The organism is Halobacillus kuroshimensis DSM 18393, from assembly GCF_000425705.1.
In the GTDB taxonomy this organism is placed as follows: domain Bacteria; phylum Bacillota; class Bacilli; order Bacillales; family Halobacillaceae; genus Halobacillus; species Halobacillus kuroshimensis.
This window is the reverse complement of sequence record NZ_AUDY01000014.1, coordinates 115,344-169,981: the sequence shown is the minus strand read 5'-3', so window position 1 is coordinate 169,981 and position 54,638 is coordinate 115,344. Positions and strand designations below refer to the sequence as shown.

Below are 54,638 nucleotides of genomic sequence, written 5' to 3'. Positions count from 1 at the left end.
TACACGAAAACCGTGATTGTCACAGCTGGTAACGGAGCATTCCAGCCACGGAAACTCAAAGTGGCCGACTCCGAACGGTTTGAAGATACCAACCTGCATTATCACGTCAGTAACATGGACAACTTCCGTGATAAGAACGTGATGATTGCCGGCGGCGGTGATTCTGCTGTCGACTGGGCATTAATGCTGGAGCCGATTGCCAAACAGGTCACTCTTGTCCATAGAAGAGATAAATTCAGAGCTCACGAACACAGTGTGTCCCAGTTGAACGAATCCAACGTCAACGTCATGACACCCTTCACTCCTGAGCAGTTTATCGGGGAGGAGCGCATTGAAAAAGTCGAGCTTCAGGAAGTTAAAGGCGATCGTACAGAGACGATTGACGTTGATGATGTCATCGTCAACTACGGGTTCATTTCCTCCCTTGGTCCAATCAAGGACTGGGAGCTTGAAATCGACAAAAACAGCATTGTCGTCAACTCCAAAATGGAAACGAATATCAAAGGCATTTACGCCGCCGGCGATATCTGTACCTATCCGGGTAAAGTCAAACTGATTGCATCGGGTTTTGGTGAAGGTCCGACAGCGGTCAACAATGCGAAAGCCTATATCGATCCAGGAGCGCGTGTACAGCCGAAACACTCGACGAGTATGTTCTCCTAAAGAACAAAGCCTGCAGAGAAACCTGTGTTTTTCTGCAGGCTTTTTTTCATGCAGCCGGAGCTTAATAAAGCTCTGCTTCCTTCCCCCTATCCGGTTGTGATAGGAGAGTGGTGGTTCCCATAAAAAAAACCTTCCGTGAGCCGGAAGGTTGGAATCTATCAGCAGTTGGGGTCTGGTGTTCCAGCGTTCGTCGCCGTTTTAAAGGAAGACCCGCAGCCACAGGAAACGATGGCATTCGGATTATCGATCGTGAAGCCTCCGCCCATCATATTTTGTTTAAAATCAATGGTCGTACCTTCTACAATCGCCGCATCCTGACGGTTGATGACAACAGGAATACCGCTGGAATCTTCAAGAAGATCAAGTTCTTCATTAATCTCATCCTCGAAGCCCATCGCATATGACAATCCACTGCAGCCGCCGCCTTTCACGCCAAAGCGGAGACGGACATCTCCTTCTTCTTCCTTCATCATCTCTTTGATCTGATGACCCGCAGCTTCTGTAATGTTCAGGATCATACCAAGCCTCTCCTTTCTCTTCTTCTTTTCAGTATACTAAACCGGCCTGCTTTTTATCAAACAGCAGCACCTGCTCAGCCAAGTAAAAAGACACCCTTTACCGGGTGCCTCTCATTGTATTGAAAAAGTCATGCCTTTCCACTTGTTACAGGGTTTCGTCCAAGTGTTGATAAATTTTATCGACTAATTCTTCAGGTGAATCGGCAATGACACGTTCTCCTTCAACAAGGGCATAATTGCTTTGCGAACAAAGACCGCAGTTTCTCAAGCAGCCGTAATCCATCACATCAAGATCCGGATCCTTTTCCAGTTCATCCTTAGCTTTTTGGGAACCTTCAGCTAAATTATTGATACAAAATTCAATCAATGGATTCATCCACGTCACCTCTTTTTCGGAAGAACCCTGCGCCTTATGATTTTATCATACGCTGGTGGTTCTGCGTTAGGAATTACTTACCTGTTGAAGACCATGTTCTTCCAGAGATTTGTATATCGTCTTCAACCTTGGATTTCCTTCCGCCACGATTCGGTCTTCCACCAGGACGAGCGGGTAAAACAGGTCATCATTCAACAGCTGCTGGACGATTTCCATATCCACGCCTTCCTGGTTTTCTGTATGGATATCAAAATAGTGAAACTGCAGGCTCTTCTCCCCGTACTTCCTTGTTAAAGCGGCCTCCAGCCACTCATAGGTCTCTTTTGAGCCGGGAGCGTTCACACAGCTTGCACACTTCACTTCCGCCCCGTATACATATACACGAATAACCGGTTGATTCATGAGGCCCTCTCCCCTTTTTTATACGTACTTCCATTTTACAAAAGAAGCGGAAAAAGATAAAATGATAATAGTTCTCAATCCAAAGGAACATCAGCAGAGACCATAGATTTTTTCGTCACTTCGTTTTATAATGATACTATAAGAAAGGGGAAGATTGAACATGCATGAACAGGTTCAAGAAGTACTAAACAAACTTCGCCCATTTTTACTTCGTGACGGTGGAGACGTTGAGCTGGTAGATGTAGAGGATGGTATTGTACGTCTGCGTCTTATGGGTGCCTGCGGGAACTGCCCAAGTTCAACCATCACTTTGAAAGCAGGTATTGAGCGTGCGCTTTCTCAGGAGATCCCTGGCATTTATGAAGTGGAGCAGGTTTTCTAAATCAGATAATCAGAAGCCCGTACACGTTGTCGTGTACGGGCTTCTTTTACCTGGAAACCGGACTGAGCAGCGGCTTCTCCTCGAAGTAACGGACAACATTATCCAGACAGAGACGCATCATCTTATACCGGGTCTCTTTCGTTGCCGATCCGATATGGGGAAGACAGACAACGCCGGGCATGGAAACGAGCGGATGGCCCGCTCTGATCGGTTCTTCCTCAAACACATCAAGACCGGCACCGGCGATCTGCTCGTCTCTGAGCGCTTTTTCGAGTGCTTTTTCATCCATCAAAGCCCCCCGGGATGCATTGATAAATATTGCGGTGTCCTTCATCTTTCGAAAAGCCTCAGCATTGAACATATGCCGGGTTTCATCCGTCAATGGAGCCAGGCTGACCACATAATCCGCGTTCTCCAAGAGCTCATCAAATGAGGTATACCTCGCGCCGATTTCATCTTCCACATCCTCTTTTCTGGAGCGGTTGTGATAAAGAATGTCCATTTGAAAACCTTTGGCTCTCCGCGCCACGGCTTCTCCTATCCGCCCCATACCTACGATTCCGATCGTTTTATGATGCACATCTGTTCCGGCAAGCAGTAAAGGAGACCAGTGGTTCCAGGCGTCTTCCTTAATATAGTTTCCTGCCTCCACAATCCGGCGGGCAGCGGCCATGAGCAGACTGAACGTAAGGTCGGCCGTCGTTTCCGTCAAAACATCCGGGGTGTTCGTGATGGCCGTCCCCATGTTCTCTGCAGCTTTCACATCCACATTATCGTAGCCAACCGCCATATTGGCAACAATCCCAAGAGAGTTCCCAGCGGCCAGAAGCTCCTCGTCCACCTGGTCGGTCAGCATCGTTACCAGCCCGTCCACGCGACCTGCCTCAGCTAAAAGCGTCTCCCTGTCGACGGCTTCATCCTCTTCCGGCCACATCTCGATATCCAACTGCTCCTGATAAGGTTCAACAACTTCTGCCGGCAGACGGCGGGTAATAAAAATTGACGGTTTCCCCATAACAGCATCTCCACTCCTTTTTCTTCCAGTGTAACACATAAGAAAAAGGGCACGTTTTTTCACGGAGAACCCGGACTTTTGATATAATGAACATAACACCAGTCGTTTGTGAAACAATAAACGCGGGTATAGTAACATCGCGACCAAAGAGAGAGCAGGGAGGTAGTTCGCTATGGCAAATGAGAAGAAAGTATCCAGTCTTGAAAAAACCGCACGGGAATGGCTGACAGAAAGAGGCGTCACCATCGACGATATCGCCGATCTTGTTTATTATCTGCAGTCGAAATACCATGATGACCTATCGATGGATGAGTGCCGGTTCAATGTAAACAAGGTCCTCACCAAACGGGAAGTCCAGAACGCTGTGATCACAGGAATCGAGATGGACCGCCTGGCCGAAAAGAAAATGCTTACAGAGCCGCTTCAGTCCACCATCGAAGTGGACGAAAGCCTGTATGGAATCGATGAAATCATTGCTTTTTCCATCGTCAATGTGTACGGATCGATCGGATTTACCAACTACGGCTATATTGATAAGCAGAAACCTGGAATTCTCCAGAAACTGAATGATAAATCTTCCGGCGAATGCCATACATTCCTCGATGATATTGTAGGAGCCATTGCAGCAGCTGCTTCCAGCCGGCTGGCCCACAGCATTGTAGGCGACGACGAAGATGACGAATAGAACGTACCCACACCAGGCAGCTGCCTGGTGTTTTTTGTAATCCAATGAAACTTCACCGCTCTCCACTACGTATACATAGAAAAGGGGGCGGATAACGTGAAGACGCTGCATTTAAAACTTGTATGGATCCTGCCGCTGATCATCATTGCAGCAGGTATTATGCTTTTATTTTTTGAAAATTACCAGGAAGTTACGGAACCTGCCGATCAGGATTGGAGCAGAGATTGGGAGGTTGGGGAAACCGCCGCGGTTAAACAGCCTCGTATTCAGAAATCAAAAGATGGCGTGCGGATTTCCTATCTTACCGACAGTGGGATTACCCAACATACCTATGATGACAACTACACAGAAACGGATGAGCAGCACTACTCGATTCCCGTGGATAAGTTTACAAGCTTTTACATAGAAGATGACAAACTCCTCTATTCTGATTACTACAGCTTATACCGCGGAGATACAGAAGAAAAACTGACGGATATTGACGGCTTTATTCCCACATCCTCAGCTGCGTTTTTTCAAAAAGGGCCCGCCCTTTACGCCATAGATCCAACCAATTATGAAAGCAGCAAGCTGATGACACTCACCTCCAATGATTCCAAGGTGGGAACGGCAGAGACGGATGAAGGAACTTACCTTATGGAAGAGTACACAGATGAGAAAGGCCGTCACTTGCACTTCTTTGAACACGTGGACAATGAAGTGAAAAAGATCGGAGAAGCCGCTTTTGTACCGTCCGGTTCTGAAAGTATTAAGGACATCCAGTTTACAGTGCAGAACAAGGAAGCCGCTGTGCTTATATCAACAGTTCAGAAACAATCTGCTTCTGGTCAGATGGAAAACCATTATTATTTCGGAACCACTTCCTTTCAAGAACCTTTACAGACCACCAGCCTTTCCTTTATTGATCCCGTTTCTTCGCAGCCTCTCAGAGAAATATCGGATATGAGTCTGCATCCTCAGAAAGAGGGTACCTCCCTGCTGTTTAAAGCGGTGGGGGCCACCAATACAAGATTCGGTGAAAACAGCCAGTTTAACATTTATAAAGCCCCGCTCGGTGCTTCCGGGGTTGGAGAAATCACACGGATAAGCAACACACCAGATCTGTCCACCCACCCGGTTCAAATTCAAGATAACAGTGTAATCTGGGTTGATAAAGGCGGGGACAGTCACAAACTCCTCTTATCATCCCAGAACCCTGAAATCATTGAGAAGGCTGACACATGGAACTCCCGTGTCCTTTTAGGAGCACTGGGAAAAACAATGGGGATGCTTTCCTACAGCTTTTTCGGACTCCTCATTATGACGTTCTGGTATATATGGCCGCTTTTGTTCCTTGTGATTCTAATGTTTGTTAAAAGAGACGCGCTGGACCAGGACCGTACATGGATTCTGCTCACGGGTATCGCCATTTATCTGGCAGCCGCCATTCTTGTGCGCAGTCCCTTATTCTCAGAAAAGCTCCTCGCCAGGGCACCTGATTATTTAAGCTTCCCCGGAAGTCCGATCATTTTCATCCTTGGTTTTGCCCTGATCTCCTTTGGAATTCTGAAAACCGGTGCAAAACGAAGAGATTGGTCAATCCCTGTTCAGATCACCTACTTCATCAGCGTTCACGTCGCTTTGATCACCATCTTCTTCGGCCCTTACGTTTTATAAAAAAATCACCACCTGCTTCATGAAGCAGGTGGTGATTTTTATTTACCCTTTATGGCCGTTTAACCACTCGTGTAGGTTCAGCTTTTTATAGGTAGGCTGATGGGTATGAGCTTCTATCTCATGAAATGAGCTCAATCCGGTTTCCACCATCAATGTGTCCACCCCTGCTTTCATGCCGGCGAGGATATCGGTGTGATAGTTGTCGCCCACCATCAATACGTGGTCCGCCTGAAGCTGCAGCTCCTTCAAAGCCCGCTCCATAATGATCGGCTCCGGCTTACCGACAAAGGTGGGATCCACCCCCGTACTGACAGCAATAACACTTGTCAGGGCTCCGTTTCCAGGAAGCATCCCCTTATCTGTCGGAATGGCTGTGTCGCTGTTCGTACTCACAAAACCGGCTCCCTTCCTCACTTCGAGGCAGGCGCGGGCAAGCTTGGTATAGGAAATTTCCCGGTCGATGCCGATGACTACAAAATCTGCACCCTCCTCCACAAGGGTATGCCCCCGGTCTGTAAGAGCCTTATGAAGACCTTCCTCCCCAATTACATACACTCGTGCCTGCTCCTTCTTCTCCTTAATGAAGTCAGCCGTTGCTAAACTGCTTGTATACACTTGATCAGGCCGGGCTTTCACACCAAGCTTGTTCAATTTCGCTGCAATCTGATCCTGCGTACGGGAGGAATTATTAGTCAAAAATAAAAAAGGGACCTGAAGACCGATGAGATGGTCAATAAAGTGAGAAGCCCCGTCCACGGCCGCTTCCCCTTTATACATCGTCCCATCCAAATCCACCAGGTACCCCTGATAATGTTTCATCAGTCTTCCCCTTTCGTAGTGGTTTTTGAAAAAGCGGATACAGGACCCAGTTCGTGATCGAGGTACATGCGGATCCGCTCAGGGAAAGCTTCCAGTGCCTGTTGATACGTCGTCCATGCACGTTCGACAGACTCATGATCCACCTCCGTATATTCGTGGACGATCATCTTCCTTAATTGAATGAACTGTTTAAATGCTTCCTCATGTTCAGCAGGAAGAACCTTTTCATCAAGTAAGATATCGATAATATCATCATAACTGCCCGGATCGCGCATAATAAAACCATCAATCATCATATTGCCGACATCTAATACAGCCTCGACAATAAGGTGTGTCAAACGCTCCAGTACAAGCTTCTCCCGGAATGTGGAAAACCCCTGCTTTCTCACTTCTGCTTGTATCGTTTCCATATAAGATAAGATCTTTTCAATTTTTTCCCGATCCACAAAATACATGTAAAACCCTCCTGACTGATAAAGTCCATGCTACCGTTATCATACCACAACTATTTTCGGTCGATAAATTCCAGCGTATTGGATATACTACCTGATAACTATGCAGAAGAGCACGAACAAAAGGAGTGTAAAGGATGTCCCAACGTCCACTATTAGAAGATGTTACCCAGGATACAAGCACACGGTTCGTTTCGTTTACCGCAGGCAGTCATCGGTTCGAACTTGCTATTATGAAAGCAGAGTATTTCCAAAACCAATCTCTCGTCATCAACCTGCCTAAAAACAGACAGGGGCTTCTGGATGAAGAAAACATCAACAGGGACGGATACCTGGAGCATTTATTCCAGCTGAGTGCGATGGAAGCTGAAGAGCTCAGAAACTATCTTCCATATCTCCTGTAGCATAAATCCGTTCCTTACGCTCACTCTAAGCATAAGGAGGTCAAATATGATGAGCGACAAGAAAAAGAAAGACTATTCCGATTTTGCCAACGTAGAAGCCCAGCGGAACTATCTGGTCCCGGAACAGCTTCCGGAAGGAGCCTATGGATCCCCACGGAATAAGCATGAGCCTGTTTCCAATGAGAAAAGTTCCCCCTGGACAAATAAACAGAGGTATTACAGTGCGTTTAATTACGAATACAAGTCCCTCCATGAGGATCTGCCCCGTCAGGAGGATGGAGCCCATCCCCTGCACGACGAATCAAACGCTGATATAAAACCCTCTCAGGAAGATCATTAAAAAAAACGGCGTGTGTTTTGGAAACACGCCGGTTTTACTGTCGGATCCGCTTAAGAACAAAATAAGCACAGCCAAAATTGCAGTATTCATATAAGTAATCTTCCAAAGTGCTGATTTTTGTATCGAAGGTCGCCTTGGAATTCTGATCATCGTAAAATCCCTTCAGACGGAGCTGACCATATCCCCAGTCCCCTACGATAAAATCGTATTTATTCAATATGTCGCTGAAGCGGCCTTCCACTTCTTCCTGTTGAAAGCCCTCCTGGTGATTCTCCAGAATATCAAACGTTTTACCTGAAATTTCAATCACATCCATCACCTCTATCTACCCATTAGTGTATCACATTTTTCCAACAGGAAGGAAACGTCCTGAAAAAATGAACAGGTATGTTTCCAATAAAAGTGCCCACCATAAAAATACACCCATATGCCAAGGAGGATCTATCATGAAGCTCAAACAAATTGCTACCACTCTTCTCCTCTGCGGTCTTCTAGCCGGATGCCAGGAGACGAAGGAAGAAGAAGCTCAACAATTAATGGACGGTGATACACTCAGCGGAAATGCTATGGACGGATACAATACCGAACCGAAAGACGGCCAGGTCGGCTATGTGCGCTTCGAGAAAAACCAACTGGACCAGGACGAGGAAAGAAACCGTCAGATTAAAGTGAACAGAGAGCAGATGGCGGACATGATTTCCCGCATGATTTTACGATACGATCAGTTTGATGACGTAGCAACAGCTGTAACGGACAACGAAGTGCTTGTTGCCTATAAGCGCGCGGATGACACTGACCGCCAAACAGCCGCAGACATGGTTCAAAAGACCGCCTATTCTCTTGTCCCGAGTTTTTACCATGTCTATGTGTCCGATAATCCCGCTTCCTTTGGAGATATCCAAAGCCTGAGCAACTCCACCGTCTATGATGAAGGATACAACAGTACCATCAGCAGCATCATTAAAAAAATGAAGCAGTCCCCTCAAGGAAAAGTGGATGAAACCAATCCAAATCAGCCGAATGTAGGGCCGAATACGAATACAGAAGCAGAAACCGGGATGGAAAATTAGCCTCATGAATTTACCATTCATACCTGATGATCCTTTGTTCATCCTAAGAGTATCAATTTGTTGTAGGTGAGAATATGAAAGGTACAGCACTCGTTACAGGAATCTTAATTGCCGCGCTCTCCTTTTCCACAGGCACCATCCATGCAGCCCCGGATGAAAAGGAAAGCCAAGAGCGGATGGCGCTCTATAAAAAAACTTCAGCCGTTACCGATATCCCATGGGAATATCTTGCGGCTGTCGACCAGTATGAGCGTCAGGTACACGATGATCCTGATGAAGGCCGGGTTACAGCTATCGAATTTGATCCGGTGTTCTGGTCAGGCTCCTCTGACGCTTTCCCTTCTGCAGTCTCTCCCAATGGATGGGGGTCAGACGGCAATGGTGATGATAAAGCAGACATCCATAACGATGAGGACGTACTATGGTCGCTCGGCCGGTATATAAAATCGTTCGGAACCACAGAAGATGATATCAAAATTGCATTATTTCAATACTATAAGCGGGATTTGACGGTTCAGACGATTATGCATTCCGCTGAAGTTTTCCGTAAGTTCAAAACGGTGCATTTAACGAACCGGGATTTCCCTCTTCCTAAACAGTACAACTACAGTTACCGGAGCACATGGGGAGATGCGCGGGGATTTGGAGGACGGAGGATTCATGAAGGGACCGATATCTTTGCCGGCTACGGAGTTCCTGTCAAATCCACGACGTACGGCGTCGTCGAAATGAAGGGATGGAATACGTATGGAGGCTGGCGTATCGGCATCCGCGATATTTACAACATCTATCACTATTACGCCCATCTGCAGAACTTTTCCAAAGAGATTAAAGTGGGCGATGTCGTTCAACCTGGCGATGTTATCGGAGCCGTTGGTGCCTCGGGTTACGGGCCGCCGGGAACGTCCGGTAAGTTTCCACCGCACCTGCACTACGGGATGTACCAGGATAATGGGAAGAATGAATGGTCCTTCGATCCCTATCCATTTTTAAGACGATGGGAACGGATGGCAGAATAAAAAAAGCACCTCTTGTGGATGACCATGTTCCGTTTATCGGTGGATGCTTGCCGCGGGCACGGCCTCAGCTAACTTGGACAGGAAGACCATCTGTCCAAGTGGATCTTCGTCTCGCGCTTTTCCCGCAGGCGTCACCACCGAACACTCCACTTGATCTGTTCAAATGATGAGATGAAAAGAAGGACGCCCTTCATTCAATGGAAAGGCGTCCTTTTTAAATTAAAGAAATAACGAGTGCTGCCAAGGAAAACAAACTCAAACCAAGAGAGGCAATAGCATCAATTTTATGGCCTTCACTTTGTCGGAAACTTGCCCTACCCAACGGAATGACAATGAAAAAGGCAAAAAGAATTGGTGGAGATAAAACTATATCAGTGATAAATATTAAAAGTAAATAAATCAAACATAATGTTGTGAACCCTATATGAATGGGCTTCATTATTCGCTCAATCTTATTCAAACTGAACCCCCTACAAAATATATAATCAAATTCGATATAATTTTAAAAGAAAAATCAGAAAAGTACAAACATTAGTTAATAGGGAGACAGACTTCGCACGCGTGTGGCGGTTTAATATGATTTTTCCTTGGATACCTTCATCTGCGGAAAGAAATTGATCACACTTCTTGAAAGGGCAAGTGAAACGCTCGATCATGACACAAACTAAAAGGCGCCGCTGATGCGGCGCCTTTGATTATTTAGCTTTTTTCACAGCGTTCGTAATGCTCGCTGCCAGACCTCCCCAGATGACAACCATTCCGATAACCATGGTAATTACTGCACCTGCTGTCATGTCAGCTTACCTCCTTTTTTTCCTCTTCGAAAGCTTTGGCGTTCCAGCGTTTAAACATCATCAACACTCCGACGATGAGGGCGAACGCTGCCACAAACCAGCCACCGAAAAGAATGAACCCATCTGCATATCCTTCGTAGTTTCCTGTATCTGTGTCGAACTCTTTCGCCAGGTTCGTTTTAAACAGGTCGAACATCATATATCCAAGTACGAGTGGTGTAATAAGTCCAAGGGACACTTTCCACCATGTTCCGAGACGGATATCGGATATTTCATTGGCGTGCGACTGAAAATCATTGAGCTTACGAAGGAACCAGGCAATGACTACGACTTCGACAAGCCCGACGAAGGCGACACCAAACTGGTTGATGAAGTAGTCGGCAGCATCCAGGAAGAACAACCCACCCTGCGTAGCAAACAACAGTGAGATAACGGCTGCTGTTCCGCCTCCAAAGGCTACAGCTTTCGTTCTGGAAATACCAAACTTCTCGCTGATCCCTGCGACATACGTTTCAGAGATGGAAATCAGTGAAGACAGCCCTGCAAGTACAAGGGAGAGGAAGAATAAAAATCCGAACAACCCATTCAAAGCAGGAAATTCATTAATGATCTGCGGGAAAACGACAAAGGCCAGTCCCACTCCGCCGCTTACGACTTCGTTTACAGGAACTCCACTCTGGGAGGCCATGAAGCCAAGGGCGGCGAATACTCCAATACCAGCAAGTAATTCAAAGCCTGAATTACTGAAACCAGCAATAAACGCGTTATTAGTAATATCCGATTTTTTCGGAAGATAACTGGAATAAGTAATCATAATAGCAAAGGCAATGGAAAGACTGAAGAAAATCTGCCCATAGGCAGCCACCCATACCGAACTATCCATGATCGCTGAGAAATTCGGTTCGAAAAAGGCCTGAAGACCCTGCGCAGCTCCAGGAAGTGTAAGGGCACGTATCACGATAATCATGAAAAGGACGACAAGCGTAGGAATGAAGATTTTGTTCGCTGTCTCAATTCCCTTTTTGACTCCCTTGAACAGGACCCCAAGTGTAATCACCCATACAATGAGCAGAGGAATCAGGACACCTGGGACAAGGCTTCCGGTCTCGCCGGGATTAACAGATAATTGCAGATAGTCACTGAATAAAAAGCCTTCGGTATCATCACCCCATGATAGATTGAAAGAAAATACACTGTAGGAAATTGCCCATCCGATAATGACCGCATAATAAGTGGATATAACAAACGCAACCAGCACACCCCACCAGCCGATCCACTCTGTTTTTCTGCTCATCCGGAAAAAGGACAACGGTGCAGATCCACGGTACTTATGACCGATGGTGAACTCCATGATCAATAGTGGAATACCTGCGGTTAGAAGAGCAAACAAATAAGGAATAAAAAATGCTCCGCCTCCGTTTTCATAAGCTACAGCCGGAAAACGCCAAATGTTCCCCAAACCAATGGCAGAACCTACGGCTGCCAGGATAAATCCGGCACGTGTACCCCATTGTGCGCGATTTTCCATGTGAAAGACCTCCCTGAGAGGAACGTCGGTTAATGTCCCTCAATTTTTATTTTTCTGATAATTCTGTTTAAATTATAACGACAGCGCAGTGGCTTGTCAAAAGAATTTTTCAATTTTCAGAAAATACCAGATTAGGAAGTCTTAGGACTTAGGAATGAAAAAGGCAGAGGGATGCTTCCTCTGCCTTTCAACTTGTAAAGTGTTGGAGAATAAAGAGGAGGAACTTCTAATAAATAGAAGTTCCTCCTCTTTTCAACTCATCATTTTTTCTATCCTTTTTCAGGATTCAGTTTATGAATGATCAGTGCTGTTATGAGAACAATGATAAGGGACAGCAGCAGCGGCACCCAAACCTGCCCTGTAAGGCCCAGTACAACATAGCCGACTGAAGCAGCCACCGCTGCAATGATGGCATATGGAAGCTGCGTCAATACGTGATCAATGTGATTGGCTCCCGCCCCTGTGGACGAAAGAATTGTCGTATCAGAAATCGGTGAGCAGTGATCTCCGAATACAGAACCCGCAAGCACGGCGGATAGTGCAGGCAAAAGGAAGGATGGGTCCGTTACGGCAGCGATCTCACCTGCAATCGGAAGCATAATTCCAAAGGTTCCCCACGACGTTCCTGTAGACAAGGCCATAAAACCAGATAACAGGAAGATTATTAAAGGCAGATAGGAAATGTTAATATCCGCCTGGCTGAACTGCTGGGCGAGATATTCACCTGTCTGCAGGCGGCTGATAATGTCGCCGATCATCCAGGCAGCAATCAGAATGTAGATCGCCGGCAGCATTGCTTTTAACCCTTGAAGAAATACGTGCAGCAAACCGGATTTCGGTGACGGCTGCCCGACATATAAAACCAGGGCTGTGACCACACTAATGATTCCTCCGGCAAACAAGGAAATGTTTACGTTCGTATTAGCAAAGATGGAAAGGATATCCGCGGTTCCTTCTGAACTTTGAATTCCTGTATATACCATCATTCCGACTGTACCGATGATCAAAGTTACAATCGGCCAGATTAAGTGAGAAATCTTCCCGTTATCATGCTCCTTGAATTCATTATTCAAGTCGCCGGGCACATCCCCCCTATCCGGGTTGTGAAGCTCGCCTGTATCCTTGGCTCTGTTTTCATGCGCTTTCATCGGACCAATATCCAGACGAAGATAAATCGTCAAAAATACGAGAAGCAGTGCAGCAAATACATAGAAGTTTGCCGGGATCATAAGAACGAAAGCTTCAAAAGCCTGATAGTTCGAAATCTCATTGGCCGCAAGAATACTGCCAATCGTCCCGATAATATAAGCCCCCCAGCTGGATATCGGTGATATGACCGTAATCGGCGCTGAAGTGGAGTCAATATAGTAGGCCAGTTTTGCTCTGGATACTTTATAGCGATCTGTTACAGGACGTGCGACCTGTCCGACTGCAAGAGCATTAAAGTAGTCATCAATAAAAATGATGATACCTAGAATGGACGGAACAAGCTTGGCCCCTTTTCTCGTCCGGATCCTTTCAACGGCCCACTTACCGAAAGCACGGCTGCCTCCGGAGGCCGTCATAAAGGCTGTGGCGACTCCGAGCAGAAATAAAAAGGACAAGAGATATAGATTCCCTGTGTTTAATGCCCCTTCGCTGACGAAAATACCGGCAAATATAGACCAGATCAAGCCCAGACCTGCTCCAATATCCATTTGTGTGAGCATGAATGCTCCGACGATAATCCCTATCCCAAGGGACAAGATGACGCGCCTTGTGACTAAGACAAGGATAAGCATAAGTATTGCTGGAACTAAAGAAAAGATGGTTCCTTCCATGTGTTTCCCCTCCGTATATCTTGATGTTACGGGAATGGAAGGCTACTGGTGGGTATAAAATGAGGAATAAAATAAAAAAACAATGACAGAAAATAATCCATCACTGTCTGCAGACAACTTGATTATCCTCCATTTCGATCAGTAGCGCCCCATGCACCCAAAAGCATGCATGACAGTGTATGCCTTCTTCAGGTATACACCAGCGTGTCAAAACTTGACGTGTTAAGCCACACTTCGGCAGGCCCTCCCTTTCACTAATGATCCCGGCTTGTCAAACTCCCATCAGCTACTCATGATGCCTGCGCCTCTACCTCACCGATCTGATAAGGTCACGCATATTCAGTTCTTTGGTATTGTACCAGTGACCGGCCATTATTGCAAGGGTTCCATCGGAAGGGAGAACGAAGGATTCCCACCGTCGCCTCCGGACATGCCTCCGAAATATTCCGGCACTTCCCCGAGAATGGTAGCCTGGTCAATTGGAATATTGTTGGTGACGACCGTCGTTTCTGTGGAAAAGGGGATGACGATTCTGACATTCACCTCAAAGTGGATGGTCAATTCAAACAAGGCGGCATTGATCCCGTATTCCGTCATTTCAATATCTACTTCAGACTGAACATCTCCGATGACACGCAGCTGTACAGGTACCTTGGGTCCAAGGTTGGCAAGCAGACTGTTGTTGGTAGCCATCCCAATCGGAAGTTCAATGAGTGTTGCCGGCTGCTCCCCCTGCTCTTCCGGAGTACGGTCTGGATCGAGATCCGGTTCCAGTGTCGTATCCTCCATCGGTAGTTCCCCTAGTTCCATCCGCTTCAGGAAATTTTGAACCCTGATGGTGGTATCCCGCAGAGCTCTGTTGACAAGCACAGAATTCCAACCCATATAAACAACATTTCCCTGATCATCCTTTTCCATTTTCACCAAATCATTAAATTGCAGATCCTCTGCAATCTGTTTGCTTACCGCTTCATTAATGGCATCTCTTGCCAGCTGCTGGGCTTTCGTTTCAGCAATCTCGACCAGCGCTGGCGTAACCCCTCTGTTGATATACCAGAGACTCAGCACCGTGAAAAGGGCGAAAAACAACAGGCTGATGACAATCCGCCTGCCGATGGTCGATCGTTTGGTCACTCGGTTTTTAGGCATACAGGCACCCTCCCCTTCTATATATATGAGGAGCGCCCTTTCTCTAATCACAAAAGATAGTCCCTGCTTCAGAAAATAGAGAGTTTCTTTATATGCCTGCTGCATAGGTAACTGATATCAATTCACCCCCTTGCAGCTTTTATTCATGGCAAGGGGGTGAACGCTTTATTGTGTCAGTTCTTTTTTCAGTAAATCACGTAAGAGTTCCGGCATAAAATATTGCTTCGTTTCTGCATAAGCAATTTCAGGGAAGAAACGACCGAACGTAAATGTATCCGCTGTAGCAAAGGTGTACGTCTGATCGTATTCCACAGGCCTGCCGTTGTACAGCACTTGAACCACACGCTCTTCTCCGTCCTCATCCTGCCGTCGTTCAATATCAATGCCGGCAAAAACCATTCTGCCTATGACTTCTCCTCTGAATCCGAATCCTTTCAGGCGGATTTCTGTCAACTTCTTCGTATGAGCAGCGCGGATGACTTCAAGAAGTTCATCTCCTCTTAACTCCACCTTGCATGGATTCATCGGATGCGGACAGATCCGGTGAACGTCCTCATACGTAATATCCCCTGCCGGCAGATGGTCCAGAAGAACGCCTGCATTCAACATGGCTATATCAGATGAAGTCCATGTGCGGAGCTGCTCTGTAAGTCTGGACATAAGCGGACTGTCCTGGAACCAGGCAATATGCATCGCCTCTTCCAAATAGGCTACAGGGGTTTCCAGACGGCGGACAGCCTCCCCACGGATCTGCCTTAAGTATTCGGTCACCTGATCGTCTTTTCTCATCTGCTCTGTAGGAACCGCATAAGCTTCCTTCCTCGTGATTTCACCGGCCTTGTGGTCCCATTCCAACAGCACCTCCCCAAGATGGGTACCGTGCTTCCCAGCGGCTGTCAGCAGCGTACCTTCTACAAGCTCGCCGTTTTGAAAAAGGTGATGCGTGTGGCCTCCGATAATGAGATCAATTCCATTGTACCTTCGTGCGATTTCTTCATCTTCATTAATCCCAAGGTGGGATAATAGAACGACGATGTCTGCTTTCTCCTTCACTTCCGGCAGCAGCTTATCCAGCCAGTCATATGGTGAATGGACATCCCATCCAAGTTTCTGATAAAAGGCTTGGAAAGGAGCAGTCAAACCAATGACGGCTACCCTCGTGCCTTTGCTGGAGTGGAGGATATGATACGGTTTGAGCCATTCCGGTGCAGGAGATTCCAAGCACTCCAGATTGGCACAGACCACTTGAAAGTCCGCTTCGTCATAGAGTTTATGAAGGTCCTCTTTGGCAAGTGTAATCCCTTCGTTATTTCCTAGGGTCGCTACGGAATAACCAGCCTGATTCAATAGGTCAACGTTTCCCTTGCCCATCAATCCTTCGGTTATAGGATGAAAACGGTCGACGTGATCGCCGTTATCCAACAGCCAGTAGTCTTCCCCTTTTTGATCATGGATTTTTTTCTTCTCTCGAAAATAGCCGACAATCTGGGGCCAATTCTCAAAGTGACTATGAAGATCACTTGTATAGTATACGTGCAGTTTTTCCTTCATCATCAGTCTCCTCACCCTAACCCTTGCCAGATTAAGCGTATCCCTATCATAATCAGCAGAATCCTTAAGAACCATTCCACTGCTTTCCCGTTCAGGTGACGGTTGATTTTAGCTCCAAGCATCCCTCCTGCATAGGCTCCCGGAATAAACCAGAGCGTGACGGCCCAGTCCACATGCCCCATTGCAATATGGGTGGCTGAACTCGTGATGCTGGCAAAGAAAATCATAAACATCGATGTAGCCGTCGCGATATGCGGAGGAATATTCAGCAGCAGAATCATCGCAGGCACCATCAAAGAACCGCCGCCGATGCCGAGCAGACCGGAGAGCATGCCAACAGCAAATGACAAGGAAAGCCCCAGCCATAGAGGCATTTGATAGGTATACGTTTGTCCATTTATGGTTCTCTCTCTTTTTATCCCGCTTGTGAACAACGGTGTGCCCGGTGGTCTCCTCGGAATAAAAAACAATAGAGAAACAAGTATCATCACAATTCCAAAAAACAAAGAGAACCCGTCTGTCTTAAAAAATTGATTCAGCCAGGAACCGAAGATGCCTCCAGGAATACTTCCATATAAAAAGATAAAGCCGATTTTTTTATCCACACGGTTATGCCGGATATACGAGATCGTCGACGACATACCGGTGAAAATCATAACGACCAGTGAAACTCCAACGATGGACTGGGGACTCACCCAGTCAAAGGATGGAAGATGATCGGCTAAAAAGAGGAGCACAGGAACTAAAATAACACCGCCGCCGAGGCCGGCGATGCTCCCCACTAAAGCCGTCACAACACCAATCAAAAACATTAAAAGAAACATAAGGGACCTTCCTCAACTCATTATAGATAATATTATAGTATCATGTTTTCTATTCATAAAACATCCTGGCCGCTTCTGCCTCTCCTTTCTGTGTCTGCCCACAAAAAAACCGCACAGATCGGAATCTGTGCGGTTTCTGTATTCAATTAACCGATGGAACCTTCCATTTCAAATTTGATCAGGCGGTTCATTTCAACGGCATATTCCATTGGAAGTTCTTTCGTGAATGGCTCGATGAAGCCCATCACGATCATTTCTGTTGCTTCCTCTTCAGAAATACCACGGCTCATCAAGTAGAACAACTGCTCTTCAGACACTTTGGAAACTTTCGCTTCGTGCTCGAGAGAGATGTTCTCGTTCATGATTTCGTTGTATGGAATCGTATCTGACGTAGATTCGTTATCCATAATGAGCGTATCGCACTCAACGTTGGAACGTGCGCCTTCAGCTTTCCGGCCGAACTGGACGATTCCGCGGTAGGTTACTTTACCACCATGCTTGGAGATGGATTTGGATACGATAGTAGAAGACGTGTTCGGCGCCAGGTGGTGCATTTTCGCACCGGCATCCTGGTGCTGGCCTTTACCAGCAAGGGCGATGGACAACGTCATACCGCGAGCCCCTTCTCCTTTAAGAAGGACAGCTGGATATTTCATCGTCAACTTGGAACCGAGGTTACCGTCGACCCATTCCATCGTTGCATTGGACTCAGCAACCGCACGCTTCGTAACAAGGTTGTAGACGTTGTTGGCCCAGTTCTGGATCGTTGTATAACGGCAGTACGCATTATCCTTAACGAAAATTTCAACGACCGCACTGTGCAGCGAGCTGGACGAATACGTAGGAGCTGTACAACCTTCTACATAGTGGACGGAAGAACCTTCGTCAGCAATGATCAGCGTACGCTCGAACTGTCCCATATTTTCAGAGTTGATACGGAAGTAGGCCTGAAGCGGCGTTTCCACCTTCGTATTTTTCGGAACATAGATGAAGGATCCACCGGACCAAACCGCAGAGTTCAACGCTGAGAATTTGTTGTCGGATGGAGGAATGACTTTTCCGAAATATTCTTTGAAAAGGTCCTCGTTTTCTTTAAGAGCTGAATCGGTATCCTTAAAGATTACACCCATATCTTCCAGGTCTTTCTCCATGTTGTGATAAACCACTTCGGATTCATACTGGGCAGATACACCGGCAAGGTATTTCTGCTCCGCTTCCGGAATTCCAAGACGGTCGAACGTATTCTTGATTTCTTCCGGAACTTCATCCCACGAACGCTCGGAACGCTCAGATGGTTTTACGTAATACGTAATATCATCAAAGTTCAGTTCCTGGAGGTCGCCGCCCCACTGTGGCATCGGCATTTTATAGAACTGCTCAAGAGACTTCAGGCGGAAATCAAGCATCCACTTCGGCTCTTCTTTATAATTAGAAATTTGTTCAACGACTTCCTTCGTCAAACCTTTCTGTGTACGGAAAATGGATACGTCTTTTTCGTGGAAACCATATTGGTACTCTCCCACTTCTGGCGCTTTTTTGGCCATGGTACATACCTCCTTTTGGTATTGGCAAAAGCTTTAGTCCTGCTTCTCTTCTCCGACACCTTTTTCCATGGCTTTCCATGCCAGTGTCGCACATTTGATGCGTGCCGGAAACTTGGCTACTCCCTGAAGGGCTTCAATGTCACCAAGGTCAAGGCCGTCTTCATCAATGTCTTTCCCCTGCATAAGGTCAGAAAACAGCTCGGACATTTTTAATGCTTCATCAACGGGTCTGCCTTTAATCGCCTGCGTCATCATGGATGCGGAGGAAAGGCTGATGGAACAGCCTTCTCCGTCAAACTTCGCTTGCTGGACCAATCCGTCCTCCACTTGCAGATAAACCTGTATCCGGTCCCCGCAGGTCGGATTGTTCATATCTACAACCATTGGATTTCCTTCAATGGAGCCACGGTTACGCGGGTTTTTATAATGATCCATAATGACTTGACGATAAAGGGTATCTAGGTTATTAAAAGACATCGCCAAAATACTCCTTTGTTGTTTGTAATCCAGCGACAAGTCGGTCTATATCTTCTTCTGTGTTGTAGAGATAAAAGCTTGCTCTGGCCGTAGCCGAGACGTTCAGCCAGCGCATCAGCGGCTGGGCACAGTGATGTCCCGCACGTACAGCCACCCCTTCAGCGTCAAGCACGGTTGCGAGATCGTGAGGGTGGACATCGCCGAGATTGAACGTTACAAGACCGGCACGATGTTCAGGACCGAAAATCTTCATATCGTCCATCTTGTTCATTTCCTGAACCGCATAGGCAGCCAGCTTTTCTTCATGTCTGCGTATGTTATCCAGACCGATGTCTGTCAGGAAGTCGATGGCAGCGCCAAGACCAACAGCGCCTGCAATGATCGGTGTACCCCCTTCAAATTTCCACGGAAGCTCTTTCCACGTGGAATCATACAGGTTTACAAAATCGATCATCTCACCACCGAATTCAACCGGCTCCATATCATTCAACAAGGCTTTCTTACCGTAGAGAACACCAATGCCGGTCGGACCGCACATTTTGTGTCCACTGAAGGCGTAAAAGTCAGCATCCAGGTCCTGGACGTCGATGCTCATATGAGGGACACTCTGAGCTCCGTCCACGAGCATGACTGCACCTTTACGGTGGGCGATTTCAGCCACTTCCTTCACCGGGTTGATCGTACCAAGTACGTTGGATACATGCATCATCGCTACAATTTTCGTTTTGTCGGTAATCGTTGCTTCTGCATCTTCCAGACGAACCGTACCATCCGGCTGCATCGGAATGTACTTTAGGACAGCGCCTGTCTCTTTGACAACCTGCTGCCATGGGATGATGTTGCTGTGGTGCTCCATCTGAGTAATGACGACTTCGTCACCTTCAGAAAGGTTCGCGCGTCCGTAGCTTGATGCTACCGTATTGATCGCTGTCGTTGTACCACGTGTGAAAATGACTTCCTGTGTACTGGAAGCATTTATGAAGCGGCGTACTTTTTCGCGGGCACCTTCATATTCGTCTGTTGCTTTCGTTCCCAGTGTATGAACACCTCTGTGAACGTTGGAATTGTATCCGCGGTAGTATTCATCAAGCTTCTCAATCACCTGAAGAGGTTTTTGGGAAGTCGCGGAGGAATCCAGGTACACGAGCGGATGCCCATTCACTTCCTGTTGAAGGATTGGGAACTGTTCGCGTACAGCTTTTACATCCATTAATAGACTTTCCTTTCAATTACCTGTCTAAGCTGGCGTTTTACCGCCTCTACAGGCAATTGATTTACAACAGGTGCCAGGAATCCGTGAATAATCAAACGCTCCGCTTCAAAGCGAGAGATTCCACGGCTCATTAGATAATAAAGCTGGATCGGATCGACACGACCGACAGAAGCAGCGTGACCGGCGGTAACGTCATCTTCATCAATAAGAAGAATCGGGTTCGCATCACCACGTGCATCTTTGCTGAGCATCAGTACACGGGACTCCTGCTCTGCATTGGATTTACTGGCGCCGTGTTCGATTTTTCCAATTCCGTTAAAGATTGCAGAGGCTTTGTCCTTCATAACTCCGTGCTGAAGGATATAACCATCCGATCCTTTTCCGAAATGGGTGATATTCGCTGTAAAGTTCTGCTTCTGCGTTCCGCGGCCGATGGCTACAGTTTTCGCATTGGAGTGGGAGTTGTCACCGATCAGGTGGGTGATGTTTTCAGAGACAGTATCCCCTTCATTCATCTGTCCAAGAGCCCATTCAATGACAGCATCACGGTAGGCTACGCCACGTCGGTTTGCATAAACAGTCGTTCCGGCTTCAAAGTTATCCACAGCACCGAAGGAAACTTTCGCTCCGTCTTTAGCGATCACCTCTGCAACAATGTTGGAAGAGGTCTTCTCTTCTTTATTGTGGGAAATATAGTTCTCCACATACGTGACTGAACTGTTTTCCTCTGCCACAACAAGAATGTGGTTAATGAGAGAGGCTTTAGGATCCTCCTGCCAGAAAATGGCCTGAATCGGTTCTTCGATCTGAACGTTTTTCGGAACATAAAGGAAAACTCCGCCGTTCACAAGGGCCGCATGCAGTGCTGTCAGACGGTGCTCGTCCACGTGAACCGCATCATTCATGAAATACTTCTCAACAAGATCACTGTGCTCACGGATGGCTGTCAGCATGTCAGTGAAGATGACACCCTTGTCCTTAAGCTGCTGTTCAATCGCTGCATAGGCAACGGTATGGTTACGCTGGATCACAAGGTTCTGCTGTTCTTTTTCTTGATCTAAAAAGTCTTTGATTTCAACTGGAAGCTCATCCAGATTTTCAATCTTATCACTCGTGACATGATGATCGAATTCTGTGAAGTTCCATTTAGAAATATTGGTTTTATCTGGTTTTGGTAGTGGAAGAGATTCTGATTTCTCCAGAGCACTTAGACGAAGATTCTTCATCCATTCAGGTTCCTGAAGACCCTGGGAAAAGTTTGTAACATACTCTTTGTCGTATGGTAGTGTGACTTCTACTGTCATGGTTACCCTCCTATCTTATTACGCGTTGACCGTTTCGTCTTCGATGCCAAGCTCCTGCTTGATCCAGTCGTATCCTTCTTCTTCAAGGCGCTGGGAAAGTTCCGGACCACCGGACTTCACAATACGACCCTGCATCATCACGTGTACTTTATCAGGAGTGATGTAGTTCAATAGACGCTGGTAGTGAGTGATGATCAGGCAGCCGAAGGAGTCGTTGCGCATTTCGTTGATCCCTTTGGAAACGACTTTAAGAGCATCGATATCCAGACCGGAATCAATCTCATCCAGGATGGCAATCGCCGGCTGAATCATCATAAGCTGCAGAATTTCGTTACGTTTTTTCTCACCACCGGAGAAACCTTCGTTCAAGTAACGCTGAGCCATGTTCTTGTCCATTTCAAGCGTATCCATTGTGTTGTCCATCTCTTTGATGAATTTCATAAGAGATATTTCATCACCTTCTTCACGGTGAGCGTTAATGGAAGAACGCAGGAAGTCGGAGTTGGTTACACCGCTGATTTCACTCGGGTACTGCATGGCCAGGAACAAGCCGGCTTTCGCACGCTCGTCTACTTCCATCTCCAGTACGTTTTCACCATCAAGGATGATTTCACCTTTGGTTACTTCATACTTCGGATGCCCCATAATTGCAGAGGACAATGTGGACTTACCTGTTCCGTTTGGTCCCATAACTGCGTGGAATTCACCGCCGTTGATTGTTAAGTTTACACCTTTAAGGATTTCCTGACCTTCAATCTCTACGTGAAGATCTTTAATTTCTAATGTTGATCCTGCCATAATGTATACCTCCAGTATCTATTATTATCGAATGTCCAGTCAGACTGAAAACAAACATTCATTCTCAATTTATTCTCATTATAATCTTAAATCATTTTTTATTTGTAATCAACTTTTTCCCACTGGTAAAAGGAGAGGGAAAACTGGACATTGATACATGTTCAATCTCACTTTCCTCCAATAGTATAACATGAAAAAATCAGGTGACTAAAGCCACCTGATCGATTCGTTCCTAAACATTATCTATGCAATTGACGGTCCACCTGGGCATGCATTTTCTGAGTTTGTTCGAATTCACGCTGACGCTTTTGTTCTACTTCCAACCGGGTGTCCAGTCTCCGGCTGTACTCCGCATAACTCGTATTGTGAGCCTGATGCATAGCCTTTTCCATTTCAGCGGTGTAATTCAACTGCAGATGGTCATTAATAACGAATCAACCCTTTCAGATTATTTACACAATTTAGGTTACCACAAACCTCTACCCTGTATAAAATCTTCTGAAACCGCATTTTCATTCATGTGTGGACCCGCGGGCCGATGTAAGCGTTTAATAATTGCATTTTCATTTAATACATTTGTTTTTCTTTAATTTTCTAATAATTCAATCAGTTGATGTTGTTCGTTAAATCACTGTAGGCGTCCTGGACGAGAGTGACAGCCTGACTGAGAGCTGCCCCTCCTCCGAAAGCTGCTGCTACTCCACAGGCTTCCAAGATCTCCTTTTCAGAAGCCCCTTGATCGACACAGCCTTTTGTGTGGTAGATCATACAGTATTCATCCTGGGCAACAATACTGATTCCGAGAGCCATCAGCTGTTTGTCTTTTTGAGAAAGTTCCCCGGCCTTGAAACACTCCTGGGAAAACTGACTGAACTGGCGGGCGACTTCAGGCATGTGTTCCGCAAAGACACCCATTCCTTCTTTATAATCATGTAGATAGGTCTGCGTCCACGTCATATTCTGATCCTGCATGTTAAAACCTCCCATAAAAAATAAGTGACTGCGGTTAGTATAAACCGCAGTCACTTATTTTATCCGTTATTCAGAATCTCCGGAGACCGGGATAACCGCTCCATCATATTCCTCTTCAATGAAGGTTTGGATGTCTTCAGAACGAAGAACCTCCACAAGCGTGTTCAGTGCCTCACTGCCCTCATCTTTGCTTTGAGCAGCGATGACGTTCACATAAGGAGAGTTTGTGCCTTCAAGGATGATTGCATCTTCTTTTGGTACAAGATCAGCTTCAATCGCGTAGTTGGTATTGATCGCTACAAGGACTTCTTCCTCTTTTTTATACACTTCAGGAAGGTTGGCAGCATCCACACCGGTATCAAACTGAAGATTTTTAGGGTTTTCAACGATATCATTGACGGTGGCATCCACTTTTTCCACACTCTCGTCCAGTTTGATCAACCCTTCTTTCTCAAGAAGTGTCAGTACACGGCCGTGAGTGGATACAGAACGACTCATAACAAACTCTGTACCATCTTCGATATCCTCAAGGTTTTCATACTTTTGGGAGTACACACCGATCGGCTCAATGTGAATGCCGCCAAGATTGGCAAAGTCATAATCATCATTATCCTTTTCCTGAAGTTCCATGTAAGGAATCGTCTGGAAATAGTTTGCATCGATACGTCCTTCAGCAAGATCCTGGTTTGGAAGGATGTAATCCTGGTACTCCTCGATGTTCAACGTGATGCCTTCCTCTTCAAGAAGCGGCTTCGCTTCCTCAAGAACTTCGGCGTGAGGAACACTTGTCGCTCCTACTGTAATTTCTTTACTTCCTTCTTCACTGCTTCCTTCTCCGCTGGAGGAATCTTCTTCAGAAGAACCGCAGGCGGCAAGAACGAGAACGAATAAAAGCGCAATCGCTGATGTCCAGATTTTTTTCATGAAAAATCTCTCCCTTTTTATTTTTATCTTTTGTCCAATTTACGGGAAGCATAATCACCGATGAATTGGAAAATAAACACAATGATAATGATAAGCACGGTACAGATGAAGACCACATCAAAATTACTACGCTGAAAACCGTAGAAATACGCAAAGTCTCCAAGACCGCCGGAACCAATCGCACCTGCTACAGCGGTGTACCCGATCAACGCAATGGCGGTAACCGTAATGCCTGAGATAAGCGCAGGCATCGATTCCGGCAGAAGAACTTTAAAGATAATAGTGGATGATTTAGCCCCCATTGCCTTAGCCGCTTCTACCACACCTTTTTCCACTTCCTTCAATGCAATCTCAACGAGTCTGGCGTAAAACGGAGCCCCTCCGATAATCAACGCAGGAAGCGCCGCGTTAGGTCCACGTATCGTCCCGACCAGGAAATCAGTGAATGGGAATAACAGTAGAATCAAAATAATGAAAGGAATGGCACGGAATATGTTTACGACAGAAGCCGTAATCGTATTGACCACTTTGTTCTGCCACAGACCCCCGGGCCCTGACAGATAAAGCAGCAGCCCCAGAAGGATTCCCAGAATAAACGTCCCGGCCACGGAAATGAGCGTCATGTATAACGTTTCATTCGTCGCCGTAATCATATCCTCCATGCGTACGTTTGGAAAAAAATCATTAAGCATCCGGGTTCACCTCCACTTCAACAGAAGTAGAGCGTATATATTCGATCGCCCGGGCCACTTCCTCATTGTCTCCTTCAAACTGAACAAACATCGTTCCGTAAGCTCCTTTTTGCGTCTGCGTGATCTTGCCGTGAAGAATATTGACATCCAGGACGAATTTCCTGGAGACCTCACTGATCAGCGCCTGGTTGGTACTTTCTCCTACAAAATGCAGCCGGACGATTTTGCCGGACTGATACTTATCTTTGATCAATTTCAGAGAGTGCTCTTTTTCCTGGTCACCCATCACCTGATCAACGAATTTCTTCGTCACTGGCTGTTCAGGATGAAGGAATACGTCCAGAACATCTCCCTTTTCAACAATTCTCCCCTGCTCCATGACTGCCACCTGATGACAGATCTTACGGATGACATGCATTTCGTGCGTAATCAAAACGATGGTCAGTCCGAGTTTTTCATTGATGTCTACTAGAAGATCCAAGATGGAGTCCGTCGTTTCCGGATCCAGAGCAGATGTGGCTTCGTCACAAAGGAGGACTTTCGGGTTGTTGGCCAGCGCCCTGGCAATTCCTACACGCTGTTTCTGACCACCACTCAGTTGGGATGGATAAGAGTTTCCTCTGCCTGATAAACCGACCAAGTCGATCAATTCGTTCACCCTTCTGCTCCGCTCTTCCTTTGGTACACCGGCAATTTCCAGAGGAAAAGCGATGTTATCGTAAACCGTTCTGGACCAAAGCAGATTGAAGTGCTGAAAAATCATTCCGATATCCTGCCGGGCGATGCGCAGTTTATTCTTACTGAGGCCCGTCAAATCCTGATCGCCTACGTGGATGCTCCCCTCTGTTGGATCTTCCAGTCGGTTCAACAGCCGGATAAACGTACTTTTACCTGCTCCACTGTAACCAATAACACCGTAGATTTCCCCTTTATTTATCGTAAGGCTTAAACCATCAACAGCCTTTACTTCCCGATCCTTCGTTTGAAAAACTTTAGAAAGATCCTTGATTGTAATCATGATGTGTTCCCTCCCATTCAAAAAACGCCATTCTGTTCGAGAACAGAATGGCGTTTCAATAGCATTGTATCTTCTGTTCTCTCATCTGTCAGAGCTGTTACACTCTGCAGGATTTGGCACCTTGACAGGTTGGTTACTCCTGCTGGTTGCCGGGCATCGTCGGGCCAGTCCCTCCGCCACTCTGGATAAGAGATTTTAATCTATTAAATTATTAGTGCTTTAATTCAATTCATAACCACAAAGTGGATTTTAGCACTCTGCCACCAGCGTGTCAACATAAATGAGCCACTTTTCAGAAAAGAAAAACATCTGTATATGCAAAAAAATCTCTTCTAAAATAGAAGAGACTGCATGGAATCTCATCTATCAAAGCTTTGTGCTCTGCAGGATTTAGCACCGTGCTTTTACGCCGGTTGCCGGGTTTCAAAGGGCCAGTCCCTCCACCACTCTGGATAAGTTATGATGTCGCTGTGAAATTATATGTTATGTTAGCATGGAGTCTATACGGACGTCAAAGATTATTGCGCCGGTATATTTTTACAGCAAGGAGATGAAGTCATGAAGGAACGTGCTCCTCAATTTGAGCTTTCTTATATAAATCAGCCCTCCACCTATCGTCTGAGCGACCATCTCGGAAAAGTGATCGTCCTGACTTTCTGGGCATCCTGGTGTCCTGACTGCGGGAGAGACTTACCTAAAAAAGAGCAGCTCTTTGAAACGATGGACAAAGAAAAAGTGGAGCTGGTTACGATAAACGTCCCGGGCCGTGAACGCAGCCCCGATGCCGGAAAGGAATATGCTGAGAAATTTCTTAACCAGCCTACATTGATTGATGATGGCCGAAGCTTATACGATACGTTTGGCTGCCAGGGCGTCCCTTCCACAATTATCATAGATCAGGAAGGCAGGGTCCACCAATCGTTCGGTGATAAAGCTTCCTTTCTGGATATTGTCAAGTCCCTGGGGGAAATTGTTTAATCATCAAAACAACGGAAGGCCTCCCACCCACTTATAACTGGTCATACAGCCGATGAATAAAACCCGTTCTTTTATTGCAGAACGGGTTTTATATCATTTTTTCATCTTGTCATTTCCCGGGGAATAAAGGCGGGTTATAGATAGGGAATAATCTTTTCATACATGTGTGGGACGGATTGAAAAGCATAGACCTTTTCAAGAACTTCTCCTTTATGGGTGATCAAGAGGCATGGAACACTTTCCACTCGATATTGTTCCATCAATGCAGGATGCAGAGAGGCATTCATTTCTGAGAATAGTGGTTTTTTATACATCTCTTCCAACGTTACCAGCATTTTGCGGGCAAGGTGGCACGTCCCACAAAAAGGACTGTGAATAAATGTCATTGTTTTTTCATCTGAGGACAGCGCTTGTGCTGCCTCTTTTTGTTCTAAATTCTGCAAAACTTCCTCCTAAATTAAATACATAGACTTCACGCTGAAATGACGGCTCAACAATGCACGTGCAAGTTCAGGCTCAGGCGTTGCCGCTACTTCCCGAAAGGCTTTATCAATATAAATATGTTCAGCGTGCGGAAGTTCCTCTGTCAGCATCTTCCGTAGTTTAAAACCGGAATCATCTTCATCCACAAGGATATAGACCGATCGTTCATCCAGGTTATGTTCAAAGATCATTTCTTCCATCCGCTCAATACCGAGCGTTCCATGAGTACAGATGATTTCGATTTTCTCATCCAGCACTTTGTTCAATTTCTTCTTATCTGTAATCCCTTCAACAATCAAAATCCGTTCTCCATCCATCTTCATCACCTACTATATAGAAACAGACCATGCCATAGGGCATGGTCTGAACATGATTAAGATCAAGCACGATCATGTCAGACAAGGAATCATCGGTCCTGCCTGTACAACGGGCTTACTTGTTTTGATTAATCTTCATCAATCATCGCTTCATATTCTTCAGAAGACATCAGCTGCTCAACTTCTGAAGAATCGCTTGGTTCAACGACAACCATCCAGGCTTTGTCATAAGGAGACTCATTCACAAATTCAGGGCTGTCTTCCAAATCTTCATTCACTTCCACAACTTTACCGCTGATTGGTGCATACAATTCGGAAACAGTTTTTACAGATTCCACACTTCCGAAAGGCTCGTCTGTTTTTAGTTCTTCTCCCACTTCAGGAAGCTCTACAAACACGATGTCCCCAAGTTCAGATTGAGCAAAGTCCGTGATTCCGACTCTGACTTTTTCTCCTTCTTCTTTCACCCATTCGTGTTCCTGAGAATAACGTAGATCTTTTGGTAAGCTCATATTCGATTACCTCCACAGTTCTTGTTTTAGTTTAATGACAGTTATAAACATAAAAGCCTTCTGCTTTTATTTCCAATGTTCTGCTCACCGGCCCCAGACGTTTTCAAATTCATCGGCTTTGAAACCAACAGTGACCTTCGTTCCATCCGTGACGATGGGCCGTTTGATGAGCATCCCGTCCGAAGCGAGCAGGCGCAGCATTTCCTCTTCATCTGCATCTTTCAGCTTTTCCTTCAGGTTTAACTCCCTATACTTCTTCCCACTGGTGTTGAAAAATTTCTTAAGCGGTCGTTCACTCCTGGCCGTGAGGTCCTTCAACTCTTCCTGTGAAGGGGGATGTTCAACAATATGTACAGATTCGTAAGGAACCCCTTCATCATCCAACCATTTTTTTGCTTTTTTACAAGTACCACAGTTTGGGTACCAGTAGAAGGTAACAGGCATATGCTCCTCCTCCTTCCAACTTGTTATGTCTTATTTTATCACAATGGAGACAATCTTTTCATTGAAAATTACTTTTCCCTCCAATTCCTTTTTCATTCTTTTACAGCCTTTCTTCTTTTTATTCAAAAGCCTCCAAGAGCACCCTTTCACCTGGAAACTTGGATGTCCCCGTGGGAAAAAAACTGCCGGATTCCTTCCTCTCTACATGCCAAAAGCCCGCACTTGAAAGTGCGGGCTGATCAATGATTTATACGTAATACTTTTCTGACTCAATTAACCCCTGGGCAATTTCCCGCTTCTTCGGAATGACATTCGTCGGTGTATGACGTGTCAGTTTGCGAAGGGCACCAAGCATCATACGCAGAGAGTCGCCGGTTTCAGACGCAATCAACGTTTCTTTCGCATGGGCCTCGATTCTGTTAAAGGCTTCCTGTACATACACCTGCGTGTAGAGGAGCTTCTGCTTATTCTTCTCTTCACCAGAACGATTGATGGCTTTCTCCGTTCGAAGGAGGGCTGATTCCATGTTATAGATTTCACCGACCATATCAGCGATATTGACGAGCACTTCCTGTTCTTTATCCAGCTTTTCTCCGTACTTCTGTGCGGCAAGGCCGGCGGCAAGAAGTCCGATTTTCTTAGCATTTTTAACTAGATACTTCTCCTGCTCCAATGGCTCCAAACCAGGTTCTTCCGGCATCATCATCATGATTTCCTCCTGGAGCGTCTGGGCTTTTTGAAGGAGAGGAAGTTCCCCTTTCATCGCTTTTTTAAGCAGTGTACCCGGGACAATCATCCGGTTGATTTCATTCGTTCCTTCAAAAATACGGTTGATCCGGGAATCGCGATACATTCTTTCCACTTCGTATTCCGCCATGAAACCGTAACCCCCGTGGATTTGTACGGCTTCATCGGAAGCAAAGTCGAGCAGTTCGGTACCGAACACTTTATTCAAGGAGCATTCAATCGCATATTCAGCGATAACCTTCGCAACAGCAGCCCCGTCTTTCAGCTCTTCATCAGTTAGTTTGCCCATGCTCTGTTCAAACAGCCCGACGGTCCGGTAAACGGAACTTTCATTGGCATACGTATTTGCGGCAACCGAACCAATTTTCTCCTGGATCAATGGGAACTGTGCAATCGGAGTTTTAAACTGTTTTCTTTCTTTGGCGTATTTTACAGACAGTTCAATCGCCCGTTTCGCTCCGCCAACACCACCGATGGCCAGCTTGTAACGACCAACATTCAGAATGTTAAAGGCAATGACATGGCCTTTTCCAATATCCCCAAGGACGTTTTCCACTGGAACTTCAGCATCTTCAAGAATCAATGTACGGGTGGAAGAACTCTTAATTCCCATTTTCTTTTCTTCCGGACCTGTAGATACACCTGGATACTCTCTTTCTACAATAAATGCTGTGAATTTGTCTCCATCAATCTTGGCATACACAACAAATACATCAGCAAAGGCAGAGTTGGTAATCCACTGTTTTTCCCCGTTCAAAATATAATGGGTGCCCGCTTCATTAAGCTTAGCCGTTGTTTTAGCTCCAAGAGCATCAGACCCTGATCCCGGCTCTGTCAGGGCATAAGCGGCAATCTTTTCACCTGTAGCGAGTACAGGAAGGTATTTATTTTTCTGATCATGGTTCCCGAAGAATACAATAGGAAGAGACCCGATTCCAACGTGCGCACCATGAGTGACAGAAAACCCACCGGCACGGGAGAACTTCTCTGTAATTAAGGATGAACTGATTTTATCCAGCTGGAGGCCGCCATATTCTTCAGGCACATCGGCGCCGAGCAGTCCGAGATCGCCCGCTTTCTTCAAAAGAGCGACAGAATGTTCAAACTCATGGTTTTCCAGGTTCTCAATCTTTGGAACAACTTCACCAAGAACAAAATCTTCAGCCGTCTTGGCAATCATCAAATGTTCATCCGTAAAATCCTCCGGGGTAATGACCTGATCGGCCGTTACATCCTCGACAATAAATCCGCCACCTTTAATCATCTCTTTTAATTCACTCATTGGTTGTGCCTCCCCATTAGATTAATTCAAATACCCCGGCAGCACCCATACCGCCGCCGATACACATCGTTACGACACCAAATTGCTCGTTTCTTCTCTTCATTTCATGAATAAGACTCAGCGTCAATTTCGTCCCCGTACAGCCCAGCGGATGACCAAGGGCAATCGCTCCTCCATTGACATTGACTTTTTCAGGATCCAGACCCAGCTCACGGATGACGCGCAGCGACTGTGAAGCAAACGCTTCATTCAGTTCAAATAAACCAATATCCTGGATGGACAACCCTGCCATTCTCAATGCTTTAGGCACCGCTTCAATAGGGCCGACCCCCATAATTTCCGGTTCTACACCTGCGACAGCAAAAGATCGGAATTTCACGAGTGGCTGGAGGCCCTCCGACTTCGCCTTCTCATGATCCATTACCAGAACGGATGCAGCGCCGTCGCTCATCTGTGAAGAGTTTCCTGCTGTCACGGAACCTCTGGTAGAAAATGCCGGCTTCAGCTTTGCGAGTATTTCCTGTCTCGTGCCGGGACGGACTCCTTCGTCGACTGCAAACATCGTTTTCGTTTCCTTCACTTTGTGATCAGCACCAAGTTCTCGGTTTGTCACTTCCACCGGTACGATTTCGTCCTCGAATTTCCCTTCCTGAATCGCCCGTGCCGCACGTTCATGACTCTGAACAGCAAAAGCATCCTGGTCTTCTCTTGAGATTCCGAAGCGGCCGGCTACCTCTTCAGCGGTATGACCCATGGACATGTAATATTCAGGAGCCTGCTCCACCAATTCAATATTCGGCTTGATCACGTGCCCACCCATAGGAATCAGACTCATCGATTCGGCTCCTCCCGCAAGTGCGGTGTCACTTTGTCCGAGCATAATTTTTTCAGCGGCGTAGGCGATACTCTGAAGACCTGAAGAACAGTATCGGTTTATCGTAATCGCAGGAACTTTATGATGCAGTCCTGCCAGACCTGAAATATTGCGGGCCATGTTCATCCCCTGCTCAGCTTCAGGCATGGCGCATCCGATAATGACATCATCAATATTCCCTTCATATCCTCCGGCTCTTTTTAAAGTTTCTTTTATCGTTAAAGCGGCCAGATCATCCGGTCTCGTATGAGCGAGTGCGCCTTTTTTAGCGCGGCCCACCGGTGTTCTTGCTCCCGCTACAATCACTGCTTCTTTCAATGTATGTCCCCTCCTCTATGTCCTCTCCTTTTAGTTACGGAGCGGTTTTCCTTTCATAAGCATGTGCTGCATACGAGCCTGTGACTTCGGCTCACCAATCAGGCTGAGGAACGCCTCTCTCTCCAAGTCAAGCAAATACTGCTCATCAACGAGTGTCCCCTGTTTCAATCGTCCGCCAGCCAGTACAAAGGCCAGCTTTTCAGCAATTTTCATGTCATGCTCACTTGCGTATCCGCTTAAAACGAGAGACTTCGCCCCAAGAATCATTGTAGCCAGCCCTTGTTCTCCTGTGACGGGGACCTTCGTCCGCTTTGGTGCTTTGTATCCAGAACCGGCCAGACCAAGAACCTTCTGCTTAGCATCATGCAGCAAATGATCTCCGTTCGTACTTACTGCATCTCTTTGATCTAAAAATCCGTTTTCAAGAGCTTCTTCTCCAGAAGTAGATACTTTAGCCATCGCAATTTTTTCAAAGACACTGACGGCCGCCTTTTGAAGGTCAACCTCCACACCCTCAGGGATATTCCGCAGGTGTTTGATATACAGCTCCTTGTTACCACCACCGCCGGGGATCAGCCCGACTCCTGTTTCCACAAGACCCATGTACGTCTCTGGAGAGGCTTGAATCGCAGCAGACGGAAGGCAGACTTCCGCTCCTCCGCCAAGCGTCATTCCAAATGGTGCTGCAACGACCGGCTTATCAGAATACTTCAGTTTCATCATGCTGTCCTGGAAGTTCTTTACGACCATTTCAATCTCAAAGAAATTGTAATCCTGAGCCTCCATCAGCATCATGCCGAGGTTGGCACCAACACAGAAGTTCTTCGCCTGGTTGCCGACGACGAGGCCGTGCCAGTCATTCTCATCTACGTAATCCACAGCGAAGTTCATCATCTGTACAATATCCAGCCCTATCGCATTGCTTCGGGAATGGAATTCGAGAGCAGCGACTCCATCACCTAAGTCAATGAGGCTCGCACCCGCATTTTTCTTAATCACATCTGTTTTCTCTTTCAGACGCTTCAAATTGATTTGTTTTTTATTAAAGACCTTCTCTTTGTACTCCCCATTGTGGTAGTAGTAAACGTTTCCATTTTCATGTTTATAAAAGGAAGGATTCTTATGATCGACCAGTTGCTCCACCCATGAAGGAACCGTTTCCCCTTCGGCCTTCATCCGTTCAACGGAGGATTCAACACCAACAGCGTCCCATATTTCGAATGGACCTGCTTCCCAGCCGAAACCCCACTTCATGGCATCGTCAATAGCAGAAATATCATCAGCTATTTCTCCTGCCAATTCTCCTGAATACAGAAGCACCGGTTTGATGATGGACCAGATCAAGTCACCGGCACGATCTCCTTCTGCCTGAACAAGGGTTTTGAGCTTGCGGTGCAGGCCTTTCTCTTGTTTGGCTGCTTCTGTTGCTTTTGTTTTTAATTTTCCACGCGGCTCATAATCAAGCGTTTCAGGATTCAACTGAAGAATCTCGCTGCCTTCTGCTGTTTTATTCTTCAGGAAGAATCCTTGACCGCTTTTTGATCCGAGCCATCCTTTTTCAAGCATCGCTGTCATGAATCCAGGAACTTCAAAGGCTTTCTTCTCTTTACCTTCCACCTGTTCATAAACATTGTTGGCGACATGGATAAAGGTATCCAGACCTACAACATCAAGCGTACGGAAGGTTGCGCTTTTCGGCCGGCCGATCAATGGACCAGTAACCGAATCCACTTCTCCGACCGAGTACCCTTTTTCAAGCATTTTCTGAACGGTGATGAGGAGGCCGTACGTACCGATACGATTGGCAATAAAGTTCGGTGTATCCTTGGCTTCCACCACACCTTTACCAAGCACATCCTCACCAAACGTCTTCATAAACGAAAGGACGCCCGGGTCCGTCGAAGCTGTCGGAATAACCTCCAGCAGCTTCAAGTAACGCGGCGGGTTGAAGAAATGCGTCCCGAGAAAATGCTTCTTAAAATCATCGCTGCAGTCTGCAGACATGGCCTCAATGGAAATGCCTGATGTATTGGAGCTTACAATCGAACCGGGCTTACGGTATTGATCTACTTCTGCGAGCACTTTCTTTTTGATATCCAGGTTTTCGACAACGACTTCGATGATCCAGTCGACCTCGCCCAGACGGCTCATATCATCGGTAAAGTTGCCCGTTTCGATCAAATCGAGATTTTTTTTACTTGTCAGCGGGGACGGCTTCTGCTTTAGAAGCGCTCTCTTATTCTCAGCGGCTATACGATTTCGTACCGCTGGATGTTCGATCGTCAACCCTTTACTCTTTTCCTGTTCGGATAATTCCCGGGGTGCGATGTCCATCATCAGCACAGGGATTCCTGTGTTGGCCAGGTGGGCAGCAATGCCGGCCCCCATCACCCCTGAGCCTAAAACTGCAGCCCGTTTAATTTTTTGATTCATCATTTCTCCCCCTATCTCTTTGAATGAATACTCATTCATTTTACGGTCAAAAAAATATAGTGCTGATCCGGTATCTATGTCTAATATAAAATATATTCAGACATTTCGCAATCCTTTTCTCCATAAATCTTAAAAATTCTTCCAAGTCCATTTCGTTATGTTAGTGTATGAGCGTTCGGCCGGTTTTGATTAAAAAAAGGAAAGACGGTGGGGGACAGCCCTTCCTCATCTGCCAAATACTCCTTTTAGCACGAAAGCGACGTTTGCCGGCCGTTCTGCGAGACGGCGCATGAAGTATCCATACCAATCATTCCCATAAGGTACATACACACGCATTTTATAACCTTCCTCCACCAGTTCTTTCTGACGTTCCACTCGAATTCCGTACAGCATTTGAAATTCGAACTGATCCTTTGATATGCCTCCATCCTCCACCAATTTCTTTGTATACTCGATCATTTCATCATCATGGGTAGCTACTGCTGTATAATGGCCATTCATCAAGTGGATCCGGATAATTTTCTTTAAGTTGTCATCCACGTCTTTCTTATCGGGGAAAGCCACTTTGGCGGATTCCTTATAGGCTCCTTTCACAAGTCTCAGATTCGGGGAATACTCATCCAGTGATTCTATATCTTCGACCGTCCGGTATAAATACGACTGGAGGACGGTTCCAATATGGTCATACTCCTCCCTCAACTGCTTGAAAATCTTCAGAGTTCTGCCGCAGCGTTCGTAATCTTCCATATCAATGGTCACAAACACATCATTTTTTTCTGCCGCACCAAGGATCTTCCTCATGTTCTCCATCACAAGCGATTCGGAAATATCCAGCCCCATGGACGTCAGTTTAAGGGAAAGTTGTGAATCCAAATGATATTCTGCTATGGCTTCAATCGCAGCGATACACCCCTCCGCTGCTTCTCTGGCTTCTGCCTCACTGTCAATGAACTCGCCAAGGTGGTCAATCGTGACTGCCATACCCTGGTCATTCAAAATCCGGATGGTTCTCACAGCATCAGGTACAGAAACACCAGCGACAAACTTACCGGCACCAAAACGGAGTCCATATTTTTTCGCAAGCTTTGTAAAGAAACGGTTTTTCGATAAAAAAAGAAAGAAATTGCGCATCACCTTTTCCATCATTAAGCCCCCTGACTGATGGTGAGTAGAACATTTATAATTTTTAGAAATGTAAACGTTTGTGATTCTATTTTATCATTTTTCTTAAAAAAGGGTGAATATTTTCATCTCATATTCGACAAATAAACCCCATCTTTCGTTTATACTTCATCCTCAAACAGCCATACTAACAGGGAAAACATAAAGGAGGGAGTTCCATGCAGCAGAACCCAGCAACCGGGTCCATGCAGGGCGCACAGCCGATGGCTCAGGCCCCTGATGTTGTGACCATAAAAGATCAACTATACCTTGCAGACATGCTTTCCTGGAATTTAAATGCTTGTAAAAAAGCTCATTTTTTCGCTCAAAATTGTCAAACCCCCGAAATCCAGGCGGCGCTGGACGAAGCCGGCCAAATGCACCAGCGTCACTACAATAAAATCCTGGAGCACTTGAATACACAAGCCAATAAACCGAATTGAGGAGGTCCGTTATGAATCCGAACCAACCACAAAAAATTCAAAACCCTGAAACGACTGTACCACAGACACCGCAGATGAATGAGCGGGATTTCGTTAACGATCTTCTGGCTACGGAGAAGTACATGACATCGTCGTACAGCACAGCATTGAATGAGGCGAGTAACCAAGCAATTTATCAGGATCTGGCAACCATCTTCAAGGAAACACAGGACTGTCAGAGAAACCTGTATAACCTCATGTTCAAACATGGATGGTATGCTCTGGAGCAGGAAGAGAACCAAAAGCTTGACCAGGCCTACCAGAAATTTTCCGGTTATCAAACACAGCTTCCCTATACAGTGCAGTAAGAAAAGCCCGGGACCCCGGGCTTTTCTTACTGTTGAGTCCGTGAGTAAGGTGGCTTACGTCCATCATCCCGTCTCCCTATCCTGCTCTGAATCCATAAAAAAAGCTGTCGAGAACCTTCTCGACAGCTTGAATAGGCCTGGAAAGCCAGGACCTTTATCGTTATCCAACTACCTCATACCCTTGGGCATGGATGGATTCTTTAATTAGATTTTTACCGACATAGGCTTCGTCGTACACCACATTGACCTTACCACTGTCGAGATGAACCTCTGCTCCGTGCACACCTTCAAGATTTTCAACTGTATCTTTAACCGTTTTCTGGCAGTGCCCACATGTCATACCGTTCACTTCAAGCGTCATTTCCATTACAAAACACCCTTTCTATTTTCTCGTTTACTTTATCTATTCCACATTGGAAAAGGGGAATAAACCGGAAATCAGCAGAAAGCAGCGTTTTACTGCACACAGTATTTGTAAATGGCCTGTTGAAGGGAATGAAGATAAGAAACTTCAATAGGAAAACGGATATTCTGGAGTTTTGGAACCTGTTCAGGCCGTACTCCTGTAATGACAACGGAGGCTCCCATATAAAATAAGGAAGCGGTCAAACTTTTCAAAGCCTGGGCTCCGTCTTTCGGAATATCTCCAACGGCAGTAAAATCCAGCAGCACCCGTTCAATACCACCTTGATTGATCCTTTGAAGCAGCGGTTCTTCGACGACATCCATTTTATCCAGGGATAAATCACCGAACAAAGGGATCAACGCCGTTTCCTCTGTAAGAGTAATAAAAGGAGCCGAAAGACGGTTGTTCAGCTCCAACGCTTCCTCCAGTTTTTCTTTTTCCTCAAGGAGTTGAAAGTTCGTATCATTCAGGCGGGCGCGCAGTTGATTCATCATCGTTGTGACACGCTCCATCTGGTCATCCTTCAATATGAGCAGAACTTCTGCATAAAGGTCATTACTCCATTTGACGTGCAGATCACACGTTACGGGGTTACTTGCTTTTCCAAAAGGCTTCAGCTGGGCTTCCAGTGTTACCTTTTTCACTTCCGGATGGATCCATTTTTTCAGTTTGGAAAGACTGCCTTCATCAAATAAGTCCAGGAAGTTCTGCGGGATGACAAAGCTGTCTTCTGCTTCCTTGGAATAAGATTGCAGCATGAAATTTTTGTTGATTGTAAAAACGGGCAGAGGAAAAGAATGGTCAACTCGTTTCATTGATGGATTCTTCCCTTCCTTCTTTAAACCAATGCGTCAGATGTCCGATATTTTTAATCACCATAACCTGGTCGGATTCAAACTCCGACAAGTCAAATTTATAAGCAAGACGGCCCCCGATCATGATGGTCGGCTTCCACTCCAGCTGGGTGAAGGCCTCGATGGATTTCTTTATGGCAGGAATACGGTAGGACAAAGCCGCTGATATTCCTATTACATCGGGCTGGAATTTTCTAATTTGTAACATGGAATGTTCCATTGGAAGATCCGGCCCTAAATAACGGACCCGCCAGCCATGTTCTTTAAAAGTGTCGGCGACCATTTTCAGCCCGATATAATGCTGCTCCTCTTCCACTCCGAAGAGAAGGACCTTATAACTTTGCTGCTGCCGGCGTTTAGGAACCTCGTGATCAGACTCGATTTTTGAAAGAACAAAATCACATATGGCTGTAGCCAGATGCTCATCCGCAACCGATATTTCATTATTCTCCCACAGCTTCCCCACGTGGTACATTGCCGGAGTGATCAGGTTTTCAAACACGTAGGCTCTTGGATGATTCTCCAGGAGACGATACGTGTAGTTCAATGCCTTCTCTTCATCTCCACTCAAAAAAACTTGAGCGAGTTGTTCATGATGCAGATCCAAAATAGTCACCTCTCGTTCAGAGTATGAAGTCGTTTGAGAGCCTGTTCTAAATAGACGATGAACATCCGCTTCTCGTCCTCATCCACAAGAGACTGTCCATCGAGCAGTCGGACGAGCCGCTGAAAATTATCAATAATCAGTCCGGTCGGCACGTTTCTGGATGTCAATACATTGTTGAGCCAGTCCGTATAGTCCATAAAAAAGTCTACACTTCTCATCTCGTAAGCCGCAGCCAGATGGTCCAAATGATGATGATTGTCTTCTTCGGTCCGGTCTCTCCCGTTTTGGCCGAATTTTTCCCAAAGGTAAGGATAGGCTTCATAGATTTCTTCTGTTACGGTCCGGACAAGGTGGGCCTGCTCCGTGTGATTCATGTTGCCACCACCTCATACTTCTTCACTATTGGAACAATTCCCTTCAAATCTTCGTCAGGGTACTGTTTTTCAAGCTCATGAATTTTCTTGAACTGCTCACTTCTTGCCCAATTCAAATAAGCTTGTTTAGATTCCCACTCCAAGTGAACCGTCAACTCTCCCGGCTTCCGATCGTTTTGGAGAAGCTGAAAAGATAAAAATCCCTCTGCTTCATCTACGAGGCGAGAGCGATTCCGATAAATCTGAATGAGATCATCAGCTTTGTGTTCCGGCACCACTACAGTGGAGTCTACAACAAACATGTTCATTTCCCCAATCTCATTTATTTTCGCTGTATACTATTTTACCATAGCCTTTGAAAATCTGTATAATGGTAAGATTAAACGTGCCTGTGCCGGCCCATATTCAGTTTGGATGGTATGTATAAAATGACACATGAAAAAGCACCGGTCTCCCCGGTGCTTTTGTAAGAAATTATTGGACAACCTCATCGAGCACATGCATTTCTTCATGGTCCAGAAGGTTTTTGTTAATCATGTCTTCAGCTTCCTTGTTCATATGGTCCTGAAGGTCTTTCAATTCTTCCTTGTCACCAACGAGGTAGAAGCGCTCCCAGCCGTATTGTTTAGCGGCGCGGTCAATTTTTGGAGCTACGCTCTTATACCAACGGTAACGATTGGCTTCGAAGCGCTCTTCAAACTGATCCTGCTTCGAATTCTTCGCTCCTCCTGAACCCATGGACGCCTGGGCTCTGTCAGGCCCTTGATGCATGCGCCAATCCTCTGTATTCAGGTCAAGCTCAAACAATTGTGTATCCTTCAACGTTCCCAGTTCAGCATCCAGCAGTTTAATCTGGTTTTTCTGAGTCAGGACGACACCCGTTTTCGGGAATTTCTGCTGCATTTCCTTCAGCTGATCCAACACTGGAGCTTCCTCCCAGTAGAATTCAGTCTTAACCGGCATCTGGAACCTTTCAGCAAACCAGACCGTATCATCACCTGTAGCAAACAATACGACACTTTTTGCAAAATGCTGCTCGTTTTCTTCTATGAAGGTTTCAACCTTTTCTTTGACTGCCCAGTAGTTTCTTTTTTCATCTGAGTCCCCATCTTCCTGCAGATAGGATTCAAAGTTGTTCAGTCCATTCTTCAAATGAATTTTCCATTCGCCGCCTTGTTGATCAGGGTCGGATGGATCTGTATTCAAGTACATCGTAAATACTTTTTGTGGCTTTTCTAAGTGAATATGCTCTAATTTCTCTAATTCTTTGTTTAAATCCATAATTCAGCGACTCCTTTCAATAGTTCAACTAGCTATATTGTCTATGTTTCCTGAAAGATGAGCGCTTAAACTTCTTTTCTGCATGCAAGCTGCTTCTTCAATCCATCCAGCTGGTCTGCGAACTGTTTTGTCTCCTGTTCGGTGAGGTCTATCCCTCCGTAAGGAAGCAGGAAGGCTTGGATTCCCCAGCCATACCTACGAATCCGCAGGAGCGTGGTTCCGACGGGTAACCCATATCTATTTTAAACAAGAAACGATCCAGCTGAGCTTCCGGCAGCGGAAAAGTCCCCTAAAAAAAAGCTGCCGATAGGATAATCGGCAGCCGGGAGATCCGCCCGAGGGGCAGTTCTATTCCTATTTATTCTTCTGTCCATTCATTTACGAGATCCTGATGCTCATCCAACCATTGACGGGCACCTTCTTCCTCAGAATCCGCTTCATTTATGGAAGCCATGAGACTTCCAAGCTGATTGTCATCAAGCTTGAAGCTGTCCCACCATTTCACCACTTCTGGATGGTCCTCTTTCAACCCAAGTCTTGCAGCATAGGAAATATTTTCAGAGTCCCCATAAACATTTTTCGTATCTTCCAGAATCTTCACATCCATTTCTGCAAAGACCCAGTGCGGCTTCCAAAGTGTCGCTACAATCGGCTCTTCATCAGCCATGGCATTTTTCAGTTCTGTAATCATTGTCGGCTCTCCAGAAGAAAGCAGGGAATAGTCCAAGTCGTATTCTTTAATGGCTTCCTCCGTCAAATTCATAATGCTTGCTCCGGCAGAAATCCCTACAATCTGATTGTCGGAAAACTGATCTGTGCTTTTCAGATCCTCTATAGTATTGATATCTTCCATATAAGCCGGGACAGCCAAACCAAGTTCCGTTCCCTCATACCATGTCTCGCGCCAATCGATCTCATCTTCATATTTTTCATAAAAAGGCTGGTCTGTATTCGGAAGCCAGATTTCTGTTCCAATGTCGAGGTCACCACTTGCTAGTGCTTCATATAAAAAGCCTTTTTCAACCTGTTCCAGTTCCACCGTATATCCTTTATCTTCAAGAATAAGCTTCCACATGTTTGATACAGCCACATTCTCAGCCCAGTTATTCATTCCAATATGTATTGTACCTTTATCATCATCACTGCCTGCTTCTGTGACGCTTTCCTCTGTGGATTCTCCACAGGCCGTCAATACGATCAAACCGGCCATTAGAAAAACGGGCAGCCACTTTTTCCACTGTTTCATACGAACGCCTCCTTTAAAACATTCATTCATTCCTTATGAATTTCACTCACAATTTTGAATTATACCATAAACATAATTAAGTTCAAACAATTTATTCTGTATAAATAATATATACAAAAACAGCCTTCAGGATGAAACCTGAAGGCTGTTGTTTTTTTACATACGTTTGTGAGCTCTGCGGTCGGCCGCTTTCGCTCGTTCTTGAGCAATCTTATCTTCCCTGTCAGCCAGTTCTTCAGAAAACTCAACATCGATGTTCGCATGTTTTTGACTTTTAGGAGTCTGCGGAAGTTTTCGTTTCTGCTTCCCTTTTCCTTTGTGATGTTCATCTCTGCCCATCTCAATCGCCTCCTCACATGTGGAACAATCTTATTATGTGCCGCTCCAAGGCACCTATTCTTAAGGATGCCAGCCAAAATTTTTCCCTTTTTCCAAAATCATTTGTTTTGTGTTGACAACCCGGAAGACTGGATATATAATTAATCTCGAATTCAAGATAAATGACTGCACATTTTTTTACCTAAATATCTCGAATTCGAGAATATAGATAAAAAGACAAGTGATTCAGCAGGAAGGTGAACAAAATGGGATTTATGAAAAAGTTATTCAATAATCAACCAAAGGAGATGGAGCATATGTCGAACGTAAAAGCAGCTGTAATTTTTTATACAATGGGTGGAACAAACTATACAATGGCTCAATGGGCGGCGAAAGGAGCAGAAGAAGCCGGGGCTGAGGTTAAATTGCTGAAGGTGGATGAACTCGCTCCTCAATCCGTGATTGAAGCGAATGAAGGATGGAAAGCGACCGTAGAAAAAATCAAGGATATCCCTGCCGCCACATCTGAAGATATTGAATGGGCCGATGTCATCATCTTCAGTATGCCGACGCGCTTCGGAAACCTTCCTTCTCAAATGAAGCAGTTCATCGATATGCAGGGAGGGCTGTGGGCAAACGGCAGAACGATTAATAAAGTGGTCAGCGGCATGACTTCTGCCCAGAACCCTCATGGCGGTCAGGAAGCGACTCTTCTTTCCCTCTACACATCCATGATGCACTGGGGAGCAATCATTGCGGCTCCCGGCTACACGGATCCGGTGATTTTCGGTGCCGGCGGGAACCCATATGGAACGAGTGTTTCTGTCGATCAGGAAGGGAACATGGTCGAGGATGTAGAAGCTGCCGCCAAGCATCAGGCCGCCCGGACGGTTCAAATCGCTCAAACCATGAAAAAAGGACAGCAATAACAAGCGACGAATAGAAAAACAGGACATCTAAATTCAGATGTCCTGTTTTTTGTCAGGCAGCTTTTTCTTTCTTCGATTCGGTTTTACGTGTGATAGAGAAGCCAGCCGTCACCAGTGCTGCAAGAATAAAGAATCCACCTACTGTCGGGTTAAGAGAAACCGCCCCCTGTTCAATGACGAAACCGCCAATCAATGATCCAAAAGCGATTCCGAAATGAAGGGCTGAATTATTTAAACTCTGCTGTATGTCTGCCGATTCTGGTGCTGATGAAATCAAGTAATTCTGCTGCGCAGGGGTTACGGCCCAGCTGAGCGCACTCCAAACGACAAGAACGACAAGGAAAACCGGTAGCACAGATGTCGTGAAGGGAATCGTAAAAATAGCCGCTGCAAACACAAGGATAATTCCGATGATACTCTTTTCCGAGCCGAATTTATCAGAGAGCACACCTCCGATTCCGCCTCCGATCACCGCTGCCGTTCCAAATACGAAATAAATCACACTGACCCATGTGCCATTCATTCCCATGACCGTTTTCAAATAAGGCGTTAAATAAGCATAGAGGGTCAAATGACCGGTTAAAAATAAAAAGGAAGTCATCTGAGCACTCCATATTTTCTTATTTTTTAACGTCTGAAGCTGTCTTCTCACGGATAAGACAGGTTTAGGGGCCACTTTCTCAAGTAAAAGCATGACTGCTGCCATAGATAAGAGTGTCAGGATGCTGATGAGTAGAAATGGAGCGCGCCATCCGAACGCGTTTCCTATCGTCAGACCGATGGGAACACCGAGCACGAGCGACCCGGAGATGCCCATGAAAATAGTACCGATCGCTCGACCTCTGTACTTCTTGTCAACAACTGAAGACGCCATTGTTACAGCCAGCACTACTAGAAGTGACCCTGTTGCTGCAGTCAGGACTCTTGCTGCCATGATGATGGAATAAGTAGGACTCCAGTAGGCAAGCAGGTTACCGATAAAGAATATGACCAAGGTGGTCATCATCAATTTTTTACGTTCTACACGGGCCGTCACCGTTAAGAGGACGGGGGACGCCACGGCAAAGACTAAGGAAAAAACAGAAATGAGAAGTCCCGCTTTTCCAAGGGACACATTGAGATCTTCCGCGACCAGGTCCAGAATCCCACCAATAATCAACTCAACAGTTCCGACGACAAAAGCGACGAGCGCCAGCAGGTATACTTTTTTATTCATCACATGAACCCTCTCTTCTTTTGGTTACCACTACAATGGTAACTATATAGACATAGAAAAACAAGAGGGAATATTTACGCGTGAAGGGAACATCGTGTATCCTGAGGACAACAAGAAGAAAAGAGGAAGCCCATGTTACAGAATTTCGGTTTTACCCAGTATGAAAGTCAAGTCTATGAAGTCCTGTCCTCCAGTGATCAAGCGCTGGATGCCGCAACGGTCGTTAAATATTCCCATGTTCCTAAATCCAAAGTGTATGAAGTCCTGCAGCGCCTGGAAGAAAAAGGATTGATTCTAACATCTTTTCATGAAAAAAAGAAGCTGTACACAGCCCTTCCTATTGAAATGACGATCAAAAAACTGACGGCTGAATTTGAAGATCACATTGAACAGCTGCGAAATCACAAATCAGAGATTCCTGACGCTGATGAACGCGTCTGGACCTTGAAAAATAATCACAGCATTCACGTTCTTATGGAAAATTTGATTGAGAAGGCTGCCAATGAAATACTGCTGACAGGCTGGAACGATGAACTGACTCCGTTTGTGGACCTCCTTGAAAGAAAGCAGGCAGAAGGCATTCATGTGGAATTGTTATCTGTCGGGGAAATTCCTGTCGGAGAACTGGATCCCCACACCCTCGTCCCGGACGAGAGACACCAAGGACTAGAACGGCATAAACTCCTGATCATCGATGGAAGGGAAGTTTTGTTTGCTGGAATGGAAAGGGATCAATTCCAGGGGGTGCATACGTTCTCCAAACCTCTCGTGAAATTTTTCACTGAATTCTTCTATCACGATGTCGCCCTTTTAGAAATTACTAAAAAACACCATGAAACATTAAAAAAAGATGATGACATCACTTCCATATTGATGAAACTCCGCTATTAAAGAAATTCTGCCACGTGCAGCTCACATTGGATGGCTTCTGCCATTCGTCCGCAAAAAAAGACTGTCGGTCAATCGACAGTCTTTTCGTTTATACTTTTTCTACAATGTATGTTTTCTTATTACGGAAATACTTCTCCCCATCATTGGATGAATGCTCAAAGAAGCCTTCAAAGGCATCGACCACTTTGTATTCCCGCTCAGGTTCTGTGAAAAGCTGGGATTCGTTATTCGATAGAACGACGACGTCTGTTGTTGAAACAAAACTGTCCAGTTCTTTCGCCTTGTAGTTTTTTCCTACTTCCACATCACTTAATCAATATTCTGTCACGATTCATTCCACCTTTCCTGGTATTTATAGAGCGTTTCCCAGAACCTGGGTGGACAAAACCCTTTCCTCCATTTAAATCGGCAGCAGTTTCCTCCGGTACAGCCGGATAATGAATTCAATGAAGAAAACCGGATACTTTTTCGGAGCAAACTTCCGCCGGTACAGCGTACGGTAGGCTTTTTTCAAATCCTGCCACTGTGGACATTCAAAATCCTGTGTGAACCTTACGACATCTATAACTTTGACCTGCCCATCAGGTGTCAGCATAATATTCTTCAAATGAGTATCTGAAGGATTCAATCCGATTTGACAGGCGAAAGCAAGAGCTGCATCCACCCGGTTGATCATGTCTTCCGTAATCGGAATACCTTTCACAAGACAATCATAAAATGTGATCCCTTCCACATATTCCATAACGATGAAATCGTCGCCTTTTCCATAAAAGGCTGGGAAAAATTCATGATTATCCAGCTTCTCATACACTCCGGACTCCACTTCGGCGAGCTTCTCATAACCGGGATAAAACACTTTCACAGCGATTCCTGTTTCTCTTATGCGGAAAACAGAAGCACTCCTTCCCTTTCCGATCAACTCGAAGGATGGAGGGATGTTGATAATCTGGGAGTCATGGAACACAACTTCCTTCACAAGGGTTTGGACATTCATAGAAAGATTCTCCTTTGCGAAAACCTTTGTTTTTATAATTATATCAAATTTTTTTAAAATTAAAGTAAAAATAACTCTTATTATTTGACTGTGATAATCATTATCAACTATACTGAGTTTACTCATTTGAAAGGAGCATGATCATGGAACAATTTTTATATGTTGTCGAACCTTTTGAATATCGTCCTGGAACCTCAGAAGATGGCACAGCTGACGTGAAGAGCTTTGCACATGGAGACACCCTGCACGTCACCGGCCTCCCTGTTTACGTCGATCAGATGGGATGGTTCGTTGAAGTTCAAAAAAATGAAGACGCTCCTTTTTCCCTGCCTATCCCTTATATGGATGAGTGTTACGACCAAGGTCTGCTCTTTACCGAAATGGACCTGGACCTGGCCATCAATTATTACGAATTTAAAATAGATCAAAGCCTGGTCAGTAAAGATGAATTTTCCTTCCATGAGAGCAAAGTTGCTCTGGACCGATTCAAACAGCTGCACCCAGGATTTATGAAAGCATAAAAAAGGGAAGCGTATGGAACGCTTCCCTTTTTCTGCTGTTTTATCAAGTCTCTACTTTTTCTTTTTTCCCGGCTTCCTGATTTCAATGCCATCGTCTGTGATCATATGGCCTTCATCGTTCTGCTGAGCAATTTTCGCATCGTACGTACCCTCTGTAAGTGTATCCGACACCTGCTCTCTCGTTACCGCTAATCCGTCAGCAGAAAACTCCTCTGCATAAGAAGGTGTTTGTTTGCGTTTTCCTTTCATTCGTCATCCCTCCTTCTCCTTTAGAATGCTCGTATCGATAACGGAACATCCCATCCAGAACCTTTCAGGATGAAATCCCTCCACCTGTCACAACCTACAGAGGAGGAGGTGGAGAGTATGAGTAAAAAAGGTCATGCATTTAAAGGAAGAGGAAAAACTTCTGTCAATCCGCAGGGGTTAACCGAGGATGCCGCTGATCAGCAGCCGGATTCCCAGCTCGAACAGAAAGCCAAAAAAAGCAATGCCAAAAGATAAAAGCTGACTGTTAGTCAGCTCAGCTTGTAAAGAAACCCCTGTTTCTTTACAAGCTTTTTTCTTTCTTACCGCCAGGAGCGAAAGCCCCTTGGGATTTCTTTAACATCGACAAAGACTCTCCTTCACCCAGCTCATCCTTGCTGGATGGAGGACAACCTTTTTCATATTCCGGCAGGCAGCCATCATCACCGCCTGTTCTTTCCCTTTTTCTTTTCCACGCAAGCGGCCATAGCGCACCCCATGTCGTTCTTTTGAATCTTCGAACCTGCGTACACGAGGAGCGCTCGGTGGTGATGCCTGCGGGAACAGCACGGGCCGAAGATCCACTTGGGCAGGCGGCCTTCCTGACCAAGTCAGCTGAGGGCGTGCCCGCGGCATTCTTCCACCGATAAGCGGAAAGTGACCCTTCATACGACAAATGGACAACTCTAACTGGTTAACTCAGGCTTTTTCTACAGTCAAAAAAGCTGACTGTTAGTCAGCTTTTTTTATACACTGCTCGATCCAGCTTACCATTTCCGTATCATCGTACAGCCGGTAAATGGTCTGGGAAAGGCGGACAGGATCTCCGAAAAAGAACCGTTCATACAATGTCTGCCGAGCCCCAAAGCTGCTCATTGTCATATCCCAGGCCAGTCGGAACAAGGCGACACGTTCCTTCCCTGCTTTTTCGGCTCCCCGGAGATAATGATCTAGATCCGCCCCCCGTTCTCCTTGAAAATCTGCTTCAGCAGGGATTGTCATCATCCCACTTGCGCCCAGAAGCTGAATGATTTCTGTAAAACGCGGATAGAGCTCTTGAAATTGATTGACCGCTATATAAAGAGGGACTTTATTTGGAACAAAAACCCCCGTTTCATCTACTTCACCTTCCAACTCGGCCTTCAGCATCAGGGCCTTCATCGTCTCCAGACCTTTCATAATCTCTACCACTTTACTCTGCACATGCTGATAATCACTGATATTGATCATCTCTACGATGGATTGAGCAAGACCGAGAATGAACTCTGTCTTCACAATCTGCCTGGAAGTAATTTGATGAAGGGTAAAAGGAACAAACTTGCCATGGACATAAAGGTTGGTCGCAGCGCGGAGATTTTCATGGAGGAAGACACGTTCCCACGGTACAACAACATGGTCAAACAAGACAATGGTGTCCATTTCTTCAAATTGAGAGGCCAGCGGATAGTCAAAACGCGAACCATTTTGTGCAAAGGATTCCCGACAGACAAAAGACACACCAGCCGTATTACTAGGAATGGAAAAACCATAGGCCTGTGAGCTGTCCTGTGCACCGGGTGCTGAAAAAACGAGGAGCTCATCTGTGATACCTCCTTGTGTAGCCAGAAGCTTTGCCCCGTCAATGATGATTCCTTCATCTGTATGATCGACAATAGCTGCGTTTGTCACATCTTTTTCCAGAAAGGCGAGACTGGAGCGGTTGGTCTGGGGATTGACAAAGGTGTGGGTAAAGGACAGATCATTCTCACGCGCATATTCATAAAAAGACAACAGCCGGTCAGGAAAACATCCGGGCTCATTATCCAGCACGTCTACGGACGCGGCGAAGGAAGCGAGCACCGTATTCATGTAATCAGGACTTCTCCCCATCACACCTCCGGAGAAACGGGCCCAATGCTGGATCATCGTTCTTCGTTTCTCTAAATCCGCCCGTGTTTTTGGAATGAGGTAGGAAAGACCGATTTTGTTTCCTGTCGTTTCTGACGCATACACCATCTGTTCTTCCAAGGATGAGGAGCCCTGTAAATCATAAAGAGCGGCCTGGCTTTTAATGACCCCTTCAAAGGCTTCATGCTCTGAAATGTTTCCTTCCACCCGTTTTCCGCGCAGCCACACTTCGGACTGCAGGGCATTTATTCGTTTGATGTATTCTTTTCCTGTAATTACCGGCATGTCATCACTCCCGTTTCTTAGAGCGCTGAAAAGGCTTGATAACATACCCTATTACATTAGGCGGATTTTGTACGTCGTCCCACACAAAAACCCGCCAATTAAATTGGCGGGCGTTTAACTACGAACGGATCGTCTGGGAAAACTGTTCTGTCTCGGTCGATCCCTTCAAAGCGGTTGTGGAGGATGTCCCTCCAGTAATGACTTGAGCCACTTCATCAAAATACCCTGTCCCGACTTCCCTCTGATGGCGCGTAGCTGAGTATCCATGTGTTTCGCTTGCAAACTCTGCCTGCTGCAATTGTGAATAGGCGGCCATTCCATGAGTTTTGTATTGGCGGGCCAGCTCAAACATACTGTGGTTCAAGGCATGGAAGCCGGCTAGAGTGACAAATTGGAATTTATACCCCATAGACGCGAGCTCCCTCTGGAATGAGGCGATGGTTTCATCGTTCAGCTTCTTCTTCCAGTTAAACGAAGGAGAACAATTGTAGGCGAGCAGTTTGCCAGGGAATTTTTCATGAATGGCTTCAGCAAAACGCCGCGCTTCTTCCAGATCCGGCTCGGAAGTTTCACACCAGACCAGATCTGCATAAGGAGCATACGCAAGCCCTCTGGCAATGGCCTGATCCAGCCCGGCGGTTGTTTTATAAAAGCCTTCAGATGTCCTCTCCCCTGTTAAGAAAGGGGCATCATGATCATCAATATCACTGGTAATGAGATCAGCAGCGTTGGCATCCGTTCTGGCTATGATCAAGGCAGGCACTCCCATCACGTCAGCTGCAAACCTGGCGGAAATCAAATTACGGACAGCCGTCTGCGTCGGGAGCAGCACCTTTCCACCAAGATGACCGCATTTTTTCTCTGAGGAAAGCTGATCCTCAAAATGCACCCCGGCCGCTCCGGCCTCAATCATTCCTTTCATTAATTCAAATACATTCAGTTGTCCCCCAAAACCAGCTTCCGCATCCGCAACGATTGGTGCAAACCAATCGATCTCCTCGCGGCCTTCCATATAGTGAATCTGATCTGCTCTCTGGAGGGCCTGGTTGATCCGCTTAACGACCTGGGGCACGCTGTTGGCAGGATACAGGCTCTGATCCGGATACATCTGCCCCGAAAGATTTGCATCGGCAGCGACCTGCCATCCACTTAAGTATATAGCCTTTAATCCGGCTTTCACCTGCTGCATCGCCTGATTCCCTGTTAAAGCTCCCAGCGCATGCACATACTCTTCCTGATGAAGAAGACTCCAAAGTTTACGGGCACCATTCTCTGCCAGCGTATGTGTGATGTCAATCGAACCTCTTAATCGAATGACCTCTTCAGCTTCGTAAGGTCTTTCAATGCCATTCCACCGCTCATCCTCTTTCCAGCTTTTTTTCAGTTTTTCAACACGTTCGTTCATTTCTCCATCCCCTTTCAAATATCTTTCTGTTACATAATAAAAACCAAATTATAAATCTGATATATAACAGAAATGGCAAAAATTATTCTTCCCTTTTAGACAGACAGTGATCGCATTCCAACATATACGTGTAATGATGATTTTCAACTTCAGAACCACATTGCGGACATGGGACAGAAACAGTTTTCGGATGATTCATTATTTTTCCTCCTTTGTTATAACAGAAATTGTTTTGTTTATCTGTTATGGTACAGTTTACTTTGACCAACAGGAAATTGCAACCGTTTTTTGAAAATTTTTTATATTTGTATGTAAGCCTATGTAAAATACCTTGATACAGGAATGTAAAGCGTTGTGAAGTATTTTTTTACTTTCTGCTTGGGGATCCGCAGTCATGCTATACTTCCTTTGTAAGCGGTGTCCATTTCTAATCGAACGAGCTGTACTATTACAGAAAAACAAGAACGAATGTTCTTGTTTTGTTAAGAAAGAACCGCTATACTGTTTTTAGACTCAAATAGAAAAGGAGTGTTCACAATGAAACATCAAGCTACCCCGTATTTTACTTTTAATGGTCAGGCAGAAGAAGCATTGAATCATTACAAAGAAATATTCGAAGGTGAGGTTACAGACCGGCAGACGTTTGGAGAGGCAGATTTTGATACGCCGCCTGAAATGGATGATCGTCTCATGCATGCCCGTTTTAAAAAAGGCCCGCTCTTTTTCATGGTCTCTGATTCTTTTCTCGATCAGCAGGTTGAAGTTGGAAGCAACATATCGATGGCTTTGGAAATGGACAGTCCGGAAGAAATTGAAACGATTTACAACCGACTGAAAGACAAAGGGACGGTCATCATGGAACTGCAGGATACGTTCTGGGGCGCCACGTTCGCTAAAGTGAAAGACTCCTATGGAATTACTTGGGATTTGAACTATACGAAAGAATAAAAAAACGGCTGACGAGACCGTTCTCGTCAGCCGTTTCAATCCCTTTTTACCATGAGTGTCTACAAATACCCTTTTTGTTACATATCCAAGTGCCTTGTACAGTTGAAACGTTCACACGACCATTGGTTGTCACGAAGCACCACTTCTGATATGGACGTGTTTTTCATTGTTTCTTCATTTACACGGGACGGATCCAGTACGTGCAGCATTTGGCTGATGATGCCGCCATGACTCACAACCAATATCTGCTTCCCCTGATGCTCTGCCCTCAGATCATCTATGAAAGATCGGCAGCGCTTGAGCACGTCTTCTTCCGGTTCTCTTCCCAGATCAAGATCACGCCACCCCTCCCCCCATTTCTCAATCCTTTCCGATTCTGTCGTCCCTTCGATTTGTCCGCCGCCGACTTCCTGCAGACGTTCATCCAGATGAATCGTGACATTCAGCTCGTCTGCAGCGGCCTGGGCTGTCTGCACAGCTCTCTTCAATGGACTGCTGTACAACACATCCCAGCTCTCTTTCCCAAGCCGTGTGGAAAGCAGGGCTGCCTGTTGATTCCCTTCGTCATCCAACGGGATATCTGAGCCGCCCTGAGCCCGTTTTTCTTTATTCCATGACGTACTTCCGTGTCTTATCCATGCTATTTTCATCTTCCACTCCCCTTACCTCTATGTATTTCGATGCCCTGATCCATATACCTGCCGAGTCCCTCATCCTGATGGATCAAAGAATCCCACTCTCTGAGAGAGTGGGATGAGATGTTATCCGTCTAAATCGAGGTCAGTAACGGCCCCTTTGGCAGAAGAAGATACAAGGCGGGCGTATTTAGCCAGGACCCCTGTTTTATGCTTCGGTTCAGGTTTTACCCATGCCTGCTTACGTCGTTCGTATTCTTCATCACTGACTTCAAAATTAATCTGCTGGGTATCACTGTCTATAGTGATGGTATCTCCGGTTTCCAGAAGGCCGATCGGTCCCCCGACAAAGGCTTCCGGGGCAACGTGGCCGATGACGAACCCGTGGGACCCCCCTGAGAAACGGCCGTCGGTAATCAAGGCCACTTTTCCTCCCAGGCCTTTCCCTACAATCATAGCCGTTATGGAAAGCATCTCCGGCATTCCAGGTCCTCCTTTTGGACCTACATTACGGATGACAACGACATCGCCTTCCTGAACGTCATCCCCGACGATGGCATTGGTTGCTTCTTCTTCACTGTTATACACTTTAGCAGGACCTTCAAACCGGCTGATCTTCTGACCTGACATTTTGGCTACAGCGCCCTCCGGGGCCAGATTCCCTTTCAAAACGACTAAAGGACCTTTCGGCTTGATCGGCTTATCAAACGGAACAATAACTTTCTGGCCTTCTTTCAGTGATGGAACTTCTGCCAGGTTTTCCGCTACTGTTTTCCCGGTTACCGTCAAGCAGTCTCCATGAAGCAGTCCTTCTTCCAATAGGAGCTTCATAACCGCGGGCACACCGCCGCTTTCATACAGGTCCTGCATCACATATTTCCCGCTAGGCTTCATATCGGCAATGTGAGGAACTTCCTGACGGATGCGCTCAAAGTCATCCAGATCAAGATCGACACCTGCCGAATGAGCCATAGCCAGAAGGTGGAGAAACGCGTTGGTCGAACCTCCAAGGGCCATGACAACCGTAATCGCATTTTCGAACGCTTCTTTTGTCATGATATCACGAGGATAGATTTCTTTCTCAAGCAGCTCAACAACAAGCTCTCCTGCCTGACGGCATTCGTTTTCCTTATAGTCATGAACGGCAGGCGTGGAGGAAGATCCAGGGATGCTCATTCCAAGAGCCTCTACCGCGGAAGCCATCGTATTGGCTGTGTACATTCCTCCGCACGCACCGGCGCCTGGACAGGCATGGCATTCCACTCTGTGCAGCTGTTCTTCATCGATACTGCCTTCATGATACTGACCAACCGCTTCAAAAGAGGAGACAATATCAATATCTTCCCCGTCAAGCTTACCCGGCTGGATGGTACCTCCATAGACATAGACCGATGGAACGTTCAGCCGGCCGAGTGAAATCAGGCATCCAGGTGTTGTTTTATCACAGCCTCCGATCGCTACAATTCCATCCAGACGCTCCGCATTTGTAACGGTTTCGATGGAATCCGCAATGACTTCACGGCTTGGAAGGGAATAAAACATTCCTTCATGCCCCATTGCAATTCCGTCAGCAACTGTAATGGTATTAAAAATCATAGGGGCTCCGCCATTGTCTGAAGCTCCACCCTTGGCCTGTTCAGCCAGTTTATCAATATGTACGTTACATGGGGTTACTTCACTCCATGTGCTGGCGATGCCGATCATCGGCTTTTTAAAATCCTCATCCTTAAACCCGACTGCTCTCAACATCGAACGGTTCGGAACCCGGTTGACACCCTCACTGATGACTTTACTTCTGATTCTCAAATCTTTTTTAGTCTTGTCCATCCCTTACACCCCTCATTGCTTTTTATCTATTCTATCGTTAGGAAACAACTTATCATGATGATACTAACAAGAGCCCCTCTTGGCAATGACTTTTCTGAATATAGTGAACCTTCCGCATAATTGAAGCGCTTTCCAGGAGGGAAAAATAAGAAAAAAAGGCCTGCAGCTACACAGGCCTTCTTCTATAGGAAGTTACACATTTGCCGGTTTAAACGTTTTACAATCGGTTTCTTCACTGTTGGTGGCTTTGGTTCCCTTATGGCTGACAACGAAAATCTCATCAGCACCACAGGCCGAGCCATTTTTGTTATATACACAGTTTTTAACCTCACAACGGACATCAAGTGCCATTTCCTACACCTCCTATAGACTTAGGTTTTACAAATGCCGGGCCTTTATCCTGTATCCAAGGTCTCCATGAGGAAATTCCTACTCAATGTTCCCCTGAATTTGTGATAAAATAATAAACGTGACTGTGAAAATGGAAAACGCACTCTACCGGCGTCCGTGTCATAAACTGTTACAAACAAGCCGGTCTGAACCTACTTGGAATGTACGTAACTGCTTAGAGGAAACCAAAAAAATAGGACGGATGTTTATGGAAAAAAAACAAATGATTTATAATAAACTGTTAAACCTTGTCAAAGAGGAAAACGTCAAAGTCGATGAACCATTGAAGGACCACCTCTACACGAAACTGGGCGGCAGAGCGGACTTTTTTATCACGCCGACGTCTTACGAGGAAATTCAAAATGTCGTTAAGCTGTCCAACGAGGATGAAATCCCCTTCACATTATTGGGCAATGGATCCAACCTTATCATTAAGGATGGAGGGATCCGCGGGATTGTCATCAATTTAAAACACTTGAACTCCATTGATGCAGACGAGGAAATGGTGACAGCTCAAAGTGGAGCGCGAATCATTGATGCTTCCCGTTTTGCACTTGAAAAGCAGTTAGCCGGACTGGAATTCGCCTGTGGCATCCCCGGGACGGTCGGGGGCGCGTTGTATATGAACGC

At 45.9% G+C, this 54,638-nt stretch carries 67 protein-coding genes and 3 riboswitches (2 of these 70 cut by a window edge); of the genes, 17 read left to right on the top strand and 50 right to left on the bottom strand.

Features of this window, described 5'->3' with window-relative positions; translation table 11 throughout:
• Positions 1-663: the 3' portion of an NAD(P)/FAD-dependent oxidoreductase gene (locus H615_RS0118000; RefSeq protein WP_027956442.1), read on the top strand. It extends 324 nt beyond the left edge of the window; only the last 663 of its 987 coding nucleotides appear in the window; its start codon lies off the left edge, out of view; it ends in the stop codon at positions 661-663.
• A 158-nt stretch (positions 664-821) separates the two neighbouring features.
• Here the strand turns inward: H615_RS0118000 and H615_RS0117995 are convergent, their stop codons facing one another.
• The 3 genes from H615_RS0117995 to H615_RS0117985 form a co-directional block, all read right to left on the bottom strand.
• The gene (locus tag H615_RS0117995; RefSeq protein ID WP_027956441.1) at positions 822-1,181 is read right to left on the bottom strand and encodes a HesB/IscA family protein; all 360 of its coding nucleotides are present in this window, start codon (positions 1,179-1,181) and stop codon (positions 822-824) included.
• A gap of 145 nt (positions 1,182-1,326) precedes the next feature.
• A complete protein-coding gene (locus H615_RS0117990; protein ID WP_027956440.1) occupies positions 1,327-1,557 on the bottom strand; it encodes a YuzB family protein in 231 nt (76 codons plus the stop codon).
• 66 nt (positions 1,558-1,623) lie between these two features.
• Positions 1,624-1,959: a YuzD family protein gene (locus tag H615_RS0117985; protein WP_027956439.1), complete on the bottom strand. Its 336-nt coding sequence runs from the start codon at positions 1,957-1,959 to the stop codon at positions 1,624-1,626.
• 160 nt (positions 1,960-2,119) lie between these two features.
• Between H615_RS0117985 and H615_RS0117980 the strand changes: the two genes are divergently transcribed.
• On the top strand, positions 2,120-2,341 hold the full coding sequence (locus H615_RS0117980; RefSeq protein ID WP_027956438.1) for a NifU family protein: 222 nt from the start codon (positions 2,120-2,122) through the stop codon (positions 2,339-2,341).
• 46 nt (positions 2,342-2,387) lie between these two features.
• Here the strand turns inward: H615_RS0117980 and H615_RS0117975 are convergent, their stop codons facing one another.
• On the bottom strand, positions 2,388-3,356 hold the full coding sequence (locus H615_RS0117975) for a 2-hydroxyacid dehydrogenase (protein ID WP_027956437.1): 969 nt from the start codon (positions 3,354-3,356) through the stop codon (positions 2,388-2,390).
• A 172-nt stretch (positions 3,357-3,528) separates the two neighbouring features.
• Between H615_RS0117975 and H615_RS0117970 the strand changes: the two genes are divergently transcribed.
• Both H615_RS0117970 and H615_RS0117965 read left to right on the top strand, forming a co-directional pair.
• Positions 3,529-4,041 carry a phosphatidylglycerophosphatase A family protein gene (locus tag H615_RS0117970; protein ID WP_027956436.1) on the top strand — a complete coding sequence of 171 codons (513 nt, stop codon included), beginning with the start codon at positions 3,529-3,531 and terminating at the stop codon, positions 4,039-4,041.
• Between the two features lie 96 nt (positions 4,042-4,137).
• On the top strand, positions 4,138-5,697 hold the full coding sequence (locus H615_RS0117965) for a hypothetical protein (protein ID WP_027956435.1): 1,560 nt from the start codon (positions 4,138-4,140) through the stop codon (positions 5,695-5,697).
• Between the two features lie 42 nt (positions 5,698-5,739).
• On the opposite strand, the gene H615_RS0117960 is transcribed toward H615_RS0117965, so the two are convergent.
• A complete protein-coding gene (locus H615_RS0117960; RefSeq protein ID WP_027956434.1) occupies positions 5,740-6,516 on the bottom strand; it encodes a TIGR01457 family HAD-type hydrolase in 777 nt (258 codons plus the stop codon).
• The gene (gene hepT, locus H615_RS0117955) at positions 6,516-6,971 is read right to left on the bottom strand and encodes a type VII toxin-antitoxin system HepT family RNase toxin (RefSeq protein WP_027956433.1); all 456 of its coding nucleotides are present in this window, start codon (positions 6,969-6,971) and stop codon (positions 6,516-6,518) included. The genes H615_RS0117960 and hepT overlap by 1 nt, the downstream gene beginning before the upstream one ends.
• A 134-nt stretch (positions 6,972-7,105) precedes the next feature.
• On the opposite strand from hepT, the gene H615_RS0117950 reads away from it, so the two are divergent.
• Positions 7,106-7,372, top strand: coding sequence for a DUF3055 domain-containing protein (locus H615_RS0117950; protein WP_027956432.1), 267 nt, complete (start codon positions 7,106-7,108; stop codon positions 7,370-7,372).
• 49 nt (positions 7,373-7,421) lie between these two features.
• Positions 7,422-7,712 carry a hypothetical protein gene (locus tag H615_RS0117945; protein WP_027956431.1) on the top strand — a complete coding sequence of 97 codons (291 nt, stop codon included), beginning with the start codon at positions 7,422-7,424 and terminating at the stop codon, positions 7,710-7,712.
• Between the two features lie 34 nt (positions 7,713-7,746).
• Here H615_RS0117945 and H615_RS0117940 read toward each other — a convergent pair whose 3' ends face one another.
• The gene (locus tag H615_RS0117940; RefSeq protein ID WP_027956430.1) at positions 7,747-8,022 is read right to left on the bottom strand and encodes a YutD family protein; all 276 of its coding nucleotides are present in this window, start codon (positions 8,020-8,022) and stop codon (positions 7,747-7,749) included.
• Positions 8,023-8,158: 136 nt separating this feature from the next.
• Here H615_RS0117940 and H615_RS0117930 point away from each other — a divergent pair, with 136 nt between their 5' ends.
• Together H615_RS0117930 and H615_RS0117925 are read left to right on the top strand one after the other, a co-directional pair.
• Positions 8,159-8,782, top strand: a complete 624-nt coding sequence (locus H615_RS0117930) for a YhcN/YlaJ family sporulation lipoprotein (RefSeq protein WP_027956429.1) — start codon at positions 8,159-8,161, stop codon at positions 8,780-8,782.
• 74 nt (positions 8,783-8,856) lie between these two features.
• Complete coding sequence (locus H615_RS0117925; RefSeq protein ID WP_027956428.1) at positions 8,857-9,801, top strand: M23 family metallopeptidase; 945 nt, start codon at positions 8,857-8,859, stop codon at positions 9,799-9,801.
• A 214-nt stretch (positions 9,802-10,015) separates the two neighbouring features.
• Here H615_RS0117925 and H615_RS0117920 read toward each other — a convergent pair whose 3' ends face one another.
• The 17 genes from H615_RS0117920 to H615_RS0117845 all read right to left on the bottom strand — a co-directional run bounded on the left by H615_RS0117920 (position 10,016) and on the right by H615_RS0117845 (position 26,409).
• Positions 10,016-10,261, bottom strand: coding sequence for a hypothetical protein (locus H615_RS0117920; RefSeq protein WP_027956427.1), 246 nt, complete (start codon positions 10,259-10,261; stop codon positions 10,016-10,018).
• 235 nt (positions 10,262-10,496) lie between these two features.
• The gene (locus H615_RS22430; protein ID WP_156896525.1) at positions 10,497-10,595 is read right to left on the bottom strand and encodes a MetS family NSS transporter small subunit; all 99 of its coding nucleotides are present in this window, start codon (positions 10,593-10,595) and stop codon (positions 10,497-10,499) included.
• Position 10,596: 1 nt separating this feature from the next.
• Entirely contained in the window at positions 10,597-12,123 is a 1,527-nt protein-coding gene (locus H615_RS0117910; protein WP_027956426.1) for a sodium-dependent transporter, read from the bottom strand.
• A gap of 269 nt (positions 12,124-12,392) precedes the next feature.
• Positions 12,393-13,943 carry a Na+/H+ antiporter NhaC family protein gene (locus tag H615_RS0117905; RefSeq protein ID WP_027956425.1) on the bottom strand — a complete coding sequence of 517 codons (1,551 nt, stop codon included), beginning with the start codon at positions 13,941-13,943 and terminating at the stop codon, positions 12,393-12,395.
• Positions 13,944-14,077: 134 nt separating this feature from the next.
• Positions 14,078-14,261, bottom strand: a riboswitch (Lysine riboswitch).
• 54 nt (positions 14,262-14,315) lie between these two features.
• The gene (gene yunB, locus H615_RS0117900) at positions 14,316-15,092 is read right to left on the bottom strand and encodes a sporulation protein YunB (RefSeq protein ID WP_027956424.1); all 777 of its coding nucleotides are present in this window, start codon (positions 15,090-15,092) and stop codon (positions 14,316-14,318) included.
• Positions 15,093-15,257: 165 nt separating this feature from the next.
• Positions 15,258-16,643: a 5'-nucleotidase C-terminal domain-containing protein gene (locus H615_RS0117895; protein WP_035532635.1), complete on the bottom strand. Its 1,386-nt coding sequence runs from the start codon at positions 16,641-16,643 to the stop codon at positions 15,258-15,260.
• Positions 16,644-16,654: 11 nt separating this feature from the next.
• Positions 16,655-17,467: a sulfite exporter TauE/SafE family protein gene (locus H615_RS0117890; protein WP_027956422.1), complete on the bottom strand. Its 813-nt coding sequence runs from the start codon at positions 17,465-17,467 to the stop codon at positions 16,655-16,657.
• Between the two features lie 146 nt (positions 17,468-17,613).
• A complete protein-coding gene (gene sufB, locus H615_RS0117885) occupies positions 17,614-19,011 on the bottom strand; it encodes a Fe-S cluster assembly protein SufB (protein ID WP_027956421.1) in 1,398 nt (465 codons plus the stop codon).
• A gap of 33 nt (positions 19,012-19,044) precedes the next feature.
• Entirely contained in the window at positions 19,045-19,488 is a 444-nt protein-coding gene (sufU, locus tag H615_RS0117880) for a Fe-S cluster assembly sulfur transfer protein SufU (RefSeq protein ID WP_027956420.1), read from the bottom strand.
• Positions 19,478-20,698 carry a cysteine desulfurase gene (locus H615_RS0117875; RefSeq protein WP_027956419.1) on the bottom strand — a complete coding sequence of 407 codons (1,221 nt, stop codon included), beginning with the start codon at positions 20,696-20,698 and terminating at the stop codon, positions 19,478-19,480. The genes sufU and H615_RS0117875 overlap by 11 nt, the downstream gene beginning before the upstream one ends.
• A complete protein-coding gene (sufD, locus tag H615_RS0117870; RefSeq protein WP_027956418.1) occupies positions 20,698-22,005 on the bottom strand; it encodes a Fe-S cluster assembly protein SufD in 1,308 nt (435 codons plus the stop codon). The genes H615_RS0117875 and sufD overlap by 1 nt, the downstream gene beginning before the upstream one ends.
• A gap of 18 nt (positions 22,006-22,023) precedes the next feature.
• Positions 22,024-22,803, bottom strand: a complete 780-nt coding sequence (gene sufC, locus H615_RS0117865) for a Fe-S cluster assembly ATPase SufC (RefSeq protein WP_027956417.1) — start codon at positions 22,801-22,803, stop codon at positions 22,024-22,026.
• Between the two features lie 239 nt (positions 22,804-23,042).
• A complete protein-coding gene (locus H615_RS22425; RefSeq protein WP_169516222.1) occupies positions 23,043-23,183 on the bottom strand; it encodes a YuzK family famiily protein in 141 nt (46 codons plus the stop codon).
• A 226-nt stretch (positions 23,184-23,409) separates the two neighbouring features.
• On the bottom strand, positions 23,410-23,775 hold the full coding sequence (locus tag H615_RS0117860) for a carboxymuconolactone decarboxylase family protein (RefSeq protein WP_027956416.1): 366 nt from the start codon (positions 23,773-23,775) through the stop codon (positions 23,410-23,412).
• Positions 23,776-23,841: 66 nt separating this feature from the next.
• Positions 23,842-24,699 carry a MetQ/NlpA family ABC transporter substrate-binding protein gene (locus tag H615_RS0117855; protein WP_027956415.1) on the bottom strand — a complete coding sequence of 286 codons (858 nt, stop codon included), beginning with the start codon at positions 24,697-24,699 and terminating at the stop codon, positions 23,842-23,844.
• Between the two features lie 23 nt (positions 24,700-24,722).
• Entirely contained in the window at positions 24,723-25,391 is a 669-nt protein-coding gene (locus H615_RS0117850) for a methionine ABC transporter permease (protein WP_027956414.1), read from the bottom strand.
• Entirely contained in the window at positions 25,384-26,409 is a 1,026-nt protein-coding gene (locus tag H615_RS0117845) for a methionine ABC transporter ATP-binding protein (RefSeq protein WP_027956413.1), read from the bottom strand. The genes H615_RS0117850 and H615_RS0117845 overlap by 8 nt, the downstream gene beginning before the upstream one ends.
• 78 nt (positions 26,410-26,487) lie before the next feature.
• Positions 26,488-26,601, bottom strand: a riboswitch (SAM riboswitch).
• A 164-nt stretch (positions 26,602-26,765) separates the two neighbouring features.
• Positions 26,766-26,868: riboswitch (SAM riboswitch) on the bottom strand.
• A 99-nt stretch (positions 26,869-26,967) separates the two neighbouring features.
• Between H615_RS0117845 and H615_RS0117840 the strand changes: the two genes are divergently transcribed.
• Positions 26,968-27,387, top strand: a complete 420-nt coding sequence (locus H615_RS0117840) for a TlpA family protein disulfide reductase (protein ID WP_027956412.1) — start codon at positions 26,968-26,970, stop codon at positions 27,385-27,387.
• Positions 27,388-27,521: 134 nt separating this feature from the next.
• Here the strand turns inward: H615_RS0117840 and H615_RS0117835 are convergent, their stop codons facing one another.
• From H615_RS0117835 to H615_RS0117795, 8 genes are all read right to left on the bottom strand, one after another.
• Positions 27,522-27,830, bottom strand: a complete 309-nt coding sequence (locus tag H615_RS0117835; RefSeq protein ID WP_027956411.1) for a thioredoxin family protein — start codon at positions 27,828-27,830, stop codon at positions 27,522-27,524.
• 9 nt (positions 27,831-27,839) lie between these two features.
• Positions 27,840-28,187 (bottom strand): toprim domain-containing protein, encoded by a 348-nt coding sequence (locus H615_RS0117830; RefSeq protein ID WP_027956410.1) that lies wholly within the window; start codon positions 28,185-28,187, stop codon positions 27,840-27,842.
• A 128-nt stretch (positions 28,188-28,315) separates the two neighbouring features.
• On the bottom strand, positions 28,316-28,699 hold the full coding sequence (gcvH, locus tag H615_RS0117825; RefSeq protein ID WP_027956409.1) for a glycine cleavage system protein GcvH: 384 nt from the start codon (positions 28,697-28,699) through the stop codon (positions 28,316-28,318).
• Positions 28,700-28,783: 84 nt separating this feature from the next.
• On the bottom strand, positions 28,784-29,143 hold the full coding sequence (locus tag H615_RS0117820; protein WP_027956408.1) for an arsenate reductase family protein: 360 nt from the start codon (positions 29,141-29,143) through the stop codon (positions 28,784-28,786).
• A gap of 247 nt (positions 29,144-29,390) precedes the next feature.
• A complete protein-coding gene (locus H615_RS0117810; protein WP_027956406.1) occupies positions 29,391-31,172 on the bottom strand; it encodes an acyl-CoA dehydrogenase family protein in 1,782 nt (593 codons plus the stop codon).
• Between the two features lie 16 nt (positions 31,173-31,188).
• Positions 31,189-32,364 carry an acetyl-CoA C-acetyltransferase gene (locus H615_RS0117805; protein ID WP_027956405.1) on the bottom strand — a complete coding sequence of 392 codons (1,176 nt, stop codon included), beginning with the start codon at positions 32,362-32,364 and terminating at the stop codon, positions 31,189-31,191.
• A gap of 30 nt (positions 32,365-32,394) precedes the next feature.
• Entirely contained in the window at positions 32,395-34,797 is a 2,403-nt protein-coding gene (locus H615_RS0117800; RefSeq protein WP_027956404.1) for a 3-hydroxyacyl-CoA dehydrogenase/enoyl-CoA hydratase family protein, read from the bottom strand.
• Between the two features lie 225 nt (positions 34,798-35,022).
• Positions 35,023-35,940 (bottom strand): proline dehydrogenase family protein, encoded by a 918-nt coding sequence (locus H615_RS0117795; RefSeq protein WP_027956403.1) that lies wholly within the window; start codon positions 35,938-35,940, stop codon positions 35,023-35,025.
• 197 nt (positions 35,941-36,137) lie between these two features.
• On the opposite strand from H615_RS0117795, the gene H615_RS0117790 reads away from it, so the two are divergent.
• Both H615_RS0117790 and H615_RS0117785 read left to right on the top strand, forming a co-directional pair.
• Positions 36,138-36,401, top strand: a complete 264-nt coding sequence (locus H615_RS0117790) for a hypothetical protein (RefSeq protein WP_027956402.1) — start codon at positions 36,138-36,140, stop codon at positions 36,399-36,401.
• A gap of 11 nt (positions 36,402-36,412) precedes the next feature.
• Entirely contained in the window at positions 36,413-36,748 is a 336-nt protein-coding gene (locus tag H615_RS0117785) for a spore coat protein (RefSeq protein WP_027956401.1), read from the top strand.
• A gap of 160 nt (positions 36,749-36,908) precedes the next feature.
• Here the strand turns inward: H615_RS0117785 and H615_RS0117780 are convergent, their stop codons facing one another.
• The 8 genes from H615_RS0117780 to H615_RS0117745 form a co-directional block, all read right to left on the bottom strand.
• Positions 36,909-37,115: a cation transporter gene (locus H615_RS0117780; protein ID WP_027956400.1), complete on the bottom strand. Its 207-nt coding sequence runs from the start codon at positions 37,113-37,115 to the stop codon at positions 36,909-36,911.
• 89 nt (positions 37,116-37,204) lie between these two features.
• The gene (locus H615_RS0117775; RefSeq protein ID WP_027956399.1) at positions 37,205-37,969 is read right to left on the bottom strand and encodes an STAS domain-containing protein; all 765 of its coding nucleotides are present in this window, start codon (positions 37,967-37,969) and stop codon (positions 37,205-37,207) included.
• Positions 37,956-38,624 (bottom strand): cobalamin B12-binding domain-containing protein, encoded by a 669-nt coding sequence (locus H615_RS0117770; protein ID WP_244877772.1) that lies wholly within the window; start codon positions 38,622-38,624, stop codon positions 37,956-37,958. The genes H615_RS0117775 and H615_RS0117770 overlap by 14 nt, the downstream gene beginning before the upstream one ends.
• On the bottom strand, positions 38,621-38,989 hold the full coding sequence (locus tag H615_RS0117765; protein WP_027956397.1) for a hypothetical protein: 369 nt from the start codon (positions 38,987-38,989) through the stop codon (positions 38,621-38,623). The genes H615_RS0117770 and H615_RS0117765 overlap by 4 nt, the downstream gene beginning before the upstream one ends.
• Positions 38,986-39,291, bottom strand: a complete 306-nt coding sequence (locus tag H615_RS0117760; RefSeq protein ID WP_027956396.1) for an antibiotic biosynthesis monooxygenase family protein — start codon at positions 39,289-39,291, stop codon at positions 38,986-38,988. Before H615_RS0117760 ends, H615_RS0117765 begins: the two co-directional genes overlap by 4 nt.
• Positions 39,292-39,463: 172 nt before the next feature.
• Positions 39,464-40,270, bottom strand: coding sequence for a VLRF1 family aeRF1-type release factor (locus H615_RS0117755; protein WP_027956395.1), 807 nt, complete (start codon positions 40,268-40,270; stop codon positions 39,464-39,466).
• 358 nt (positions 40,271-40,628) lie between these two features.
• The gene (locus H615_RS0117750; protein ID WP_027956394.1) at positions 40,629-41,516 is read right to left on the bottom strand and encodes a glycine betaine ABC transporter substrate-binding protein; all 888 of its coding nucleotides are present in this window, start codon (positions 41,514-41,516) and stop codon (positions 40,629-40,631) included.
• Between the two features lie 156 nt (positions 41,517-41,672).
• Entirely contained in the window at positions 41,673-41,855 is a 183-nt protein-coding gene (locus H615_RS0117745; protein ID WP_027956393.1) for a YfhD family protein, read from the bottom strand.
• Between the two features lie 296 nt (positions 41,856-42,151).
• On the opposite strand from H615_RS0117745, the gene wrbA reads away from it, so the two are divergent.
• Entirely contained in the window at positions 42,152-42,763 is a 612-nt protein-coding gene (wrbA, locus tag H615_RS0117740; RefSeq protein ID WP_027956392.1) for an NAD(P)H:quinone oxidoreductase, read from the top strand.
• 52 nt (positions 42,764-42,815) lie between these two features.
• On the opposite strand, the gene H615_RS0117735 is transcribed toward wrbA, so the two are convergent.
• A complete protein-coding gene (locus H615_RS0117735; RefSeq protein ID WP_027956391.1) occupies positions 42,816-43,979 on the bottom strand; it encodes an MFS transporter in 1,164 nt (387 codons plus the stop codon).
• 132 nt (positions 43,980-44,111) lie between these two features.
• Here H615_RS0117735 and H615_RS0117730 point away from each other — a divergent pair, with 132 nt between their 5' ends.
• Positions 44,112-44,870, top strand: coding sequence for a TrmB family transcriptional regulator (locus H615_RS0117730; RefSeq protein ID WP_027956390.1), 759 nt, complete (start codon positions 44,112-44,114; stop codon positions 44,868-44,870).
• Between the two features lie 88 nt (positions 44,871-44,958).
• Here the strand turns inward: H615_RS0117730 and H615_RS0117725 are convergent, their stop codons facing one another.
• Positions 44,959-45,174 carry a hypothetical protein gene (locus H615_RS0117725; protein WP_027956389.1) on the bottom strand — a complete coding sequence of 72 codons (216 nt, stop codon included), beginning with the start codon at positions 45,172-45,174 and terminating at the stop codon, positions 44,959-44,961.
• Between the two features lie 96 nt (positions 45,175-45,270).
• The gene (locus H615_RS0117720) at positions 45,271-45,864 is read right to left on the bottom strand and encodes a serine/threonine protein kinase (protein WP_051254764.1); all 594 of its coding nucleotides are present in this window, start codon (positions 45,862-45,864) and stop codon (positions 45,271-45,273) included.
• A gap of 143 nt (positions 45,865-46,007) precedes the next feature.
• On the opposite strand from H615_RS0117720, the gene H615_RS0117715 reads away from it, so the two are divergent.
• A complete protein-coding gene (locus H615_RS0117715; RefSeq protein WP_027956387.1) occupies positions 46,008-46,385 on the top strand; it encodes a hypothetical protein in 378 nt (125 codons plus the stop codon).
• Between the two features lie 51 nt (positions 46,386-46,436).
• Here the strand turns inward: H615_RS0117715 and H615_RS21605 are convergent, their stop codons facing one another.
• Positions 46,437-46,634, bottom strand: coding sequence for a YozQ family protein (locus H615_RS21605; RefSeq protein WP_035532629.1), 198 nt, complete (start codon positions 46,632-46,634; stop codon positions 46,437-46,439).
• A gap of 117 nt (positions 46,635-46,751) precedes the next feature.
• Here H615_RS21605 and H615_RS22605 point away from each other — a divergent pair, with 117 nt between their 5' ends.
• Positions 46,752-46,889, top strand: a complete 138-nt coding sequence (locus tag H615_RS22605; RefSeq protein ID WP_169516223.1) for a hypothetical protein — start codon at positions 46,752-46,754, stop codon at positions 46,887-46,889.
• A 474-nt stretch (positions 46,890-47,363) separates the two neighbouring features.
• Here the strand turns inward: H615_RS22605 and hpaB are convergent, their stop codons facing one another.
• The 3 genes from hpaB to H615_RS22420 all read right to left on the bottom strand — a co-directional run bounded on the left by hpaB (position 47,364) and on the right by H615_RS22420 (position 50,407).
• The gene (gene hpaB / locus H615_RS0117695; RefSeq protein ID WP_027956385.1) at positions 47,364-48,803 is read right to left on the bottom strand and encodes a 4-hydroxyphenylacetate 3-monooxygenase, oxygenase component; all 1,440 of its coding nucleotides are present in this window, start codon (positions 48,801-48,803) and stop codon (positions 47,364-47,366) included.
• Between the two features lie 118 nt (positions 48,804-48,921).
• Positions 48,922-50,208, bottom strand: coding sequence for an isocitrate lyase (aceA, locus tag H615_RS0117690; RefSeq protein ID WP_027956384.1), 1,287 nt, complete (start codon positions 50,206-50,208; stop codon positions 48,922-48,924).
• A gap of 82 nt (positions 50,209-50,290) precedes the next feature.
• Entirely contained in the window at positions 50,291-50,407 is a 117-nt protein-coding gene (locus tag H615_RS22420; RefSeq protein WP_156896523.1) for a YhfH family protein, read from the bottom strand.
• 338 nt (positions 50,408-50,745) lie between these two features.
• On the opposite strand from H615_RS22420, the gene H615_RS0117680 reads away from it, so the two are divergent.
• Positions 50,746-51,156 carry a VOC family protein gene (locus H615_RS0117680; RefSeq protein ID WP_027956383.1) on the top strand — a complete coding sequence of 137 codons (411 nt, stop codon included), beginning with the start codon at positions 50,746-50,748 and terminating at the stop codon, positions 51,154-51,156.
• A gap of 77 nt (positions 51,157-51,233) precedes the next feature.
• Here H615_RS0117680 and H615_RS0117675 read toward each other — a convergent pair whose 3' ends face one another.
• The 3 genes from H615_RS0117675 to H615_RS22185 all read right to left on the bottom strand — a co-directional run bounded on the left by H615_RS0117675 (position 51,234) and on the right by H615_RS22185 (position 53,969).
• A complete protein-coding gene (locus tag H615_RS0117675) occupies positions 51,234-51,806 on the bottom strand; it encodes a histidine phosphatase family protein (protein ID WP_027956382.1) in 573 nt (190 codons plus the stop codon).
• Positions 51,807-51,917: 111 nt separating this feature from the next.
• The gene (ilvD, locus tag H615_RS0117670) at positions 51,918-53,618 is read right to left on the bottom strand and encodes a dihydroxy-acid dehydratase (RefSeq protein ID WP_027956381.1); all 1,701 of its coding nucleotides are present in this window, start codon (positions 53,616-53,618) and stop codon (positions 51,918-51,920) included.
• Positions 53,619-53,810: 192 nt separating this feature from the next.
• Positions 53,811-53,969, bottom strand: coding sequence for a DUF1540 domain-containing protein (locus H615_RS22185; protein ID WP_084163208.1), 159 nt, complete (start codon positions 53,967-53,969; stop codon positions 53,811-53,813).
• Positions 53,970-54,216: 247 nt separating this feature from the next.
• Between H615_RS22185 and murB the strand changes: the two genes are divergently transcribed.
• A protein-coding gene (gene murB / locus H615_RS0117660) for a UDP-N-acetylmuramate dehydrogenase (protein ID WP_027956380.1) crosses the window boundary here: on the top strand, positions 54,217-54,638 show its start. The gene runs 499 nt beyond the window's last position; 422 of the gene's 921 nt are visible here — the first part of the coding sequence; the start codon lies at positions 54,217-54,219; the stop codon falls past the right edge of the window.

Coding starts and splice junctions, on each gene's coding strand:
- H615_RS0117995 (WP_027956441.1), bottom strand. CDS start 1,181: ATGATCCTGAACATTACAGAAGCTGCGGGTCATCAGATCAAAGAGATG.
- H615_RS0117990 (WP_027956440.1), bottom strand. CDS start 1,557: ATGAATCCATTGATTGAATTTTGTATCAATAATTTAGCTGAAGGTTCC.
- H615_RS0117985 (WP_027956439.1), bottom strand. CDS start 1,959: ATGAATCAACCGGTTATTCGTGTATATGTATACGGGGCGGAAGTGAAG.
- H615_RS0117980 (WP_027956438.1), top strand. CDS start 2,120: ATGCATGAACAGGTTCAAGAAGTACTAAACAAACTTCGCCCATTTTTA.
- H615_RS0117975 (WP_027956437.1), bottom strand. CDS start 3,356: ATGGGGAAACCGTCAATTTTTATTACCCGCCGTCTGCCGGCAGAAGTT.
- H615_RS0117970 (WP_027956436.1), top strand. CDS start 3,529: ATGGCAAATGAGAAGAAAGTATCCAGTCTTGAAAAAACCGCACGGGAA.
- H615_RS0117960 (WP_027956434.1), bottom strand. CDS start 6,516: ATGAAACATTATCAGGGGTACCTGGTGGATTTGGATGGGACGATGTAT.
- hepT (WP_027956433.1), bottom strand. CDS start 6,971: ATGTATTTTGTGGATCGGGAAAAAATTGAAAAGATCTTATCTTATATG.
- H615_RS0117950 (WP_027956432.1), top strand. CDS start 7,106: ATGTCCCAACGTCCACTATTAGAAGATGTTACCCAGGATACAAGCACA.
- H615_RS0117945 (WP_027956431.1), top strand. CDS start 7,422: ATGAGCGACAAGAAAAAGAAAGACTATTCCGATTTTGCCAACGTAGAA.
- H615_RS0117930 (WP_027956429.1), top strand. CDS start 8,159: ATGAAGCTCAAACAAATTGCTACCACTCTTCTCCTCTGCGGTCTTCTA.
- H615_RS0117925 (WP_027956428.1), top strand. CDS start 8,857: ATGAAAGGTACAGCACTCGTTACAGGAATCTTAATTGCCGCGCTCTCC.
- H615_RS22430 (WP_156896525.1), bottom strand. CDS start 10,595: ATGACAGCAGGTGCAGTAATTACCATGGTTATCGGAATGGTTGTCATC.
- H615_RS0117910 (WP_027956426.1), bottom strand. CDS start 12,123: ATGGAAAATCGCGCACAATGGGGTACACGTGCCGGATTTATCCTGGCA.
- H615_RS0117905 (WP_027956425.1), bottom strand. CDS start 13,943: ATGGAAGGAACCATCTTTTCTTTAGTTCCAGCAATACTTATGCTTATC.
- yunB (WP_027956424.1), bottom strand. CDS start 15,092: ATGCCTAAAAACCGAGTGACCAAACGATCGACCATCGGCAGGCGGATT.
- H615_RS0117895 (WP_035532635.1), bottom strand. CDS start 16,643: ATGAAGGAAAAACTGCACGTATACTATACAAGTGATCTTCATAGTCAC.
- H615_RS0117890 (WP_027956422.1), bottom strand. CDS start 17,467: ATGTTTCTTTTAATGTTTTTGATTGGTGTTGTGACGGCTTTAGTGGGG.
- sufB (WP_027956421.1), bottom strand. CDS start 19,011: ATGGCCAAAAAAGCGCCAGAAGTGGGAGAGTACCAATATGGTTTCCAC.
- sufU (WP_027956420.1), bottom strand. CDS start 19,488: ATGTCTTTTAATAACCTAGATACCCTTTATCGTCAAGTCATTATGGAT.
- H615_RS0117875 (WP_027956419.1), bottom strand. CDS start 20,698: ATGGATGTAAAAGCTGTACGCGAACAGTTCCCAATCCTTCAACAGGAA.
- sufD (WP_027956418.1), bottom strand. CDS start 22,005: ATGACAGTAGAAGTCACACTACCATACGACAAAGAGTATGTTACAAAC.
- sufC (WP_027956417.1), bottom strand. CDS start 22,803: ATGGCAGGATCAACATTAGAAATTAAAGATCTTCACGTAGAGATTGAA.
- H615_RS22425 (WP_169516222.1), bottom strand. CDS start 23,183: ATGCATCAGGCTCACAATACGAGTTATGCGGAGTACAGCCGGAGACTG.
- H615_RS0117860 (WP_027956416.1), bottom strand. CDS start 23,775: ATGCAGGATCAGAATATGACGTGGACGCAGACCTATCTACATGATTAT.
- H615_RS0117855 (WP_027956415.1), bottom strand. CDS start 24,699: ATGAAAAAAATCTGGACATCAGCGATTGCGCTTTTATTCGTTCTCGTT.
- H615_RS0117850 (WP_027956414.1), bottom strand. CDS start 25,391: ATGCTTAATGATTTTTTTCCAAACGTACGCATGGAGGATATGATTACG.
- H615_RS0117845 (WP_027956413.1), bottom strand. CDS start 26,409: ATGATTACAATCAAGGATCTTTCTAAAGTTTTTCAAACGAAGGATCGG.
- H615_RS0117840 (WP_027956412.1), top strand. CDS start 26,968: ATGAAGGAACGTGCTCCTCAATTTGAGCTTTCTTATATAAATCAGCCC.
- H615_RS0117830 (WP_027956410.1), bottom strand. CDS start 28,187: ATGGATGGAGAACGGATTTTGATTGTTGAAGGGATTACAGATAAGAAG.
- gcvH (WP_027956409.1), bottom strand. CDS start 28,699: ATGAGCTTACCAAAAGATCTACGTTATTCTCAGGAACACGAATGGGTG.
- H615_RS0117820 (WP_027956408.1), bottom strand. CDS start 29,143: ATGCCTGTTACCTTCTACTGGTACCCAAACTGTGGTACTTGTAAAAAA.
- H615_RS0117810 (WP_027956406.1), bottom strand. CDS start 31,172: ATGAGTGAATTAAAAGAGATGATTAAAGGTGGCGGATTTATTGTCGAG.
- H615_RS0117800 (WP_027956404.1), bottom strand. CDS start 34,797: ATGAATCAAAAAATTAAACGGGCTGCAGTTTTAGGCTCAGGGGTGATG.
- H615_RS0117795 (WP_027956403.1), bottom strand. CDS start 35,940: ATGGAAAAGGTGATGCGCAATTTCTTTCTTTTTTTATCGAAAAACCGT.
- H615_RS0117790 (WP_027956402.1), top strand. CDS start 36,138: ATGCAGCAGAACCCAGCAACCGGGTCCATGCAGGGCGCACAGCCGATG.
- H615_RS0117785 (WP_027956401.1), top strand. CDS start 36,413: ATGAATCCGAACCAACCACAAAAAATTCAAAACCCTGAAACGACTGTA.
- H615_RS0117780 (WP_027956400.1), bottom strand. CDS start 37,115: ATGGAAATGACGCTTGAAGTGAACGGTATGACATGTGGGCACTGCCAG.
- H615_RS0117775 (WP_027956399.1), bottom strand. CDS start 37,969: ATGAAACGAGTTGACCATTCTTTTCCTCTGCCCGTTTTTACAATCAAC.
- H615_RS0117765 (WP_027956397.1), bottom strand. CDS start 38,989: ATGAATCACACGGAGCAGGCCCACCTTGTCCGGACCGTAACAGAAGAA.
- H615_RS0117760 (WP_027956396.1), bottom strand. CDS start 39,291: ATGTTTGTTGTAGACTCCACTGTAGTGGTGCCGGAACACAAAGCTGAT.
- H615_RS0117755 (WP_027956395.1), bottom strand. CDS start 40,270: ATGGATTTAAACAAAGAATTAGAGAAATTAGAGCATATTCACTTAGAA.
- H615_RS0117750 (WP_027956394.1), bottom strand. CDS start 41,516: ATGAAACAGTGGAAAAAGTGGCTGCCCGTTTTTCTAATGGCCGGTTTG.
- H615_RS0117745 (WP_027956393.1), bottom strand. CDS start 41,855: ATGGGCAGAGATGAACATCACAAAGGAAAAGGGAAGCAGAAACGAAAA.
- wrbA (WP_027956392.1), top strand. CDS start 42,152: ATGTCGAACGTAAAAGCAGCTGTAATTTTTTATACAATGGGTGGAACA.
- H615_RS0117735 (WP_027956391.1), bottom strand. CDS start 43,979: ATGAATAAAAAAGTATACCTGCTGGCGCTCGTCGCTTTTGTCGTCGGA.
- H615_RS0117730 (WP_027956390.1), top strand. CDS start 44,112: ATGTTACAGAATTTCGGTTTTACCCAGTATGAAAGTCAAGTCTATGAA.
- H615_RS0117720 (WP_051254764.1), bottom strand. CDS start 45,864: ATGAATGTCCAAACCCTTGTGAAGGAAGTTGTGTTCCATGACTCCCAG.
- H615_RS0117715 (WP_027956387.1), top strand. CDS start 46,008: ATGGAACAATTTTTATATGTTGTCGAACCTTTTGAATATCGTCCTGGA.
- H615_RS21605 (WP_035532629.1), bottom strand. CDS start 46,634: ATGAAAGGAAAACGCAAACAAACACCTTCTTATGCAGAGGAGTTTTCT.
- H615_RS22605 (WP_169516223.1), top strand. CDS start 46,752: ATGAGTAAAAAAGGTCATGCATTTAAAGGAAGAGGAAAAACTTCTGTC.
- hpaB (WP_027956385.1), bottom strand. CDS start 48,803: ATGCCGGTAATTACAGGAAAAGAATACATCAAACGAATAAATGCCCTG.
- aceA (WP_027956384.1), bottom strand. CDS start 50,208: ATGAACGAACGTGTTGAAAAACTGAAAAAAAGCTGGAAAGAGGATGAG.
- H615_RS22420 (WP_156896523.1), bottom strand. CDS start 50,407: ATGAATCATCCGAAAACTGTTTCTGTCCCATGTCCGCAATGTGGTTCT.
- H615_RS0117680 (WP_027956383.1), top strand. CDS start 50,746: ATGAAACATCAAGCTACCCCGTATTTTACTTTTAATGGTCAGGCAGAA.
- H615_RS0117675 (WP_027956382.1), bottom strand. CDS start 51,806: ATGAAAATAGCATGGATAAGACACGGAAGTACGTCATGGAATAAAGAA.
- ilvD (WP_027956381.1), bottom strand. CDS start 53,618: ATGGACAAGACTAAAAAAGATTTGAGAATCAGAAGTAAAGTCATCAGT.
- H615_RS22185 (WP_084163208.1), bottom strand. CDS start 53,969: ATGGCACTTGATGTCCGTTGTGAGGTTAAAAACTGTGTATATAACAAA.